A 55,547-nucleotide genomic window follows, 5' to 3' on the forward strand; every position below is an offset into this window, starting at 1 on the left:
TTACCAAATGGCCTTGCTCGAGTCTGATGCAGCCAAGCGTTATGCGGTGGATGCCGAGAAAAAATTCGGTCCGCAGCTCAATAAGCTCAAAACCCTGGAGAGCGATGCCAAGCGCATTCAGGATCGCATCGTCAAAGATGGCGAAAAAATGCAGACCGCCGAGCGTGAGCGACTGGAGCTTGAATTCAAGCAGAAAGCGCGTGACTTTCAGTTCCAGTCCAAAGAGCTGAACGAATCCAAGGCTGTGGCTGACCGCGAGATGCTGAAAAAGCTTAAGCCAAACCTGGACAAGGCCGTGGAAGAAGTAATCAAGAAAGGTAACTTCGACCTGGTGCTTGAGCGTGGTGCAGTGATTGATGTCAAACCACAGTTCGACATCACGCTGCAGGTTATCGAGCGCATGAATCAGCTGCGCTGATTATGCAGGCTTTGGCTTTTACCCTCGGCCAGTTGGCCGAACGCCTAGGCGCCACCGTGCGTGGCGCCTCTGAAAAAGTGGTCAGTGGTTTGGCTACCTTGCAGGAGGCTGGGCCTGATCAGCTGAGTTTTTTGGCTAATCCGCAGTATCGTAAATATCTGCCCGATTGCCGTGCCGGTGCGGTCTTGTTGACCGCTGCCGATGCCGAGAACTACAGCGGTAATGCCTTGCTTGTTGCTAATCCATACCTGGCTTATGCGCAGCTCTCGCACCTGTTCGATCGTAAGCCGCAGGCTGCTGTCGGTGTGCATCCGACCGCGCTGGTGGCGGACGATGCCCAGGTAGATGCGAGTGCCAGCATCGGCGCCTATGCGGTCATCGAGTCGGGGGCGAGTATTGATGCTGGCGTCACGATCGGTGCGCATTGCGTGATCGGTGCGCGCTCGGTGATCGGTGAGGGTGGCTGGCTGGCACCACGTGTCACCCTGTACCACGATGTGCGCATAGGCAAGCGTGTGGTGATCCAGTCAGGTGCTGTGATCGGCGGTGAGGGCTTCGGCTTTGCCAACCAGAAGGGCGTCTGGCAGAAGATTGCCCAGATCGGCGGTGTGGTTATCGGTGACGACGTTGAAGTCGGTGCCAACACCACGATCGACCGTGGTGCTTTGGCCGATACCCTGATTGGTAATGGGGTCAAGCTGGACAACCAGATCATGATCGCGCACAACGTGCAGATCGGCGATAACACGGCCATGGCTGGCTGTGCGGGTATCTCCGGCAGCACCAAAATCGGCAAGAATTGCATGATCGCTGGTGGCGTTGGCATGGTTGGCCATATCGAGGTCTGTGATGGCGTATTCGTCACCGGCATGACCATGGTGACCCGTTCGATCACTGAGCCGGGTTCATATTCTTCCGGCACTGCCATGCAGCCTGCTGGCGAGTGGAGAAAGAGCGCGGCGCGCATTCGTCAGTTGGACGACATGGCGCGGCGACTGCAACAGTTGGAAAAACAACTGGTTGCAGTGACCTCCAGCGGAAATGCCTCATCTGATGCCTGAGCGCGGCGATGCCGTGCTCCTCTCTTTTTATTACAGGCTTCTCTGGACATGATGGACATCAACGAAATACGTGAGTACCTGCCGCATCGTTACCCGTTTCTGCTGGTTGATCGGGTAGTGGATCTGGATGTAGAGGGCAAGTGCATACGTGCCCACAAGAATGTCAGCATCAACGAGCCATTCTTTAACGGCCATTTCCCCCAGCATCCGATCATGCCAGGGGTGTTGATTATCGAGGCAATGGCTCAGGCGGCCGGCATTCTCGGTTTTAAGATGATGGGCTTGAAACCTAGCGACGGAACACTGTATTACTTCGTCGGCTCGGATAAGCTGCGTTTTCGTCAGCCGGTGGTGCCGGGCGATCAATTGATTCTCGAAGCCCGGCACCTCAGCAACAAGCGCAGTATCTGGAAGTTCGAGTGCAAAGCCAGTGTCGACGGCAAGGAAGTATGTTCGGCTGAAATCATCTGTGCGGAACGCAAACTATGAGTTTGATTGACCCTCGCGCCATCATCGATCCCTCCGCCAAGCTGGCCGACGATGTTGTCGTCGGCCCTTGGTCGATTATTGGGCCTGATGTGGAAATAGGTGAGGGTTCAGTGCTTGGGCCTAATGTAATCATCAAAGGGCCAACCAGAATTGGTAAGCACAATCGGATCTATCAGTTTTCCTCGCTTGGCGAGGACACGCCTGATCGTAAGTACAAGGGTGAGCCGACGCGTCTGGTGATTGGTGATCACAACATCATCCGCGAAGGTGTCACCATGCACCGGGGCACCATCCAGGATCGTGATGAAACCACTGTGGGCGACCACAACCTGATCATGGCTTATGCGCACATCGGTCATGACAGCGTAGTCGGCAATCACTGCATTCTGGTCAACAATGTCGCGCTGGCGGGCCATGTGCACATCGGCGACTGGGCGATTCTGTCCGGTTACACCCTGGTGCATCAGTTCTGCCATATCGGCGCCCACAGCTTCGCTGGTATGGGCAGCGCGATTGGCAAGGATGTGCCTGCCTACGTCACGGTTTCCGGCAATCCTGCGGAAGCACGCAGCATGAATTTCGAAGGCCTGCGCCGGCGCGGCTTCAGTGCCGAGGCGATTCAGGCGTTGCGCCGCGCCTACAAGACCGTATATCGCCAAGGCTTGACCATCGAAGAAGCCTTGGCAGACCTGGCCGAGCCTTCCCTGCAGTTCCCTGAGGTCGCGGTGTTCCGCGACTCGATCCAGGCGTCCAATCGCGGCATCACCCGCTAGCGTATGGCGGATCTATTGCGTGTCGCGCTGGTGGCTGGCGAAGCCTCTGGCGATATCCTCGGTGCTGGCCTGATGCAGGCCCTGAAGACCCGTTACCCGCAAGTCGAATTTATCGGCGTTGGCGGCCCGTTCATGCAGGCCGAGGGTCTCAATCCTTATTTCCCTATGGATCGTCTGGCGGTGATGGGGCTGGTCGAAGTACTCGGCCGGCTGCCGGAACTGCTCGCCCGACGCAGGCGCCTGATCAAGACCTTGATCGACGCCAAGCCGCATGTGTTTATCGGTATCGATGCGCCGGATTTCAACCTGGGTCTGGAGCTCAAGTTGCGTCGTGCCGGGATCAAGACCGTGCACTACGTCAGCCCCTCGGTCTGGGCCTGGCGGCAGAAGCGCGTGTTGAAAATTCGTGATGCCTGCGACCTGATGCTGACCCTGTTTCCATTCGAGGCGCAGTTCTACGACGCCCATCAGGTGCCAGTGCGCTTCGTCGGCCACCCATTGGCCGATGCGATTCCACCGCAGGCCGATCGTGCTAGTGCGCGCGAGGCCCTGGACTTGCCGCAAGCCGGCACCGTAGTGGCGTTGTTGCCGGGCAGTCGGGGTGGCGAGGTGGCGCGTCTGGGTGCGCTGTTTCTCGATACCGCGGTGCGCCTGCGTACCTTGCGTCCGGGTATTCGTTTCGTCATGCCGTGCGCCAGCCCGGAGCGTCGTGTGCAGCTTGAGCAGATGCTGGTCGGGCGTGACCTGCCCTTGACCCTGCTCGATGGCCGCTCCCACGATGCACTGGCAGCTTGTGATGCGGTATTGATCGCCTCGGGTACGGCTACCTTGGAAGCCTTGTTGTATAAGCGGCCAATGGTGGTGGCCTACAAGGTCGCGCCACTGACCTACCTGATTCTCAAGCGCCTGGTCAGCAGCGCTTATATCTCACTGCCGAATCTGTTGGCCCAGCGTCTGCTGGTTCCTGAGTTGATCCAGGATGCTGCAACCCCGGAGGCCCTGGCTCAGGCGTTGGCCCCGCTGCTCAATGACGGCGAAGTGCAGACCGAAGGTTTCGATGTGATTCATCGTGCCTTGCGTCGCGATGCTTCTGCTCAGGCGGCCGATGCCGTGCTCACGTTGATAGGGCAGGGTTGATGCAGTTGGGTCTGGATTTCAGTCATGTGCAGGAATTGGTTGCCGGTGTCGACGAGGTCGGTCGTGGTCCGCTATGCGGCGCCGTGGTAACCGCAGCGGTGATTCTCGATCCGCTGCGGCCGATTAAGGGGCTTAATGACTCGAAGAAGCTCAGCGCCGCGCGTCGTGAGCAACTCTTCGATGAAATCTGCGAGAAGGCCGTGGCCTGGTGTATTGCCCGCGCCGAAGTGGAGGAAATCGATCGTCTGAACATCCTTCACGCGACCATGCTGGCCATGCAGCGTGCGGTCGAAGGGTTGTCTGTGGTGCCGCTGCTGGCGCTGATCGACGGCAACCGCTGCCCTGTCCTGCAGGTGCCAAGCGCAGCTGTAGTCAAGGGCGACAGCCAGGTCCCGGCGATTGCCGCTGCATCGATTCTGGCCAAGGTCAGTCGCGATCGTGAGATGCAGCTGCTTGATGCGCAATACCCCGGTTATGGTATTGCCGGGCACAAGGGGTATCCCACGCCGGTGCACCTGGAGGCACTGCGGCGCCTGGGTCCGACTCCGATTCACCGGCGCTCATTCGCGCCCGTGCGCGCATTGCTGGCCGAAAACCCTGAGCGCGGATAGAAAGCCGGGTACTGCCTGGATGCCGATCAATGCGATCGGAGTCATTGCGTTAAAGCGTGATTCTCTGAAATCAACTGCCCTGGCTTATTGATTCGGCGATCAACTCGCCCAGTTGCACGTGTGTCGGGTGCTGGCGGTGGATGACTCGAATGCAGCCTTGCACCGGACGTATAATGCCACGCGTTGTCGGGTCATCGACGTCGTGTCGCTGCGCAAGAGCAGGGGTGCGATGGTAGGAATGAGGCGTTTGATCGACACGGCTCAGGCCATCAGCATTCTGCTTCGGACAATACAGTTCCCGCGATGAACAGCAGCTTGCCAGCTGACTGAGTTCGGCCTTGGACCGCGGCATGGGCCTCGGAAGGCCTCTCAAGCGTGCTGGCCACATTCTCCGTAGCTCTACTGATGAAGTGCCTGCAGCGTGCTGTCTGGAATGTCGATGCGACAAGTCCAATGGGTGACTAATACTTGACTAGAATGCTTGGTTATTGCATTGTGCAGGCCTGTCCAGAAGGCTTGGAGCTGTTAATGAGACTGACTACTAAAGACCGCTGTGTGCTGCCGGCAAGGCTCGATTTAGCCTTTCATGAGGGGCAAGCCCCCATTGCTTGTGCGCAAATTTACCGGCGCCAAGGCGTGTCTGGCTCATGTCTGGAGCAACTGTTTACCGCGCTGCGCCGCCATCTGCGGGCTAACAGTGCTAACGGGCGCAGCGGTATAGTTTGCCGATTATCAGCTGGGGAGATGTGCCTACCCATCATGCGTGGTCGGTCCTGACTGACTGGCTACAGCCTGGCTGATGCAGTCAGTTGTAAGGATACCCAAGACGTCCACTTCCGTCAGGACCAATATGATGGAACCGCACCCCTGCCGGACAACAGTCTGGTACGCATTATTTTAAAACGGCCATTAGAGCCGCCTGATTCGTGCAGCACTGATACCTGGCGCCATCGGCCCTCGTACCGAGACTGCAGCCTGAACTGACTTTGCTGCCAAGGGCCTTCGCCGCTTGGCTGCATGACTGAGGTGATACCGTGACTGAGCAAGTCGAAAGTCTTATCAAGCAGGACTACGCAGCTGGATTTCATTCAAATATCGAGTCGGACACCCTGCCGCCCGGCCTGAATGAAGACACCGTGCGCTTTATCTCGGGGAAAAAAGGCGAGCCTCAATGGCTGCTGGACTGGCGCCTGAAAGCGTTTCGCGCCTGGCTTGAAATGGACGAGCCAACCTGGGCTCATGTGCATTACCCGGAAATCGACTTCCAGGCCATCTCCTACTTTTCCGCCCCGAAAAGCATGGCCGACAAACCCAAGAGCCTGGATGAAGTTGATCCAGAGCTGATTGCTACCTACAAAAAACTCGGCATTCCGCTGCATGAGCAGGAAATGCTCGCCGGGGTAGCGGTGGATGCGGTATTTGATTCGGTCTCGGTGGTCACCACCTACCGTGCCAAGCTGGAAGAAGCCGGGGTGATTTTCTGCCCGATCAGTGAGGCTGTGCACCGCTGTCCTGAGCTGATCCAGAAGTACCTAGGCAGTGTGGTGCCGCAAAAGGACAACTATTACGCCGCGCTTAATTCGGCGGTGTTCTCAGACGGCTCCTTTGTCTACATCCCCAAGGGCGTGCGCTGCCCCATGGAGTTGTCCACCTATTTCCGCATCAACGAAATGAACACCGGGCAGTTCGAGCGGACCCTGATCATTGCCGAGGAAGGCGCCCACGTCAGTTACCTCGAAGGCTGCACCGCACCGATGCGCGATGAAAATCAGCTGCACGCGGCGGTGGTTGAGTTGGTCGCATTGGATAACGCGACCATCAAGTATTCGACGGTACAGAACTGGTACCCGGGTAATGCCGAGGGCAAGGGCGGCATCTACAACTTCGTGACCAAGCGCGGCATTTGCCACACCAGCGCGAAGATTTCCTGGACCCAAGTCGAAACCGGTTCGGCGGTCACCTGGAAATACCCCAGCTGTATTCTCAAAGGGGACAACAGCGTGGGCGAGTTCTACTCGGTGGCCCTGACCAATAATTTCCAGCAAGCCGACACCGGCACCAAGATGATCCACCTGGGTAAGAACACCCGTTCGACGATTATTGCCAAAGGCATTTCCGCAGGCCGCAGCAACAGTGCCTACCGCGGCCTGGTGCGCATCAATCCGGGAGCTGATGGGGCGCGCAACTATACCCAGTGCGACTCGCTGTTGATTGGCGACCGCTGTGGCGCACACACCTTCCCCTATATCGAAAGCAAAAACCCCACGGCAGTGGTCGAGCACGAAGCGACCACGTCCAAGGTCAGCGATGACCAGATGTTTCTCTGTCAGCAGCGCGGACTGGATGCCGAGAAGGCCATTTCGATGATCGTCAACGGCTTTTGCCGCGACGTGTTCAAGGAGTTGCCGATGGAGTTCGCGGTTGAAGCCGGCAAGTTGCTGGAAGTCAGTCTCGAAGGTTCAGTGGGTTGACCTGAACACCTTACAGCGGCCTTGAATGCCCCCAATTCATGCAGATATCAGGCATTAAATATGTTATCAGTCAAAGACTTACACGCAAAAGTTGAAGGCCTTGAAATTCTTAAGGGTCTTGCTATCGAGATCAAGCCCGGCGAAGTGCATGCCATTATGGGCCCCAATGGTTCCGGCAAAAGCACCTTGGGCAATGTGCTCTCGGGGCGTCCGGGCTATGAAGCCACTGCGGGCGTCATCACCTTCAAGGGCCATGATTTGCTGGCCATGAGCACCGAAGAGCGTGCTCGTGAAGGCTTGTTTCTGGCTTTCCAGTACCCAGTGGAAATTCCTGGCGTGAGCAATATGGAATTTCTCAAGGTGTCGGTGGATGCCAAGCGCAAGCACGCTGGCCTGCCTGCGCTGTCGGCGGTCGAGTTTATGAAACTGGCTCGGGCTACCAGTCAGCGAGTGGATCTTGATGCGAGCTTTTTAAAGCGCGGGGTTAACGAAGGTTTTTCCGGCGGCGAGAAAAAGCGCAACGAGATCATGCAGATGATGCTGCTTGAACCTGATCTGTGCATTCTCGATGAAACCGACTCGGGGCTGGATATCGATGCCCTGCAATTGGTCGCCGAAGGCGTTAACAGCATGCGTGACGGCAAGCGTAGCTTTATCGTGGTGACCCACTACCAGCGTCTGCTGGACTACATCGTGCCGGATTTTGTACATGTGCTGGCCGATGGCCGTATCGTCAAATCCGGTGACAAGAGCCTGGCCCTCGAATTGGAAGCCAAAGGTTACAGCTGGTTGGAAAACGAGGTCGCCTGAAACCATGACTGACTTTCAAAAAAACGCCATCACCCTGGCTGCCGAGCAAAGCACGCCGGCCTGGCTAGCTGCCTTGCGCCATCAGGGCGCAGCCGACTGGTCGGCGGCCGCTTGGCCAGGGCGCAAAACCGAGCTATGGCAGAACACCACGCTGGCCCCCCTGCAAACCAACGGCCCAGTCCGCTGGGCCTCTGCTGGTACTAACGACTGGCAGGCCAGCGTCGAAACCATGCCGTTGGACGCTACCCGGCTGGTGTTTGTCAACGGTCAGTTCGCTGCCGAGCATTCCAGCCCATTGCCGGAAGAAGTGGTGCGCTTTGCCGATGCCAATGCCGCACAGCAACAGCTGATTGAGCAGCACTTGGGGCAGGTGGTCGATGTCCAGCGGCACCTGTTTGCTGCACTCAGCAACGCTTGGCTTGCGGATGGGATTCTGCTGCAGGTGCGTCAAGGTCAGACGCTCGACAAGCCGGTGTATATTCTCAACGTCTCGACCCCCGAGGCGCAGCCTGCGGTGAGCAATCAGCGCGTGCTGTTAGTGCTGGAAGACAGCAGCCAGGCGGAAGTCATCGAGCATTACGTTTCCAGCTCTGCGCAACAGAATGGCTTCGTCAATTGCCTGACCGAGATAGTGGTGGGTGCCAATGCCCGGCTGCAGCATTACCGCATCAACCTGGAGCAGGAAGACCTGCTGCATGTCGGTGGCGTGCATGTGAACCTGCAACGCGACGCGCATTTTTACGGTTTCACCCTGGCCCAGGGTAGCCGCCTGAAACGCATCGACTACCAGGTCAACCACCGTGGCCCAGGTGCGCACCTGGAACTGCACGGCGTCTATCTGCCGCGCAACAAGCAGCAGATCGACTACCACACCAACGTCGAGCACTGCGTGCCGCACTGCACTACCAAGGAAATTTTCCGCGGCATTATTGGTGATTCGGCCAGGGCGGTGTTCAACGGGCGCATTCATATCCATCCCCAGGCCCAGAAGACCTTGGCCGAGCTCAGCAACAAGAACCTGCTGACCTCGCGCAGCGCCGAGGTTTACACCAAGCCGGAGCTGGAAATCTACGCCGACGATGTGCGCTGCGCCCATGGTGCGACCATCACCCAGCTCGATCAGACCTCGCTGTTTTACCTGCAGAGCCGCGGGCTGTCGCATGCCGAGGCCATGAGCATGCTCAGTTTCGGGTTTATCAATGAGCTGCTTAACCAGGTGCCGGAGCCGGCCATTCAGGCCTATTTGCGCCCGCGCATCGCTGCTCTGCTTGGCCGTGAAGCAGTCCATCTGGAGCAACTGAACGATGAGTGAGCACGCCCTGCAACCGCTGCCGAGCTTTGACGCCGAACGGGTCCGCAAGGATTTTCCGATTCTGCACCAACAGGTCAACGGTCATCCGCTGGTTTACCTGGACAATGCCGCCACCACGCAAAAACCCGAGGTGGTGATTCAGGCCATCGTCGATTACTACCGCCAGGACAACAGCAATGTGCACCGTGGCGCTCACGCCCTGGCCGAGCGCGCTACCGAGAAATTCGAGGCGGCGCGCGGCAAGGTCGCCGGTTTGCTCAATGCGCCGCACAGCCGGCAGATTATCTGGACCCGTGGCACCACCGAGGGCATCAATCTGGTAGCCGCCAGTTGGGGGCGCAGTCAGTTGCAGGCCGGCGACCGGATTTTGGTTTCGGCCATGGAGCATCACTCCAATATCGTGCCCTGGCAGATGATTGCCGCCGAGCGCGGTGCCACGGTCGAGGCGATTCCGGTGGATGCCAGCGGCACGCTGAACATGAGCGCTTTTGCCGACATGCTTGATGAGCGTGTACGCATGGTCGCCTGCGCGCAGGTGTCTAACGCCTTGGGCAGTATCAACCCGGTTGAGGACATCGTGCGCATGGCCCATGGCGTAGGTGCACTGTGCCTGGTCGACGGTGCCCAGGCCATCAGCCATTGGCCGGTGGATGTGCAGGCGCTGGACTGCGATTTTTATGTGTTTTCCGCCCACAAGCTGTTTGGCCCCACCGGGCTGGGCGTGTTGTATGGCAAGGCTCAATTGCTGGAAAGCATGCCGCCTTACCAAGGGGGCGGTGAGATGATCGAATCGGTGAGTTTTGCCGGCACCACCTACAACCAGCTGCCTTACAAGTTTGAAGCAGGCACCCCGGATATTGCCGGGGTGATTGGACTCGGTGCAGCCGTTGATTATGTGCAAAGCCTTGACCGCGTGGCCGCGGCGGCGCACGAACAGGCTTTGCTGGCCTATGCCGAGGAGCGCGCCAAGGCTACGCCGGGGATGCGCCTGGTAGGCACCGCCACGCACAAGGCTGCGGTAATGAGTTTTTTGCTGGAGGGCGCGCATCCGCACGATGTGGGTATGTTGCTCGATCAGCAGGGCGTGGCCGTGCGCACCGGTAGCCACTGCGCGCAACCGATCATGGAACAGTTCGGCATTCCCGGCACCGTGCGCGCCAGCTTCAGTATCTACAACACCTTTGCCGATGTGGATCGACTATTCGAAGCCTTGGCCAAGGTCAGGCAGTTTCTGTAGTCAGTGAGTTTCCATACAAGGTCAGACAGTTTTTCAGGAGTCATGGCATGAGCGTTGAATCCTTCGATCCGAGCCTCCAGGTGGTCACCGTCACCCCGGCCGCCCTGCAACACCTGCGCCGTCAGTTGGGTAGTCAGGCGGGCAAGGCGGTGCGTGTCAGCGTGAAGAAAAGCGGCTGCACCGGTTTTATGTATGTGCTCGACATGGTCGAACAGGCCGGCGAGCATGACCTGCATTACCGTCTGGATGAGCAGATCGAGTTGCTCGTCGACCGCGACAGCTTGCCGGTGCTCTCCGGTACGCAAATTGATCTGGTCAGGGAAGGCGTCAATAACCAGATCAGGTTCATCAACCCTAACGTCAAAGACCAATGTGGTTGCGGCGAAAGCTTCAGTGTGAGTTAAAAAATGGAACGACGTATGGTGGTTGCGCAGGCCGATTGCCCTGGGCGCCGGGTCCCCGATGGCACACCGCTGACCATTCCTAAAGACACCTTTGTGACCATTACCCAGTCGCTGGGCGGTAACTACACGGTGACCTATAAAGGCCAGATGGTTCGGATTGATGGGACCGATGCGGCCAATATTGGTCTGGAGCCGGAACTGCTGAGTTTCCCCGCACCGACCGATGAGCTGATCCGTGAAGAGCAGGTCTGGGAAGCCTTGCGCACGGTATTCGACCCGGAAATTCCGGTGGATCTGGTCAACCTCGGGTTGATCTATGCGGTTGAAATCGATCAGCCTGCCAAGCGCGTTGATATCCGCATGACCCTGACGGCTCCGGCTTGTGGCATGGGTCCGGTGCTGGTCGGTGATGTCGAGTACCGGGTGCGCCTGGTGCCCAATGTCGCAACGGTCAAGGTCGAGCTGGTCTTCGATCCGGCCTGGAATCGCGAAATGATGAGCGAGGAAGCGCAGCTCGAAACCGGGATGTTCTTTTGAAGATGCCAGGGTTGCAGGCGTACAGTTTGCGAGGGTCAAGGGTATGAGTCAGTTCGGCACCCAGATCAGCAGTGATGACATTATCGAGACGCTGTCTTTTTTCGATGACTGGGAAGATCGCTACAAATACATCATCGACCTGGGCCGCGAGCTGCCGCCGCTGGATGCCGCCCAACGTACTGATGAGCATCTGGTGCGCGGCTGCCAGAGCCAGGTCTGGCTGGTCAGCCAGCAGCGCGACGATCTATTGTTCTTCGATGCGGACAGCGATGCTTTTATCGTCAAGGGTCTGTTGGCCGTGGTGTTGGCTGCCTATAACGGCAAGCGCCCGGCCGACATCCGTGATTTCGATATCGAGCAGTATTTCGAGCAGTTAAACCTGATCAAGCACCTGAGCGTCACCCGCGGCAATGGCCTGCGGGCCATGGTCCAGCGCATTCAGGCGACCGCCGTCGCGGCCCTCTAGCCGCGTGTCGAGGCTGACGCGCGGCTACAAAGCTGCGCGTAAACAGGCGCCGGTCGGGCCCGCTAGCTGCGTGGCCAGTTGGTCGCTGGCCAGGTCGCTACCCCCCTGCAGCACCTCATTTCCAGCGTCGAATCATTGCGCTCGCTGCGGTGCTTGTCGATATGGGGCAATTCCCTGTCAGTGTCGTAGAGCTCGCTGAGCTGCTGACGAATTCCTGTCAGGTTCAAGGGCGCTCGAAATAGCCAGTATTTGAACCCTGCCAGTTATCGCTGCGAATGGCCCGCGGTTGGCAGCCGGCGCAGTATGGGCTGGCGCTTTGCAGCTAACGCGCTGGCGTCTGCGGCTCTGCGCTTGCAGCTTGGCGCTGCGAAGGCTGTACAATCAGCGCCCTGCCGATTTTGTGTTTTGTATGGAACTGCCATGACTGCTTCGTTCGTCCACCTGCGTCTGCACACCGAATTCTCCCTGGTTGATGGTCTGGTGCGGGTCAAGCCGTTGATCAAGGCTGTGACGAGCGCAGGTATGCCGGCGGTGGCGGTCACCGACATGAGCAACATGTGCTCGCTGGTGAAGTTCTACAAGGCGGCCATGGGCGGCGGTATCAAACCCATCTGTGGGGCCGACATCTGGCTGGCCAGCGCTGACGAAGATGGTCCGCTTTCGCGCCTGACCTTGTTGGCCACCAATGCCAAGGGTTACCGCAATCTGACCGAGCTGGTCTCGCGCGGTTGGACCGAGGGGCAAAGCAACGATCAGGTGATTATTCAGCGTGACTGGGTCAAGGCCGCCGCTGAAGGCTTGATCGCGCTGTCCGGTTCCAAGGAAGGCGAAGTCGGCCACGCCCTGCTCAACGGCGAACCGGCCGAAGCCGAGGCGTTACTGCGTGAATGGCTCGAGGTGTTTCCCCAGCGCTTTTACTTGGAAGTGCAGCGCACCAATAGGGTCAACGACGAGGAGCATTTGCACCTGGCAGTCGCATTAGCCGCCAAGGTCGGGGCGTCACTGGTGGCGACCAACGATGTACGTTTCCTCAAACAGGATGATTTCGCCGCCCACGAGACCCGGGTGTGTATCGGTGAGGGCCGCAGCCTGGACGATCCGCGGCGTCTGCGCACTTACTCCGATCAGCAGTACCTGAAGACCCCGGAAGAAATGGCCGAGCTGTTCAGCGACTTGCCGGAGGCGCTGGAAAACACCGTGGAGATCGCCCGGCGCTGCAATATCGAAGTGCAGATGGGTAAATACTTCCTGCCCGATTTCCCGGTGCCGGCCGGCATGACCATGGACGAGTACTTTCGCAAGGTCTCCTTCGACGGTCTCGATGAACGCCTGGCCGTGCTGCTGCCCAAGGACACGCCGGACTACGACGCGAAGAAGCAGGTTTACATTGACCGGTTGAATTTCGAGCTGGATATCATCATCCAGATGGGCTTCCCCGGTTACTTCCTGATCGTAATGGACTTTATCAAGTGGGCGAAGAATAACGGCGTGCCGGTAGGCCCGGGCCGTGGGTCGGGTGCCGGCTCGCTGGTGGCTTATGTGCAGAAGATCACCGACCTCGATCCGCTGGCCTATGACTTGCTGTTTGAGCGCTTCCTCAATCCGGAACGGGTCTCCATGCCCGACTTCGACGTCGACTTCTGTATGGATGGCCGCGACCGGGTCATCGATTACGTGGCCGAGAAATACGGGCGCAATGCGGTCAGCCAGATCATCACCTTCGGCACCATGGCGGCCAAGGCGGTAGTGCGCGACGTGGCGCGGGCCCAGGGCAAGTCCTACGGCCTGGCGGATCGCCTGTCGAAGATGATTCCCTTCGAAGTCGGCATGACGTTGGAGAAGGCCTACGAGATGGAGGAGCCGCTGCGCGACTTCCTCAAGGTCGACGAAGATGCCCGGGAAATCTGGGAAATGTCGCGCAAGCTCGAGGGCATCACCCGTGGTACCGGCAAGCACGCCGGCGGGGTGGTCATCGCGCCGACCAAGCTCACTGACTTCTCGCCGATCGCTTGCGATGAAGAGGGCGGCGGCCTGGTCACTCAGTTCGACAAGGACGATGTGGAAACCGCGGGTCTGGTGAAGTTCGACTTCCTCGGCCTGCGCACCCTGACCATCATCAAATGGGCGATGGAGACGATCAATCGCGAGCAGGCCAAGCAGGGTCTGCCGGATCTGAACATCGACTTTATTCCGCTGGACGATAAGCCGACCTACCAGATGCTGCAGAAGGCCGAGACCACTGCGGTGTTCCAGCTCGAGTCGCGCGGCATGAAGGAGCTGATCAAGAAGCTCAAGCCGGACTGCCTGGAGGACATGATCGCGTTGGTGGCGTTGTTCCGTCCGGGGCCGTTGCAGTCGGGCATGGTGGATGACTTTATCAACCGCAAGCACGGTCGCGAACAGATTTCCTACCCGCATCAGGACTATCAATACGCGGGACTGGAACCGGTACTCAAGCCGACCTACGGCATCATCCTGTATCAGGAACAGGTGATGCAGATCGCCCAGGTGATGGCCGGTTACACCCTCGGTGGTGCGGACATGCTGCGCCGCGCCATGGGTAAGAAAAAGCCCGAAGAGATGGCCAAGCAGCGCGGCGGCTTTATCGAAGGCTGCACCAATAACGGCATTGATGCGAATCTGTCGGGTAACATCTTCGATCTGGTGGAGAAATTCGCCGGTTATGGCTTCAACAAGTCACACTCGGCGGCCTATGGGCTGCTCTCTTACCAGACGGCCTGGCTCAAGGCGCACCATTCGGCCGCCTTCATGGCCGCGGTGTTGTCGGCGGATATGCACAACACCGACAAGGTCGTGACCTTGATCGAGGAGTGCCGCAGCATGAAGCTGCGTCTCGATGCGCCAGATGTGAATATTTCCGAATTCAAATTCACGGTTACCGATGGCGGCTGGATCGTCTACGGCCTGGGGGCGATCAAGGGCGTCGGTGAGGGCCCAGTCGAGGCCATCGTCGAGTCGCGCAAAGAGGGTCCGTTCAAGGATCTGTTCGACTTCTGTTCGCGCGTCGACCTCAAACGCATCAACAAGCGCACCCTGGACGCGCTGATCCGTGGCGGTGCGCTGGATCGCCTGGGACCGTACTTCCATGAAGAAATAAAAGCCTACAAGGCCAATATCGATCGTAATCGTGGGGTGCTGCTGGCTGCGATGGAAGAGGCTGTACAGGCGGCTGAGCAGACTGCACGCAGCCATGACAGTGGTCATATGGACCTGTTCGGCGGGGTGTTCGCCGATACCGAGGCCGATGTCTATGTCAATCACCTGAAGGCCCGTGAGCTGTCGCTCAAGGAGCGCCTCAAGGGTGAGAAAGACACCCTCGGCCTGTACCTGACCGGGCACCCGATCGACGAGTATGAGGGCGAGGTGCGGCGTTTTGCCCGCCAACGGATCATCGATCTCAAGCCGGCGCGTGGTGATCAGACGATTGCCGGCCTGATCGTCAACTTGCGGGTGATGAAGAACAAGAAGGGCGACAAGATGGGGTTTATCACCCTGGACGACCGCTCGGGCCGAATCGAGGCATCGTTGTTCGCCGAAGCCTTTGCCAGCAATCAGGCACTGCTGCAGAGCGACGCGCTGGTGGTGGTCGAGGGCGAGGTGAGCAACGATGATTTTTCCGGCGGCCTGCGCTTGCGTGCCAAGCGGGTGATGAGTCTGGAAGAGGCGCGCACCGGGCTGGCCGATAGTCTGCGCCTGAAGATTTCCAGCAGTGCCTTGAAGGGCGACCGTCTGCGCTGGCTGGCCGATGTGTGCAAGCGCCATCGTGGCGCCTGTCCGATTACCCTGGAGTACACCGGTGAAGATGCGCGAGCCATGTTGCAGTTCGGCGAAGGCTGGAGAATCGACCCGGCGGACAGTCTGATTCAGACATTGCGTGACCAGTTCGGGCGAGACAACGTCTTTCTGCACTACCGCTGATTTGTGAGGCCTTGGCTTCATGCATTGGTTGCGGCACTTGTGGCGTGAATTGTCAGTGAATCACCGAGTTTTGCTGACTTTTATCCTCGCCCGGGTGTCGACCTGAATGCGCCTGTTCCTATAAGGTAGGCGCGAAATGGATACAGCTCCCCGGCCGCATGGCCGTCGACGCAAGACGGATGACTATGAACCCGAATTTTCTCGATTTCGAACAGCCGATCGCCGACCTGCAAGCCAAGATTGAAGAGCTTCGCCTGGTCGGTAACGACAACTCGCTGAACCTCGGCGATGAGATCGCCCGCCTGCAGGACAAGAGCAGCGCTCTGACCGAAAGCATTTTCGGTAACCTGAGCAGCTGGCAGATTGCCCAACTCGCCCGTCACCCGCGCCGGCCTTATACCCTGGATTACCTGCAGCATATTTTCACCGAGTTCGACGAGCTGCACGGTGATCGGCATTTCTCCGACGACCCGGCAATAGTTGGCGGCGTGGCGCGTCTGGACGGTGAGCCGGTGATGGTCATCGGCCACCAGAAGGGCCGTGACGTGCGTGAGAAGGTTCGCCGCAATTTCGGCATGCCGCGTCCGGAAGGCTACCGCAAAGCCTGTCGCCTGATGGAAATGGCCGAGCGCTTCAAGATGCCGATCCTGACCTTCATCGACACCCCGGGTGCCTACCCTGGGATCGACGCTGAAGAGCGCGGGCAGAGCGAGGCGATTGCCTGGAACCTGCGAGTCATGGCGCGTCTGAAAACCCCGATCATCGCCACCGTGATTGGTGAGGGTGGTTCCGGCGGTGCTTTGGCGATTGGCGTGTGCGATCAGTTGAATATGCTGCAGTACTCGACCTACGCGGTGATCTCGCCGGAAGGTTGCGCCTCGATTCTGTGGAAAACCGCAGACAAGGCCCCAGATGCCGCAGAGGCTATGGGTATTACGGCTGAGCGCTTGAAAGGCCTGGGCATTGTCGATCAGGTGATTGGTGAGCCATTGGGCGGTGCCCATCGTGATCCAGCAGCTGCGGCTGAATCGGTTCGTCAGGAACTGGCTGTGCAATTGGCCATGCTGCGTAAATTCGACACGGCCGAACTGCTGGCCCGTCGCTACGAGCGACTGATGAGCTACGGCATCGCCTGACGGCTGCGCTAGGATGGGTGAGTATTTCGCCTGTCCTGGGTCTGTGTTGGGGCGGGCGGATCGCCGCCTGTCCCGTCCAGCTTGAAAGTGTGGATATGTCACTCGAATCCCGCGTATTGAAAGCGTTGCTCCCCTGGCGCAATGCGCCGGCTTGGCGTATTGCGCTTTCCGGTGGCCTGGATTCAACTGTGCTGCTGCATCTCCTGGCCCGTCTCGCGCAACGCGAAACGTTACCGCCACTTTCCGCTATTCATATTCATCATGGCCTGCAAGCGCTTGCCGATAGCTGGCCGGCGGTTTGTCGTCGCTTGTGTGATGAGCTGGGTGTGCCGCTGCAGGTGGACTATGTGCAGGTGCAGCCGGGCGCCAGTATCGAGCGCGCTGCGCGGCAGGCACGCTATGCGGCTTTTAGTGCGCGGCTTGCTTCTGGTGAGGTTTTGCTGGCAGCGCAGCACCGCGATGATCAGGCTGAAACGTTGCTGTTTCGCCTGTTGCGCGGTGCTGGTGTACAGGGCCTGGCGGCGATGCCGTCGAGTCGTCCGCTAGGTGCCGGCTTTCTGCTGCGGCCGTTACTGCGGTGTTCTCGCGCCGAGTTGCAGGCCTATGCCGACGAGCACCAGCTGCGTTGGGTAGAGGACCCGTCGAATACCGATAGCCGCTTTTCGCGCAATTACCTGCGCCATGAGGTCTTGCCGCTTCTCACCAGGCGCTGGCCACAGGCGACGGCCAGTCTTGCCCGTGCCGCCGAGCACCTGGGCGAGGCAGGGCAGTTGCTCGATGAGTTGGCGCAGCAGGACCTGCAGGTGGCGCAGGCGCCTGGCGAGTTTTCCTGGCTCGCGCTGCCGAGCCTGGCACTGACACCGTTGTTGGGGTTGAGCGATGCCCGTCAACGCAACGCCTTGCGCTATTGGTTGCGCAGCCTGACCCCGATGCCGGACAGCGAACATTGGGCGGGCTGGCAGGCGCTGCGCGATGCGGCCGGCGACGCCGCCCCGATCTGGCGCTTGGCGGCAGGCGAGCTGCGTCGATCCGACCAACGGTTGTGGTGGCTCAGTGGTGACTGGTTGTGCGTGCCGCAAGCTCCTGCGGTTCGGCTCAGCCCGGGGTGCTGGTTACCCTTGGCAGGCAATGGTTATGCGCGCATCGATGGCCAGTTGCCTGACGGCGACTGGCGCTTGGCTTATCGCCAGGGCGGCGAGGAGATGAGTCTGCCCGGGCGCGGTCATCGCGATTTGAAGCGTTTGTTCAATGAGCGGCAGGTGCCGGTATTTGTCCGTCCGCGCCTGCCCTTGCTGCTGTGCAATGGCGAGTTGCGGGGTGTGGCCAATCTTCCTGGGCTGGATGGTTCCGGTGCCGGGCAGTGGCAGCTGAGTTGGCGGCCACCAATCAATGATCAAGGTTTGAGCTGCTAAGGGCTTTCCGGTAGACTACGCTCCCGTCTTACTAGAGCTTTTGCAGACCCCTTTTCGTCAAGAGAATGGAGTCGGCAACAGCTTGCCAATTACGGCTTGTTCGTGATTGTGGCTTCGGCCTTCCTTCGCTTTTCCCGGCGGCGCTGACCGCCTAAACGCAGACTTCTAGGGTTTTTCATGACGCGCTTCATCTTCGTCACGGGTGGTGTTGTTTCTTCATTGGGGAAAGGCATCGCCTCGGCTTCATTGGCGGCTATCCTGGAGGCGCGGGGCCTGAAGGTCACGATGCTCAAGCTGGATCCCTATATCAACGTCGATCCGGGCACCATGAGCCCGTTCCAGCACGGTGAGGTGTTCGTCACCCACGACGGTGCCGAGACCGACCTTGATTTGGGCCATTACGAGCGCTTCATTCGTACGACCATGACCCAGGACAACAACTTCACCACAGGCCGTGTTTACGAGCATGTGCTGCGCAAAGAGCGCCGTGGTGATTACCTGGGCGCGACCATTCAGGTCATCCCGCACATCACCGATGAGATCAAGCGCCGCATCATCAAGGGTGCAGGCGATGCTGACGTGGCAATGGTCGAGATCGGTGGCACGGTGGGCGACATCGAGTCGCAGCCGTTCCTCGAGGCCATCCGTCAGTTGCGCGTCGAAGTAGGTGCCAAGCGCGCCATGCTCATGCACTTGACCTTGGTGCCTTACATCGCCACAGCCGGCGAGACCAAGACCAAGCCTACCCAGCATTCGGTCAAGGAATTGCGCTCCATTGGCTTGCAGCCAGACGTGCTGATTTGCCGCTCCGACCATCCGGTTGATATCTCTTCGCGGCGCAAGATCGCGCTGTTCACCAACGTTGAAGAGCGTGCGGTTATTTCCCTTGAAGATGTCGATACCATTTATAAGATCCCGGGTGTGTTGCATGCCCAGGGCCTGGATGATTTTGTCATCGAGCGCTTCGGTCTGGAGTGTGGCGGTGCCGATCTGTCCGAGTGGGAGCGGGTGGTCGACGCCAAGCTGAATCCGGAGCACGAAGTCACCATCGCCATGGTCGGCAAGTACATGGAGCTTCTGGATGCCTACAAGTCGCTGATCGAAGCGATGAGTCATGCCGGCATCCAGAACCGCACCAAGGTCAACCTGCGTTATATCGACTCCGAAGACATCGAGAACAAAGGCACTGCACTGCTCGATGGTGTGGATGCCATCCTGGTGCCCGGCGGCTTTGGCCTGCGCGGCGTGGAAGGCAAGATCCAGACCGTGCAGTACGCCCGTGAGAACAAGATTCCCTACTTGGGTATTTGCCTCGGCATGCAGGTCGCGGTGATCGAGTTCGCCCGCAATGTATTGGGCTGGAGCGATGCCAACTCCACCGAGTTCGACACCGCCAGCACTCATCCGGTGGTGGGCTTGATCACCGAGTGGCAGGACGCAGACGGGGTCACCGAACAGCGCAGCAATGCCTCTGACCTGGGCGGCACCATGCGCCTAGGGGCGCAGGATTGCCAGTTGCTCAACGGCTCGCAAGTGCATCAGTGTTACGGCAAAGACGTAATCGTCGAGCGTCATCGCCATCGCTATGAAGTGAACAACAACTTGCTGCCGCAACTGACCGAGGCTGGCCTCAAGGTCACCGGTCGTTCCGCCGACGGCGCTCTGGTCGAAGTAGTGGAAGCGCCTGATCATCCATGGTTCGTTGCTTGCCAATTCCACCCCGAGTTCACCTCGACGCCGCGTGACGGTCACCCGTTGTTTAGTGGTTTCGTGAGTGCCGCACTGGCGCAACATGCGAAGAAGGCATAAGGACATGACCCAGAAGATCGTGAGTCAGAAGACCATCAAGGTCGGCGGCATCGAGATCGCCAATGACAAACCATTCGTATTGTTCGGCGGCATCAACGTCATCGAATCGCGCGACCTTGCCATGCGTGCGTGTGAAGAATATGTGCGGGTTACCGAGAAACTGGGTATTCCTTTCGTGTTCAAGGCCAGTTTCGATAAGGCCAACCGCTCGTCGATAAGCTCCTTCCGCGGCCCCGGCCTGGAAGAGGGCATGAAGATCTTCGAGGAAGTGAAGAAGACCTTTGGCGTGCCACTGATTACCGACGTCCACGAGCCGCAGCAGGCTGCTCCAGTGGCGCAGGTGTGCGACATCATCCAGTTGCCGGCGTTTCTCTCGCGGCAGACCGACCTGGTGGTGGCCATGGCCAAGACCGGTGCGGTGATCAATATCAAGAAAGCCCAGTTCCTCGCGCCCCACGAGATGAAGCATATCCTGGCCAAGTGCGTCGAGGCCGGCAACGATCAGTTGATCCTCTGCGAGCGGGGCAGCTCCTTTGGTTACAACAACCTGGTAGTGGACATGCTCGGCTTCGGCATCATGAAGCAGACCGGCTACCCGGTGTTCTTCGATGTCACCCATGCCCTGCAAATGCCGGGTGGGCGCGCCGATTCTGCCGGTGGCCGGCGTGCCCAGGTCACCGACCTGGCCAAGGCAGGCATGAGCCAGGGCCTGGCGGGCCTGTTCCTCGAAGCGCATCCGGATCCGGACAATGCCAAGTGCGATGGACCTTGTGCTTTGCGCCTGGACAAGCTGGAACCCTTCCTCACTCAGCTCAAGCAGCTGGATGATCTGATCAAGAGTTTTGCACCGATTGAAACTGCCTGAAACGGTAATTCTGCAGTAAAGTAAAAATTGTATACAATATCGTTTCAGTTTTGTTGCAGTTCTCGCATCTGAATACTCGCTGACGTGCTCTGGGTGTACAGCCCAGCGCCATCCTTCTCGTCAACTTTTTGGAGTGCTACACGTAATGGCAAAGATCGTCGACATCAAAGGCCGTGAGGTTCTCGACTCCCGTGGCAATCCGACTGTGGAAGCCGACGTGATTCTCGATAACGGTATCATCGGCAGCGCTTGCGCGCCGTCCGGTGCTTCCACCGGCTCGCGCGAGGCGCTGGAGCTGCGTGATGGCGACAAGAGCCGTTATATGGGCAAGGGCGTGCTCAAGGCTGTGGCCAACATCAATGGCCCTATCCGTGAGCTGTTGCTGGGCAAGGACCCAGTCGACCAGCAAGCCCTGGACCGCGCGATGATCGCCCTCGACGGTACCGAGAACAAAGCCACGCTAGGTGCCAACGCCATCCTCGCGGTGTCCCTGGCCGCTGCCAAGGCTGCTGCCCAGGACAACGATCTGCCGCTGTATGCGCACATTGCCAACCTCAATGGCACCCCAGGCGTCTACAGCATGCCGGTGCCGATGATGAACATCATCAACGGCGGTGAGCATGCCGACAACAATGTCGATATCCAGGAGTTCATGGTTCAGCCGGTTGGTGCCAAGACCTTCGCCGACGCCTTGCGTATGGGTACGGAGATCTTTCACCACCTCAAGGCCGTGCTCAAAGCCCGTGGCTTGAGCACCTCGGTAGGTGATGAAGGTGGTTTCGCGCCGAACCTGGCCTCCAATGAAGACGCCTTGGCAGCGATTGCCGAAGCTGTTGCCAACGCCGGTTACACGCTGGGCGATGACGTCACTTTGGCTCTGGATTGCGCTTCCAGCGAGTTCTTCGCTGATGGCAAATACGATTTGGCCGGTGAAGGCAAGGTCTTCGACGCCGCCGGTTTCAGCGATTATCTGGCCGGCCTGGCTGAGCGTTACCCGATCATCTCCATCGAAGACGGCATGGACGAGTCCGACTGGGCTGGCTGGAAAGTCCACACCGACAAGCTTGGCAGCAAGATGCAGTTGGTCGGCGACGATCTGTTCGTGACCAACACCAAGATCCTCAAGGAAGGCATCGACAAGGGTATCGCCAATTCGATCCTGATCAAATTCAACCAGATCGGCACTCTGACCGAGACCCTTGAAGCGATCCAGATGGCCAAGGCTGCCGGCTACAGCGTTGTGATTTCGCACCGTAGCGGCGAAACCGAAGACTCGACTATCGCCGACCTGGCTGTGGGCACTGCTGCCGGCCAGATCAAGACCGGCTCGCTGTGTCGCTCTGATCGGGTTTCCAAGTACAACCAACTGCTGCGCATCGAAGAGCAGTTGGCCGGCAAGGCGCCGTATCGCGGCCGTGCCGAATTCCGTGGCTGAGAAGATGTGAAAAACGCTCGCCTCTGCTGCTGCGGGCTTCGCTCGTGGCATTTTCGCTGAGTGGTCTAGTCATGGTAAAAGAGGGGCGGCGCGAGTCGCCCCTCTTTTCGTTCGGATGCTTTTACTGTCATGCGTAGCCCTTATTGGTTGTTGGTCGTCCTGATTCTGCTGCTAGTTGGCCTGCAGTATCGCTTGTGGGTGGGTGATGGCAGCCTGGCGCAGGTCACCGACCTGAAGCATCAAATTGCTAATCAGCAAGGTGAGAATCAGCGCCTGCTGGAGCGCAATCGCATTCTCGAGGCGGAAGTCATGGAGCTGAAAAAAGGTATGGAAACCGTCGAGGAGCGCGCTCGTCATGAGCTGGGCATGGTCAAAGAGGGCGAGACTCTTTACCAGCTAACCGAATGACAACCAGCTAACCGAATAACAACCAGCTAACCAAATGACAAACCAACTAACCGGACAACAACCAACTGGCCGAATGACAAGCCCTGAATGACTACCTCCGTATTGCCATATTTCTGGGCCTTGATCCCCGCTGCCGGGGTTGGCAGCCGCATGCGTGCCGACCGGCCCAAGCAGTATCTCGAGCTGGCTGGTAAAACCATTCTGGAACACAGCCTGGCCTGCGTTCTCGATCACCCGCAGTTGCATGGCGTGGTGGTCAGTCTGGCGCTCGACGATCCCTACTGGCCGACCCTGGCGTGTGCCCATGACCCGCGAATTGCGCGCGCCGAGGGTGGCCGTGAGCGTGCGGATTCGGTGCTCAATGGCTTGCAGCGCCTGAGCGGGCTGGGGGCGCAGGAGGGCGATTGGGTGCTGGTGCATGATGCGGCGCGGCCCAATTTGGCCCGCACGGATCTGGATTTGCTGCTCGCCGAACTGGCCGATGATCCGGTAGGTGGCCTGCTCGCGGTGCCGGCTCGCGACACCTTGAAACGTGCCGGGCCTGATGGGCGGGTGCTGGAAACCGTCGACCGTGCGCTTATCTGGCAAGCCTATACACCGCAGATGTTCCGTCTTGGCTTGCTGCGCCGCGCGTTGGCGCAGACGCTGGCTGCCGATGTAGCGATTACCGATGAGGCGTCGGCCGTTGAATGGCTCGGGCAGGCGCCGCGCCTGGTCGAGGGTCGCGCCGATAACCTGAAGATTACCCGCCCGGAAGACCTTGACTGGCTTCGCCAGCACTGGGCCGGGCGCCGCTAAACTCGAACGTAGATGGATAAGTTGAGCGCAGCTTCGTCGGGTGGGTTACGTACGCCGCGCCCCTTTGGCGTGATGTCGGATAATTGCTATATGCGGCTAACCCACCCGACGCTATAGCCTCCGTAGGCCGTTCCTTCACAGGCTGTATTCGCTGCGTTGCGCCAGTCCCTCCTTGAGAAAACCCACCAACTGACGGACCTTGGGCGACAGATGCCGTTGCTGGGGGTAGAGCGCCCAGACTGCGGTGTTGGGTGGCTGTTGGTTATCCAGCAGGGACACCAGGGCACCACTGCGCAAATGTTCCCGTACGTAGTAGTCCGGCAGCTGACACAGCCCCAGGCCGCGTAACGCCGCATCGAGTACCGCCTGACCGCTGTTGCAGCGCCAGTTGCCTTGCGCGCGGTGCGCGGTTTCCCGGCCATCGAGCTGAAAGCTCCAGGTATCGGAGCTGCCTACCAGGCAGTTGTGCCGGTCGAGCTCGGACAGGCTGTGCGGACGTCCGTAGTGCTGCAGATAGTCTGGCGCCGCGCACAGGTACATGCGCCGGGGCGCCAGGCGGGTGGCGATCAGTCGCGAGTCTTGCAGGCGGCCGAGGCGAATGGCCAGGTCCAGGCCTTCGTGAACCAGGTCCAGGTTGCGGTTGCTCAGTTCAATGTCTACGCGCAGTTGCGGGTGGCGCATCATGAAGTCCGTCACCAGGGGCACGATAAAGCGTTCGCCGTAGGCCACTGCACAGGTCATGCGCAGCAGGCCTTTGGGTTCACTGCCGAGGTCGCCGACCGCCCGCAGCGCTTCTTCGCGTGCATCCTGCAGGCGCTGGCAATGCTGCAGAAAGGTTTGCCCTGCCTCGGTCAGCGCCACGCGGCGCGTGCTGCGGTAGAACAGGCGGGTTTGCAGGCGTTCTTCCAGGCGGGCGACCTGGCGGCTGACCTGGGAGGAGGACAAGCCCAGGCGCTCGGCGGCGGCGGTGAATTGCCCGCACTCGGCGACCGCAACGAATTCATCCAGGCCTTCCCAGCGATTCATCATTCTGTTCCTTGTCGGAGCCAGCTCGCTGGCGATCAGCAGAGTCTATTCCGGCTCCGCCTGATTATCCCTGTATGGCAATAATGTTTTGCCATAATGCCGATTAATACTTCCTGAGAGGTGATCTACACTCTGTGCCACTGTTATATCCCGTCGGAGAGCGATCATGATCAAGTCACGTGCTGCGGTAGCCTTTGCCCCCAACCAACCGTTGCAAATTGTCGAAGTGGATGTCGAGGCGCCCAAGGCCGGTGAAGTATTGGTGCGCATTGTCGCTACGGGCGTGTGCCACACCGATGCCTACACCTTGTCCGGTGAAGATTCGGAAGGGGTCTTCCCCTGCATCCTTGGGCATGAAGGGGGCGGCATCGTCGAGGCGATAGGTGAGGGTGTGACTTCGCTGGCCATCGGTGATCATGTGATTCCGCTTTACACTGCCGAATGCCGCGAGTGTAAATTCTGCAAATCCGGTAAGACCAACCTCTGTCAGGCGGTGCGCACTACCCAAGGCAAAGGCCTGATGCCGGACGGCACCAGTCGCTTTTCCTATCAGGGTCAGCCGATCTACCACTATATGGGTTGCTCGACCTTCTCCGAATACACCGTATTGCCGGAAATTTCCCTGGCCAAGATTCCCAAGGATGCGCCGCTGGAAAAGGTCTGCTTGCTCGGCTGCGGCGTAACCACGGGGATCGGCGCGGTCTTGAATACTGCCAAGGTCGAGGAGGGCGCCAGTGTGGCGATCTTCGGCCTGGGCGGCATCGGCCTGGCAGCGATCATCGGCGCGAAGATGGCCAAGGCTGCGCGGATCATCGCTGTCGACATTAACCCGAGCAAGTTCGAGATTGCCCGGCAGCTGGGGGCGACCGATTGTGTAAACCCCAAGGATTTCGTCAAGCCGATCCAGGACGTGATCGTCGAAATGACCGATGGTGGGGTGGATTACAGCTTCGAGTGCGTCGGCAATGTGCAATTGATGCGCGCCGCGCTGGAGTGCTGTCACAAGGGTTGGGGTGAGTCGACCATTATCGGTGTAGCCGGTGCTGGTCAGGAGATCTCGACCCGGCCGTTCCAGCTGGTCACCGGGCGAGTCTGGCGCGGTTCGGCGTTCGGTGGGGTGAAAGGTCGTACCGAGCTGCCAAACTACGTGGAGAAGGCGAAGACGGGTGAAATCCCACTGGATACCTTCATTACCCACAACATGCCGCTGGACGATATCAACAAGGCGTTTGACTTGATGCACGAAGGCAAAAGCATCCGCACCGTCATTCACTTCTAATGATTTGTTGTGGTGCGCGCAGCGCACCCTACGGGGACGTTATGACGCTGGAAAATTTGTCTTGCCAGAAAAGCTTTGGCGGTTGGCACAAACGTTATCGGCACCGTTCGAGCACGCTCAATTGCGACATGGTGTTCGCGGTCTACCTGCCGCCGCAGGCCGAGCAGGGTGCCAGGTTGCCAGTGCTTTACTGGTTGAGCGGGCTGACCTGTAATGACGAAAACTTCATGCAGAAGGCCGGTGCACACCGCTTGGCTGCGGAGCTGGGCTTGATCATCGTGGCGCCGGACACCAGCCCGCGCGGGGCGGACGTGCCGGGCGACCCTGATGGCGCCTGGGATTTTGGTCTGGGTGCCGGCTTCTACCTGAATGCCACCCAAGAGCCCTGGGCGCGCAATTACCGCATGCACGACTACGTGGTGCAGGAGTTGCCGGCGTTAATCGAGGCCAATTTCCCGGTCTCGGCCAAGCGTGGCATCAGCGGCCATTCGATGGGCGGGCATGGCGCGCTGGTGTGTGCATTGCGCAATCCCGGTCGGTATCAGTCACTCTCGGCCTTTGCGCCGGTTGGCAATCCGTCAAACTGCCCGTGGGGCGAGAAGGCGTTTTCCCGCTACCTTGGTGACGATCGCTCGCGTTGGCGCGAATGGGATGCTTGCGCGCTCATCGCCGAAGCGACCGAGCGCCTGCCAATCCTGGTTGACCAGGGCGATCGCGATGATTTTCTCGAAGGCCAGCTGAAGCCGGACGCGCTGAAGAATGCAGCGCAAGCTGCGGGACATCCGCTGACCCTGCGCCTGCAGCCTGGCTATGACCACAGCTACTACTTCATCGCCAGCTTTATCGAGGATCACCTGCGCCACCACGCTCAAGCGCTGCAGTAGGATGTGGCAAGAGCAGCGTTTTGAGGCGGTGAAACGGGTGCGGGCCGATTGCCGGTGTGCACAGCGAACCCTACAGTCAGGCTCCTGCATGTAGAATCACTGCCAGACTTTTTCAGGGCGTTGTTTTATGCGTATTGGCCACGGCTATGATGTGCATCGTTTTACCGAGGGCGATTTTATTACCCTGGGTGGCGTGCAAATTCCTCACACGCTCGCATTGCTGGCTCACTCCGACGGCGATGTGCTGCTGCACGCGCTTGCCGATGCCTTACTCGGTGCTGCTGCACTGGGTGATATCGGCCAGCACTTCCCCGATACCGATCCGACCTTCAAGGGCGTCGACAGCCGTGTGCTGCTGCGCCATGTCTTGGGTTTGCTGCAAGCAAAAGGCTGGCAGGTGGCTAATGTCGACGCCACCATCGTCGCCCAGGCGCCGAAGATGGCGCCGCACATCGCGGCTATGCGCGTTCTGATCGCCGAAGATTTGCAGGTCTCGCTGGATCAGGTCAACGTCAAGGCGACCACCACCGAGAAGCTCGGCTTCACCGGTCGCGAAGAAGGTATCGCGGTGCATGCCGTCGCGCTGTTGGTGACCCGATGAACGAGCTCGAACTGCTTGGCCCACGCGGCCATGGTGAGCCGTGCGGTGCGGCAGTACTCAAGGCCGTGGCGGAAGACTTTCAGGTCGACGAGGTGCTGGATATCCCTCTGGCTGGCGAAGGTGAACACCTCTGGCTATGGGTAGAAAAACGTGGCTTGAATACCGAGGAAGCAGCCAAACGGATTGCCCGTGCCGCGGGTGTCTCGGTGCGCATGATCAGCTACGCCGGTCTCAAGGATCGCCAGGCGTTGACCCGCCAATGGTTCAGCCTGCACCTGCCGGGCAAGTCCGATCCGGTTCTGAGCGGTGCCGAGGACGCCAGCCTGCGTATCCTCAAGCAGGTGCGCCACTCGCGCAAACTGCAGCGTGGCGCGCACGCAGCCAACGGTTTCACGTTGCGTCTAACCCAGCTTGATGCGGATCGCGATGTGCTGGAACGGCGTTTGACGCAGATTGCTGCGCAAGGCATTCCCAACTACTTCGGTCTGCAGCGCTTTGGTTTCGAGGGCGGCAATATCGCCCATGCCCGGCATTTTGCCGAGCGCCAGAGCTTGCCCGAACAGCGTAACGTGCGTTCGCGCGTGCTCTCGGCAGCGCGCAGCTTGCTGTTCAATCGGGTGCTGGCTGCGCGGGTCGCTGCGGGTACCTGGAACCAGGCGCTGCCTGGTGATCTGCTGGCCTTTACCGACAGCCGCAGTTTTTTCCTTGCCGCAGAGGCGGAGTGCAGCGACCCGCGCCTGGCGATTCTCGACCTGCACCCGACCGGACCTTTGTGGGGCGCGGGCACCTCAACGGCCGCTGGAGTCGCCCAAAGCATGGAGCAAAAGATCGCCGAGGACGAACGTGCACTGGTCGACTGGTTGGCAGAAGCGGGCATGACGCACGAACGGCGTATCCTGCGCCTCCCCATTGGCGGTTTGACGTGGCATTATCCCGAGCCTGACATTCTGCAACTGGAATTCGTCCTGCCGGCTGGATGCTTTGCCACCGTCTTGGTGCGTGAGCTTGTCGACCTGTTGCCTGCAGGGCAGACGGACAACCCATGCGTATTCTGATTTCCAACGATGACGGCGTTGCCGCGCCGGGCCTTGCCGCACTGCATGCTGCTCTGGCCGATTATGCCGAGTGTGCGGTGATCGCACCCGATCAGGACAGGAGTGGCGCCAGTAGTTCGCTGACCCTCGACCGTCCGCTGCACCCTTGCACCTTGCCCAATGGTTTTATCAGCCTTAACGGCACGCCTACCGATTGTGTGCACTTGGGCTTGAACGGGCTGCTGCCGCATGTGGCTGATCTGGTGGTGGCCGGTATCAACCTGGGCGCCAACCTCGGTGATGACGTGCTCTATTCCGGCACGGTAGCGGCGGCTTTGGAAGGCCGCTTTCTGGCGCGTCCGGCATTCGCGTTTTCGCTGCTGTCGCGGCAACCAGATAATCTGGCGACTGCCGCCTACTTCGCGCGCAAGCTGGTTGAGGCTCATGAGCAGCTGGATTTACCGCCGCGCACTGTGCTCAACGTGAATATCCCCAACCTGCCGCTGGAGCATATCAGGGGTATCCAGCTGACTCGCCTGGGCCATCGCGCCCGTGCGGCCGCGCCGGTCAAGGTGATCAATCCGCGCGGAAAGGAAGGCTACTGGATTTCGGTCGCTGGCGATGCCGAGGACGGCGGGCCCGGTACGGATTTCCATGCAGTGATGCAGGGTTTTGTCTCCGTTACGCCTTTGCAGTTGGATCGTACCTTTCAGGACGGTCTCAGCAGCCTGCAACCTTGGCTGGAGGGACTGCTCTGATGAGAAGTGAGCAAGACGAGCTGCTTCATCGCGGCATCGGCATGACCTCGCAGCGTACGCGTGAGCGGCTGATTCAGCGGCTGTACGAGGAGGGCTTGTCCAATGCCCGGGTGCTGGAGGCGATCCGCCGCACGCCGCGCCACCTGTTCGTCGATGAGGCTCTGGCCCACCGCGCTTACGAAGACACCGCACTGCCGATCGGCCACAACCAGACCATCTCGCAGCCTTATATGGTTGCGCGTATGAGTGAGTTGCTGCTGGGCGCCGGTCCCCTGGATAAGGTGCTGGAAATTGGCACCGGCTCCGGTTACCAGACGGCGATTCTCGCTCAACTGGTCGAGCGGGTTTTTAGCGTCGAACGCATTCAAAACCTGCAGGATCGTGCCAAAGAGCGCATGAGCGAACTGAACCTGCGCAATGTGGTGTTCCGCTGGGGTGATGGTTGGGAGGGCTGGCCGGCATTGGCGCCCTACAACGGCATTATCGTCACCGCCGCTGCCAGCGAAGTGCCTCAGGCCTTGCTTGACCAACTGGCACCCGGTGGGCGCTTGGTGATCCCTGTTGGTGCTGGCGATGAACAAGAGCTACTGCTGATTGTCCGTGAAGAGCAGGGTTTTGCCAGGCATACACTGGACTCAGTGCGTTTCGTCCCCTTGCTCAATGGCCCCTTGGCCTGATTTTTATCGTTTTCCTGGAAGGATCCATGAACAAACATATCCTGCTCTTCGCCAAAGGCATTGCCATGGGCGCAGCCGATGTCGTGCCTGGCGTTTCCGGCGGTACCGTCGCCTTTATCAGTGGTATCTACGATGAGTTGCTGCGCTCGATAGCCAGTGTGCCTGCCGCTCTCGGCATGCTCTTGCGTGGTCGTGTGCTTGCCGCGTGGCAGGCTGCCAATGCGACTTTCCTGTTGGTTCTGTTGGCGGGCATTCTGACCAGCGTGCTCAGTTTGGCGCGGGTGATCACCTTCTTGCTGGAGGAGCACCCGATCCCCGTATGGTCGTTCTTCTTTGGCTTGATCCTGGTGTCGGCGCATCTGGTTGCGCGTGAAATCCAGCGCTGGAACTGGAGCCGCTTTGTCAGTTTCGTCATTGGAACAGCTTTTGCCTACTGGATCACGGTGGCCTCGCCGGTGCAGTGGGGGACAGACTCGCTGAGTATTTTCTTTGCCGGTTCGATTGCCATCTGCGCGATGATCCTGCCGGGTATTTCCGGTAGCTTCATCCTCTTGTTGCTTGGCCTGTATCCTTTCATTCTCGGCGCAGTGAAGGGCTTGGATATCAATGTGCTGATGCTGTTTGCCAGCGGTTGCCTGGTTGGTATCGTCAGCTTCGCCGGGCTGCTGCGTTGGCTGTTGGTGCGCTGGCGTGACTTGACCCTGGCGTTGTTGACGGGGTTGATGCTGGGTTCGCTGAACAAGCTCTGGCCGTGGAAAGAAACCCTGACCTGGCAAGCGGACAGCCATGGGCAGCAGGTGCCATTGCTGCAGACCAATCTCTTGCCGGGGCGTTTTGCCGAAGTCAGCGGGCAGGATCCACAGCTACTATTGGCAATTCTTTTGGCTTTGGGCGGGATACTGCTGGTGCTCGGCCTGGAGTGGCTGGCTGGCCGCCGTCAGCAAAGCACTGGCTGCGCCGAATAATTGCGGCACAATACGCGCCATTCAGCAGCCGCCACTAGCCACAGAGGGAGATACGGGTGAGTTTCACTGCCATTCAATCGCGAATATGCAGGCGCGGTGCTCGGAGCCTGTTGGGGGCTCTTGTTACTGCTGCGCTGCTGGCCGGCTGTGTAAGTACGCAATCGGGAGGCGTGCAGGTCGTCGATCGGGATAATCGGGGCGGCGCGGTACAGCAACGTCAACCGGTAACCAGCGGCCAATATGTTGTGCGGCGCGGTGACACCCTCTACTCGATTGCTTTTCGCTTCGGTTGGGACTGGAAAGCCTTGGCTGCGCGCAACGGCATTGCTGCGCCTTACCTGATTCGGGTTGGTCAGGCGATTCGCTTCGACGGCCGTCAGTCTGGATCTGGCGCTGTTGTGGCCGTCGCGCCTGCAGTCAATCGACCCGCTTCCGTCGCTCGTCCGATTGCCCCCGCAGCGCGGCCACAGGCCCAGGTATCCGCGCCAATCAAGGCCACTCCGGCAACTACGCCAGTGCAGTCGGTTCAGCGCTCAGCGTCCGGCTGGGCTTGGCCTACTAACGGTGTGGTAATCGGCCGATTTTCCTCAAACGGCAGTTTGAATAAAGGAATTGATATCGCTGGTGATTTGGGACAGCCTGTTTTGGCTGCGTCTGATGGGTCAGTGGTGTACGCCGGGAGTGGTTTACGGGGCTACGGTGAGTTGGTCATCATCAAGCATAGCGATACCTATGTAAGCGCCTATGGGCATAACCGTAGGCTGTTGGTTCAGGAGGGACAACAGGTCAAAGTTGGGCAATCAATTGCCGAAATGGGCTCCACGGGAGCTGACCGGGTGAAGCTTCACTTTGAAATTCGCCGTCAGGGTAAACCCGTAGATCCGTTGCAATACTTGCCACGTCTTTGATCTGTCGCCCGTCTGTTCCATGACATGGGAGGGACGGGCTCAGGTGTTGCCGAGGTGCCACCCGAGCTTGCTGTCGAACTCAGCAAGGGACAACAATAATGGCACTCAATCCAAAAGAAGCGCCGGAGTTTGACGTCGACGATGAAATGCTCTTGATGGAGCCGGGCATCGTACTGACAGATACACCGAATAAGCAGGCAGAAACGCCAGTCACGCGTAGCAAAGCCAAGCAGTCCGGCACTAAGCAGCACAAATATATTGATTACACCCGCGCGCTAGACGCCACTCAGTTGTATCTCAACGAAATCGGTTTTTCCCCCCTGCTTAGCCCTGAAGAGGAAGTTTTTTTCGCGCGGCTGGCGCAGAAAGGCGATCCGGCTGGGCGTAAGCGCATGATCGAAAGCAACCTGCGTCTTGTCGTGAAAATTGCTCGGCGCTACGTCAATCGTGGCTTATCGCTGCTCGACCTGATTGAAGAGGGTAACCTCGGCTTGATCCGGGCAGTCGAGAAGTTCGACCCGGAACGCGGTTTCCGCTTCTCGACTTACGCGACCTGGTGGATCCGCCAGACCATCGAGCGGGCGATCATGAACCAGACGCGCACCATTCGTTTACCGATCCATGTGGTCAAAGAACTCAATGTCTACCTGCGAGCGGCGCGTGAGCTAACCCAGAAGCTTGACCATGAGCCTTCGGCGGAAGAAATTGCCAATCTGCTGGAAAAGCCAGTGGGTGAGGTAAAGCGCATGCTCGGCTTGAATGAGCGGGTTTCTTCGGTAGATGTGTCCCTTGGTCCAGATTCTGACAAGACTCTACTCGATACGCTGACCGATGATCGGCCGACTGATCCGTGCGAATTACTGCAAGACGACGACCTCTCACAAAGCATCGATCAATGGCTGTCCGAGTTGACCGACAAGCAGCGCGAAGTGGTGATCCGGCGCTTTGGTCTGCGCGGCCACGAGAGCTGCACTCTGGAGGAGGTTGGTCAGGAAATTGGCCTGACCCGTGAGCGAGTCAGGCAGATTCAGGTTGAGGCGTTGAAGCGTTTGCGCGAGATTTTTGAAAAAAACGGCCTGTCGAGTGACTCCCTTTTTCACTAACGGCTAACGGCTAACGGCTAACGGCAGCGCAAAGCCCGAACCGATTCCCATTGTGGTCTCTTGAACGGGGCCGCGTTGTGATGCATTTGAGGGCGCCGTCCCAGCCTGCGGCTGATGGGTAATGCGCGCGAAACTGCCGCGCAACTCATCGTGTTGCGTTGTGTGAGTTGAATTGCGCAGTAGCAGCTGGCAATCCCCTGACAGGTTAAGTTGCAACTTGTCCTCCCTCGCGTGTCTGGCAGACAGTTGTCTGCTTTGCTATGCGCGCCCCCGCAGCCGCTTCGATTCACGCCTGTGGCCGGTACTTGGCACATATTCCTTTTGGCTTCGTCCCTGTTTCGGCTACGGCAATCGTGGCCGTATGAATGATCCCTTCCAGCTGAGGATGTTTTCCTCTGTCAATGCCTGCCGCGACCCACCAGCGGTTGGTGCACAGGTCTGCGCTGAAATCCGAAATGTTCATCATCGAGTTTGCTCGACAAGGCTGCGCCCGCTGCCTGCAGCACCTGGCGGACTTGTCACTCCGTCACGATGCGGGTTGATTTCTGCAAGCAGCGGATTGACGGCCGAGTAACAAGGGATGCCGCGGCAGCTAGATGATTATCATTGTTATGATATAACATGTGTTTTGCTTTGGCCGGGTGTGGCAAGCCAGCGCGTAACAATGCACCTGGCATTTACCTGGTCTGAATTGCTCCGTGACACCAAGCCTGGCCGTCGCTATTCACAAAAGCGGGCGTAGGCGGTTACAGGGTCGCCACAACTCCGGCGGTTCCTCCAGGCTCCCCCTCTGAAAAATCAAGGAAATACATGAAGATCGAGCTTTTCCCTGTGGCGCTAATGGCGCTGTTGAGCAGCGGCAGTGTGCTCGCCGCTCAGGCTGGCGAGTCCACTATTACCCTGGGTTCACAGTATGTGAAGGCTAAATCCAGTGAGTTGAAAAAGACCGGCACCAGCGTGCTGACCTCCGTGGATGTACTCGGTGGCGACATGATCGAAGACAAAAGCGTGATGAACAGTTGGGAGTTACTGGGGCAGATGCCCGGCATCCAGCTGACTGAAACCCGCCAGGGGGCGGAATCTGGCAAGGCGACTTTCCGTGCGTTCAACGGCGAGGGTTACATCAATGGCATCAAGACCCTGATTGATGGCGTGCCGAGCAACGTCAACAGCGGCAACCAGCGCTTTATCGACATGGTCTTCCCGCTGGATATCGAGCATATCGAGGTGGTGCGCGGCACCAACGACCCGCGGTATGGCCTGCATAACATCGGCGGCAATATCAATTTCGTCACCCGTCAGGGCGGCAACTACAGCGATGGTCGGCTGACCTACGGCAGCTTCAACACCCGTGAGTTGCAAGTGGCCGTGGGGCGCGAGTCGGGTAACTTTGCGCAGAACTATTTCTTCGCCAAGCAAGACAGCGATGGCCATCGCGACCACAGTCAGTCGGACAAATACGCCATCGGCGGCAAGTGGTTCTTCACCGATGACGCCGAGCTGCTGAAAGTCGGCCTGGTGACGCGTATCTATCACCACGAAGCGCAAGAGTCCGGCTTTCAGACCAAGGCCGAACTGGATGCCGATCGCAGCGGTTCCGCCGCCAAAAATGCCAACGATGGCGATGATCGCGACATGCAGCAAGTGGCTGTGCACCTGGATTGGCAACTGCGCGATGACCTGGGGTTGAGCAGCAAGCTCTACCACAATCGCTACGACGATGACCGCCAAGTGACCTTCACCAATTATCCGCTCGGCAACGCGCCGCGTCAGCGCCGGCAGTGGAAGGAAGACCAGACCGGCGTGCTCAACACGCTCACCTGGTCAGCCCGCGAGTGGTTGACCCTTGAGGGCGGGGTTAACGTTGAGCAGCAAAATAATGAATACCGCCGCTACCGCTACAACTTCAGCGTGCCGACCGATTTCTCGGCTACCCCTGCGCGCATTCAGAACGACGACCATTACGAGCTGGATAACCTCGGCGCCTTCGTCCAGGCGGTGATCGAGCCCACCGACTCGCTGAAAATCATTCCGGCTTACCGGGTGGACAAGTTCTCCGGCGAAACCCAATTGCCGGGCAATATCGACGCTGATTTGCAGGATTACGGATGGATTGAGCAACCCAAGCTCAGTGTGGTGTACAGCCTGACGCCATCGGTAAACATCTATGCCAACTGGGGGCAAACCTTTCAGGTGCTGACCGGGTCGCGCGCACCGGCTTACATGACTGCCGGGCAGGCGACCTTCAAGCCGTCGATCAACACCGGCAAGGAAGTGGGCGTTCGCTTTGATCCGTTTGTCGGCGCCGAGGCGCGTGTCGCGGTTTGGCAACAGGACGCCACCGACGAAGTGGCCAACATGCCGAGTACCGGCACCACCGTCGGCCTGGGCGAAACCCGCCGCCGCGGGGTTGATCTGCAGCTCAACGCCACCCTCAATGACGAGTGGACGGTCTGGGCATCGCATTCGATTCAGGAGGCCAAAGTAGTCAGCGCTTTTACCGGCGCGGGTCAGTCCCTGGCGGGTAACGAGGTGTTTTCCACGCCGCGCTTTATCTCCAACCTGGGCGCGCAATACCAGCCTCATCAGGATTGGCAGTTCGGCCTGCAGGCGCGAGCCCAAGGTGACTACTACATCGATGAGTTGAACGAGCAAGGCAAATACGGTGGCTTTGCGCTGCTTGATGCCAACGTGAGGTACAACCTTTCGCCAACTACCAGCCTTGATCTGCAAATGAAGAACGTTCTGGATGAAGAGTATGAATACGTCTGGTACGACAACTTCTTCTGGGGCGGTGATGACCAGCCGATGTTCTCTGCCGCGCCTGGGCGTTCGGCCTACTTGTCGGTCAACCTGAAGCTCTAACGCTGCTTGTATATGTTGTTTGCGGATGTCGGCCCTTGGCCGATTTCCGCTCACCGATCATTTCAGCTGCTCGCGGGCATTCTTTGGCAAGCGTACGCAGACTTCCAGCCCGCCCAGCGGCGACTCATCGAGGCTGATACTGCCGCGGTGCAGTTCGACCACGCGCAGGACTATCGACAGGCCCAGGCCAGCGCCCTGGCCGTCACCCTGGCGGTAGAACCGTTCGAAGAGTTGCTCCCGCAGCGCAGGTTCAACGCCGGGGCCGCTGTCCTGGATACGCAGAGTCAGGGCATCGTTTTGCGCGTGCAGTTGCACCTGTATGCGTCCGCCGATTGGGGTGTATTGCACGGCGTTGCCGATCAGGTTCTGCAGCAGAGTCCCCAAGCTCGGGCCGTCGGCGAGCAGGTGGTAGTCGCTGCTCTCGTCAGCGTCGAGGTTGAGATCTTGCTGGCGATCGAGGGCCAGGGGGGTCAGTTCGGCCAGTTCGTTGCGCACGAAGCCGAGCAGGTCGAGGTCGACCATCGCCAGTTGCACTACGCTGGGTTCGAGGCGGGCCAGGGTCAGCAGCTGGGTGATTACGCGGGTCGCACGCTCGACGCCGCTACCGAGTTGGTGCAACGCTTCGTTGCGGTCGACCGGGTCAGGAGCTTGCAGGGCGTTTTGCGCGTGGATGCGCAGCACTGCCAGCGGTGTACGCAGCTCATGGGCGGCGTCGGCGATAAAGCGTTTCTCCTGGTTGAGCAGTTGGTTGACCTGCAGCAGCAGGCGGTTGAGTGCGGCGCCCATCGGTTCCAGTTCGCTGGGCAGTGGCGACAGCAGCAACGGCGCCAGGTTGTTCGGCGCGCGGGCCTTGATCAACTCTGCCATGCGCCGCAGCGGGCGCAGCCCCCAGCCCACCGCGAGCCAAACCAGCAAGGCGAGCAGGGGCAGACCAACCAAGTCGGGTAGCAGGCTGCGCAAGGCGACTTTACCCACCAGTTCACCACGCACATCGTCTCGCTCGCCAACCACAATCCAGTGACTATCTGGCCGGTCGTGCAGAATGAACAGGCGCCAGTGATAGTTGCCCATGGTCACCGTGTGGTAGCCGGCAAGCTGCTCGGCGATGTGGGTCAGCAGAGGCAGGCGATCCGTTTGCGTTAGGTCTTCGACCATTTTTTCCAGTACGCCGGTCGGTGCGCTGGCTGACTGCAGCAGCACCTGGCCTTGTTCATCGAGCACCTGGAAGGCCAGTTTGCCTTCGTAGGGGTGGCCGCTAGCTGTGCCATAATCGCTGTCATCATGTTGCGCCAGAACTGCCTGGTTCAGTGCGCTTTGCAGGCTTTGGCGCGCGCTGGGCGGCATATCGCGACTGAGCATGCCTTGCAGCAGGCGGGCGGTCTGCGCGAGTTGGGCATCGAATAGCTCTTCGATCTCATGCTGGGCATCGCGGTAGCTTTTATAGGAAATAAGGGTCATCGACAGGCTGAGCAAGCCGAGAACCAGTAGCAGGGTGCGGGCGCGAATCGACAGCATCAGACTTTGTCCACCAAGTAGCCGACGCCGCGCACGGTGCGGATCAGATCGGCGAAGAACTTCTTGCGCAGGTGGTGCACGTGCACTTCCAGGGCGTTGCTTTCCAGTTCCTCGTCCCAGCCGTAGAGCGCCTGTTGCAGTTTGTCGCGGGTCAGAACGCGGCCGGGTTGAGCAAGCAGTTCGTGCAGCAGGAGAAACTCCTTGCGCGGCAGGTTGACCACCTGGCCCTGAAAATTTACGGCTTGGCTGATCGGGTCGATGCTGATGCCGCGGTACTCCAGGGCTGGCTGCGCACGGTTGAAGCTACGCCGCAGCAGGGCGCGTAAGCGCGCCTTGAGCTCATCGACGTCGAACGGCTTGATCAGGTAATCGTCGGCGCCAGCATCCAGTCCGGCAATGCGGTCGCTGGTGGAGTCGCGCGCGGTGAGCACCAATACCGGCACCGGGTTGGCGGCGGCGCGCAGGTGTTTGAGCACCTGCAGGCCGTCCATGCGCGGCAGGCCGAGGTCAAGGATCGCCAGCTCGAAGCTTTCATGGGTCAGGGCATGCAGGGCGCTGCTGCCGTCCTGCACCCAGTCGACGGTGTAGCCCTCGGGCTTGAGGGCGGTGCGGATGCCTTCACCGAGGGCGGTATCGTCTTCGACCAGCAAAATGCGCATTGGGGTTCCTTGGTTAGGCTGCACCATGCGCACATGGGCGGCGGGTGATCTGTGATCATTCAACTCCGCTTAGCAGACTTATTCCAGCTTCTTGCTGACTTCACCGAGCAGTTGCCGTGTTTCGGCGCGGCGACCCGCATCGGCACTGGCGCGATCAGGGCGGTCGGGCGCCTGCAGGGCTTTTTCCAGGGTCACTTTGGCCTCGGCGTAGCGCTGGTTGCGCTGGAGAAAGTCGCCATAAAAGTAGTTCGGGTCGATGCCGTCCGGGTTCAGCGCAAGAGCCTGCTTGAGCATGGCTTCGGCTTTCTCCTCGTCGCCGAAGCCGACCGGCCAGCCCGGCACTTGATAGTAGAGGCTGCCGAGGCTGGTGTAGGCAGAACCGTCCAGTGCTTGGGGATCCGCGCTCAAGGCTTGCTCGAGGCTGGCCTTGGCCTGCTTGACCAGACCCAGTGCGCCCAATCCGCCCTTGGCGCCAGCCTGGGTGCTGAGGATGATGCCGCGCCAGATCAGCAATTCAGCGGCTTCTGGTTCGGCCTTGACCGCCTGTTGCGCCTGCTCGGCGAGCGTGGCGAAGGCCGCCTCGCGCTGTTTCTCCGGCAGTTGGTAATTGATCTCGGCCCAGCGGCTTTGCAGCTGTTGCAGTTGCTGCCGGCCTTGCTCGCTGAGAGCGAAAGCGGGCAGGCTGCCCAGGCAGAGCAGGGTGCAGGCGAGGGTGCGGGCAAACTTCATGGTGAAACTCCTTCAGGGCTTGGAGCGGGCGAAGCGTTGAATGATCGGCAATTGCTTGCGCAAAGCCTGGTCGACCAGGCGGGGCAGCAGACTGTTAAGGCGCACGAAGAGTTTTTCCGGCCAGCCCAGGTAGCTTTCCTCGTGTTCGCGGCGGATTGCCTCGATCAGTTGCGCGGCAACGCGCTGCGGATCGTCCATGGCGACGTTGAGTTCGTCGTTCATCGCCACCACGTTGGCGGCGTTCATCGTGGTGCGGGTGGCGCGCGGGGCGAAGTAGAGAACCTTGATCCGGGTGTCGGCCAGCTCGCGGCGTAGCGCTTCGGAAAAGCCGCGCAGGGCGAATTTGCTGGCGCAGTAGGCGGTGAAACCGGGGTAGCCGATGGAGCCGAAGGTCGAGCCCAGATTGATCACTAGCGCCCGGCCTTGCTGGCGCAAGAGCGGCAGCAGACGGTGAGTCAGTTGCAGGGTGGCGGTGACATTGAGGCCGATCAGCTCGGCGATGGCCTGCTCGTCGTGTTGTTCGAGCAGGCTGAAGCAATTGATCCCGGCGGCGTTGATCAGGGTGTTGATCCCGCCGAAACGCTGGGCGGCGGCGAGCGCGGTTTCTCGGCCTTCGCGTTCGCTGATATCGGCTTTTACCACCACGACCTGGCTTGGGTAGCGTTGCGCCAGGCTTTGCATGGGATCTACGTTACGCCCCACCAAGATGAGGTGCGCGCCACTGGCCAGCAGTTCAGTGACCAGCGCCTGGCCGATCCCGCCGCTGGCGCCGGTGATCAGGGCTCGGCAATCTTTCAGGTGCATGTTCACGCCTCGCTGGACAGCGGCAGGCTGCGGAATACATCGCCATACAGGCGGTAAACCACCTTGGCGGTGTGCACCACGGCGGCCTTGTCATCGTCGTTGTCCAGGCGGTTCATCAGGGTCTTCAGCAGTTCGATGTGCTCGAGGTCGAGGCTGCCGTGGGAGGTCAGGTAGCTGAAGGCCTTGTTCGGCAGCTGCAGCTTGTCCTGGATTACGCCAGCGACCTGGGTGGCCAGGGCGATGCTGGTGCCTTCCAATACAGTGACCATGCCGAAGAAGCTCACCGGGTTATGCCGGGCGATGCGGTCGTAGACGTAGCTGACCAGCAGCTCGGTGGCCAACCTGGGTGTGCCGCGTCGCACCGCTTCGGCATCGCCGTCACAGGCGCGGATGTCGTTGAGGATCCATTCCTGGTGGCCGTATTCCTCCTCGATGTATTCGGCAATTGCCTCGCGCAGCCATTCCAGGCGCTCGGGCAAGCGCGCGCCGCAGGCCATCAGCAAGGGCACGGTGTGTTTGACGTGGTGATAGGCTTCGGTGAGGAAAGCCAGGTAGCTGGGCAGGCTGACCTGGCCGCGCATGGCTTGCTGGATGATCGGCGCGGTGAGCAGGTAATCGCGCTCGGTGCTGGTCTGTTCGAGCAGGCTGTCGTAGAAACTCATGGGGCATCTCCGGGGCAGGGTTCAGAGGTTGTGAAAATATCGAGCGCCATCAACTCGTCGATGGCACTTCGGTAGTGCTGATAAAGGGCGGTGCGGCGCAGGCGGCCGTTGGCGGTGGCCTGCTGGTTGGCGCTGCTGAAGGGTTGCCCGGCGCGCAGCCAGTGGTGCACGCGGGCGTAATCGGGAAGTTGCCGATTGACCTGCTCGACCGCAGCGGCGAGGTCTTCGTCGCTGCTCTCGGCGAAGCGCGGCACCAGCACCGCGACATTCGTCGGCAGCGCTTCGCCATGCAGCCAGGCTTGGGCGATAGGCAGTTGCTGGACCAGTTCGGCCTCGACCCATTCCGGGTTGACGTTGCGCCCGAAGGCAGTGATGAACTGGTGTTTCTTGCGCCCGTGCAGGATCAGAAAACCTTCATCGAAGTGGCCGAGATCGCCGGTACCTAGCCAGTCGCCCTGGGGTGCTGGCTCGCCCAGGTAGCCGAGCAAGCGCGGGCCTTTGACCAGGACTTCCTGGTCCGGCCCGAGACGGATCTCGAGGTGCTCGAGTGGCTTGCCGACGCTGCCGATACGGCGCTGCTGCGGGGTATTCAGGCAGACCACCGAGGCGCATTCGGACAGGCCATAGCCTTCGAACACCGGCAGGCCGAGGGCGTCGGCGCGCTCGAGCAGCTGCGGCGCCACCCGGCCGCCGCCCACCGCGATAAAGCGCAACGAGCCGGGCAGCGGCAGACCGCGTTCGCCGGCGTTGACCAGGGCCAGCAGCAACTGCGGCAGGAGGATCAGGCTGTGCGGCTGCACGCGCTGCAGCGCGCCGAGAAAAGTCGGCAGGTCGAACTGACTGGCGCCGAGCAGGCCGACCTCGGTCATTGGCAGCAGCTCGACGCAGGCGCCGGCCAGCAGCGGCGCATAGACCCCGGCAATGTTCTCCAGCAAGGTGGCCAGCGGCAGCACGCACAGGTGGCGTTCGACCTGGCAGCTGGCGCTGGCGCTGACCAGGCTCTGGGCGACTTGTAGCTGGGTGTGGGCGTCCAGGCAAACGCCTTTCGGCTGGCCGGTGGTGCCTGAGGTGTAGGTGATCTTGCAGGTGCCGGCAGGCAGTTCGTCAGCCTGAGGCCGCGCACGTAGCAGCAGGCCGGCGCCTGTGGCAACGAAGCCCAGGTCGCGAAACGCCGGACTGTCCTGGCCAAGCAGGCAGTCGACGCTGGCGCTGTCGAGCACATGGCGTTGCTGATCCGGCGAGAAGAAGCCGGGCAGCGGTACACAGACCAGGCCCGCCTTGAGCACGGCCAGATCCCACAACAGCCAGTCGATGCCGTTGTCCAGGTCCAGGGCGATGCGTTGGACGCCGAGCTGCGTCAGGTAGGCGCTACGCCGTGACACTTCGTCGAGCAACTGACGGTAACTAAATTGCAGCTGGCCTTCACGCAGGGCGATACGCTCGGCGTGCAGGGCCAGTTTGGCGAACAGGCTATCAGCGGCAGGCCACATGGGGCATGTCCTCCAGTGCATACAAGGCTTGGTGGCCCAGGCGCGGATAGGCGCCGAGGTGCAGTAGGCGTTGATGGCCGGCGTAGATATCGCCGGCCATCACCTGTGGTTGACTGTCGTAGTAGCTGCCCCAGTCGGCCAGTTCGTCGCCCATGCAGTCGGGATTGGCTGGACCCAGCGGCAAAGGCGTCAGGCCCAGGCGCTGGAAGCTGTTGAGCAGCGTCGGCGTGCCGGTGAAGGTCACCCAGCGAAAGCCCAGTGCTACCAGTAGGTCGGTCAGCGCGACTATCAGTAGGCGTGCGGCGCCAGGGCCATTGGCGGCCAGGTTGCCAACCTCGACAATTTGCTGACGGCTCGGTGGGTTATGCCTGTGCTGCGCGGCGATCACCGCCTCGATCGGTTGCTTCAGGTAGCGTTCAAGAAATAGCGGGCCACTGGCGCCACTGCGTAGGCCGACCGCGCCTAGCAATTGACCGGCGAGATCCTCCAGGCCGAACAGGCAGGGCATGAAGTGGCGAACCCGGGCGCTATGCTGCTGCGCGAAGCGCTCATGGATAAAGGCTTCGAGTTGCGCCCGGCGCGGGCTGGAAGCTTGCGCCAAGTACAGGCTCATTGGTTGATCGCGGCCGATTCGAGCCAGCGCGTTGTCATGTTGCACCCAGGGCAGCTCCATCACCGGAACCTCATTTGTTGGCTTGGGGGTGAGTGTCGGCTGTGAGTCTTAACGCAGACTTAAGTGATCTGGATTTGTGCGGGCAGATTGAGCCGGGCCGAGCCAGAACGGCTGGCGGGCGGCAGAGGCCTGTTGAGCGGTGAGCTGCCTTTATCGGAGGTGCTTGCCTGAGGGCCATGCTTTGGCTCGGCGGCGGAGCATGGGCGCTGGTTCTGCAGGTGTGTCTGCCTGACCACGCAGAAACGTCCCGGCGTCTGATCCAGTTCGGTGATTTTTCTGCAGATTGTGCTGCGGGCAACCGGGCAATCACCGAGTTTTTCCGAAGACATGTCTTTATTGCGTTTAAAATGTCCCGCAATGACCCGGTAATAAAGTCCCCCCATGAATTCAGATGCCATCGCTACCCTGCAGCAGCAGTTGTTCGCCGCGTTAAGCCCACCTCCCGATGAAGCACGGCGCCTGTTTCACGGCCGCGGGCGCTGCTGGCCGGGGCTCGAGCAAATCACCGTAGACTGGTTGCAGGGTGTGGTGCTGGTATCGCTGTTTCGCGAGCCTGAGCCAGACGAACTGACTGCGCTTAAGCACATGCTCATGGCGCTAACCCAGTCGCCCGTCTGGCTGGACAGCCAGGCACATAGCCTGTTGCTGCAGCACCGCTACTTGCCGGACAGCATGACCCAGTGGCTGCTGGGCGAGGTTCGCGATGAATGGTTGATCGGCGAGCATGGCTTGCGTTTCAAGCTGGATCTGGGGAAGAAGCAGAACACCGGCTTGTTCCTCGACATGCGCTATGGCCGTCGCTGGGTGCAGGCCCAGGCCGAAGGTAAACGGGTGCTGAATCTGTTCGCCTACACCTGCGGCTTTTCGGTGGCGGCCATCGCGGGTGGCGCCGAGCATGTGCTGAACCTGGACATGGCCAAGGCGGCTCTGAGCCGCGGGCGAGACAATCACCGGCTGAACGGGCATGACCTGAGCCGGGTTAGCTTTCTCGGTCATGACCTGTTCAAGTCCTGGGGGGCGATCAGAAAACACGCGCCCTATGACCTGGTCATCATCGACCCGCCGTCTTTCCAGAAGGGCAGTTTTGTCCTGACCCAGGATTATCGAAAAGTCCTGCGCCGCCTGCCCGAGCTGCTCAGTGAGCACGGCATAGTCCTGGCCTGCATGAATGACCCGGACATCGGTCCCGACTTCTTGGTGCAAAGCATGGCCCTTGAAGCGCCCTGCCTAAGCGTTGTCCAGCGCCTGGAAAACCCGCCGGAGTTCGCCGACAGTCAGCCCGACAGCGGCTTGAAAGCCATGGTCTTCGCCCGCCACCCCGAGACGGCGTGAAAAACCTATAGCCTACTGCGACTCTCTCGCCTCGATATTTTCACAGACACCGATGCCTGCTGTAGGCTGCAATCCTGACTTAAGGAGACCCACATGCCCCCGATCGATCCCCAGCAGCGCCTGGCTATTCTCAGCAACCCCGACGCCCAGGACTGCACCGTCTACCGGCCGGATGACGATGATCCCGAGGTCGAAGAACTCGACCTCGGTGATGCCAAAGTGCTGTTCACCGGTGCGTTCAAGGCACCTGACGACTGGGACGAACTTGAGCGCGCCGAGTTCTTCGGCGATGCCGATCCCGATACGTTCGTCACCGCCTTTATCGAATGCGAGGCCAAGCCTGGCTCGGCTGGTTTCTTCGTGGCCGACGTCGGCGACTATGCCGCGACCATGCCGGGTCTGGGCGAGGTGGTGATGTTCTATGTGCATGACTACAGCGAGGATCAGCAGGGCAGGCACTACACCCTTATTCGCGACGATGAGCCGTTGGACTGAGGCCGGCGCTTAAACGACAAACCCGGCGCATGGCCGGGTTTGTCGTTTATCACAGTCGCGGTTACTTGATTTCAATCGCCAGGCTGTCGTGGATCTTCTTCTGCCAGATCGCAGGGCCGGTGATGTGCACCGACTCGCCCTTGGTGTCGACTGCCACGGTGACCGGCATGTCTTTTACGTCGAACTCGTAGATGGCTTCCATGCCCAGTTCGGCAAAGGCCACCACGCGCGATTTTTTGATCGCTTGCGAGACCAGATAAGCGGCGCCGCCGACGGCCATCAGGTACACGGCCTTGTTGTCCTTGATTGCCTCAATGGCAATCGGGCCACGTTCGGACTTGCCGATCATGCCCAGCAGGCCGGTGCTTTCTAGAATCTGCCGGGTGAACTTGTCCATCCGCGTAGCAGTGGTCGGGCCAGCCGGGCCAACCACTTCGTCGCCGACCGGATCGACCGGGCCAACGTAATAGATGAAGCGACCCTTGAGGTCGACCGGCAATTGCTCACCTTTATTAAGCATTTCGACCATACGCTTGTGCGCAGCATCGCGGCCGGTGAGCATTTTGCCGTTGAGCAATACGGTTTCGCCCGGCTTCCAGCTCTGCACATCTTCCGGGGTGATGGTATTAAGGTCGACGCGGCGCGCGCTCGGACCGGCTTCCCAGACGATTTCCGGGTAGGCGGACAGGTCCGGCGCTTCCAGCTCGGCCGGGCCAGTGCCGTCGAGCACGAAGTGCGCGTGACGGGTGGCGGCGCAGTTGGGGATCATGCACACCGGCAAGGATGCGGCGTGGGTCGGGTAATCCATGATCTTGACGTCGAGCACGGTGGTCAGGCCGCCGAGGCCCTGGGCACCGATGCCCAGTTGGTTGACCTTGTCGAACAGTTCCAGGCGCAGTTCTTCAATGCGATTGGACGGGCCGCGGGCTTTCAGCTCATGGATGTCGATGGATTCCATCAGCACTTCCTTGGCCATTAGCGCGGCTTTCTCGGCGGTGCCGCCGATGCCGATGCCGAGCATGCCTGGCGGGCACCAGCCGGCGCCCATTTGCGGCACGGTCTTGAGCACCCAGTCGACGATCGAGTCGGACGGGTTGAGCATGGCCATTTTCGATTTGTTCTCGGAGCCGCCGCCTTTGGCTGCGACGTCTACTTCAACCTTGTCGCCAGGGACGATGGAGTAGTGGATCACGGCCGGGGTGTTGTCTTTGGTGTTCTTCCGTGCACCCGCTGGGTCAGCGAGGATCGAGGCGCGCAGGACGTTTTCCGGCAGGTTGTAAGCGCGGCGCACGCCTTCATTGATCATGTCGTCGACGCTCATGGTGGCGCCGGTCCAGCGTACGTCCATGCCGACGCGGATAAACACGGTGACGATGCCGGTGTCCTGGCAGATCGGCCGATGGCCGGTGGCACACATGCGCGAGTTGATCAGGATTTGCGCCATGGAGTCGCGCGCGGCCGGGGACTCTTCCTTCAGGTAGGCTTCATGCATGGCCTGGATGAAGTCCACGGGATGGTAGTAGGAAATAAATTGCAGGGCGTCGGCGACGCTCTGGATCAGGTCGTCTTGCTTGATCACGGTCATGCTTGGCGCTCCTTATATAAAGACAGATTACATAGACAGATTACAAAGACAGATTACAAAGACAGGTTATAAATTCAGGAGTAGGGCAGGAACTTCGCGAGCGGCGAACCATGAGTCGACACGCGGGCGCAGTAAAAAAGGCGCGACAGTATACCGCGAGGGCCGCTGGGCGCACACCCGAGCGGCGGTCGACCTTGGTCGCTGATCGGCCGCTGAACGTACTGGGCATTTGCTTATCACGGGCGTAGAGTGGCGGCTGAATGCCAGTATGGGATGGAGCCCATAGCCCCTATGAGCCTAAATCACCAGCGGGTCTCTCAGCATACTCTGCAGCGCCTGCTCTTGAAGCGCTTCGGCATGGCGGCGTCGACCTACGCCCTGACGGGACTGCTGTGTTGGGTCGCGGTATTCAACGACCTGTTACGAGCCTCCATACCGACTGTGTTGCTGGTTACCGGGTTGGCGGCGCTCACTCAGGCGGTCTTCCTCGGCCTGTTTTTGTCCGGGCAGAATCTGCGTTTTCGTGACCCCAGCCTGACCGAAGCGCAGGTACTGGTTGCTCTGGCCTGGCTGACGTTTGTGCTGGGCATGTTCGCCAATGGCCGCGGTCCCCTGTTAGTGGTCTACGTGCTGATCCTGTTGTTTGGTGTATTCCAGTTGCCGCCCAGGGTGTTTACGCGCTGTGCGGTCATGGCTTTTTTCGGCTTTGCCGGGCTGAATCTTTATGAGGCGTATCTGTACCGTCTGGCCGATCCCGCTATGGCTATCGTGCAGGTCAGCGTGCTGGGCGGTGTGATGCTCTGGCTGAGCCTGTTTGCCAGCTATATGCACGCCATGCGTCAGCGCATGCGCCAGCGCCGTTTCGCCTTGCAAGCGCATCAGGACACCCTGCGCGGGATGATGCGACAACTAGAAGACCTGGTGTCCACCGATGAGTTGACTGGCCTGTTCAATCGCCGCTACTTCTTGCGCTTTGCCAACACGGAGTTGCAACGTCTGCAGCCGGGTAGTCAGCACGGCCTGGCGCTGATCGATCTGGACTACTTCAAACGGATCAATGATGCCCATGGCCACGCCGCAGGTGATCGCGTTCTGCAAACCTTCGCCAGTGTTGCGCAAACCTGTCTGCGCGATGGCGATATCATCGCCCGTTATGGCGGCGAAGAGTTCGTGCTGTTGCTGCCCAATACCCAGATCGATCAGTTCTCTGCCTGTTGCGAGCGTCTTCGTGAGGCCTTTAATCAGGCTGAACCCTTGGGCATTAAGGTGGATACTCTGAGTTTGTCCATCGGGATGACCTTGTTGACCGTAGACGATGATTTGGATGAGGCGCTGCAGCGCGCCGATCAGGCGCTCTACCGGGCCAAACGTAGCGGGCGTAACCGTTGCGAAGCAGCCTGGGAGGATGCCGATGCCTGAATTGACAGTGGGTCAGCAGCGCCTGACAGTTGCGCCTGCCAGCAACCTGCTTGATGCCCTGCTGCAGGGTGGGGTCGCGGTACCTTATAGCTGCCGTTCGGGCAGTTGCCATGCGTGTATGGTGCGGTGCCTGCGCGGTGAGCCGCTGGATGCCAGGCCGGATGCGCTCGACCCGCAGCGTCGCGAGCAGGGCTGGCGGCTAGCCTGTCAGTGTCGGATTGTCGATGACTTGCAGGTCGAAGTGTTTGATCCGTTACGTGATGGACGACCCGCGCTAATCGATGCCTGCGACTGGCTCACTCCGGATGTGTTGCGCCTGCGCCTGATGCTCCAGCAACCGCTGCGTTACCGCGCCGGTCAGCATCTGGTGCTTTGGACCGATACGGGCATTGCCCGGCCTTATTCGTTGGCCAGTCTGCCTGGCGAAGACCCCTGGCTGGAGTTCCACCTGGAGTGTCGCCAGCCTGGCGCATTCAGCGATGCCGCGCGGACGTTCAAGCCGGGTGATGCTTTGCGCATTGGTGAGCTGCGTGGCGGTGCTCTGCACTATGACCCTGACTGGCAGATGCGCCCGCTCTGGTTGCTGGCGGCCGGGACTGGGCTGGCACCGCTCTACGGGGTCCTGCGCGAGGCACTGCGGCTGGATCACCAGGGCGGCATACGGGTCATTCACCTGGGGCATGATCGAGCGGATCATTACTTGGCCGAACCCTTGGCGCAGCTGGCCGCACAGCATTCGCAGCTGCAGGTCGAACTGCTCAGTGCGGCCGAGTTGCCAGCTGCTTTGGCCGAACTGCGCCTTGTTTCGCGGCAAACCATCGCTTTACTCTGCGGCCACCCTGAGAGTGTCGAACGCTTTACCCGGCGCCTGTATCTGGCAGGTATGCCGCGTAATCAGATGTTTGCCGACCTGTTTTTACCGTACGCCCGCTAACCACCTCTGCGGGGTGCCCCCGGAGTATGAGTGATGAGCGAAAACCTGTTGGTCGAGCGCGAAGAGGGGCTGTTGACCCTGCGTTTTAATCGTTTGCAAAAGAAAAATGCCCTGACCCGGGCGATGTACAGCGGGCTGGCCGAGGTGCTTGATCAGGCCGATCAGGATGCCAGTGTTCGCGCTGTGCTGATCACCGGCGGTGAGACGTGCTTCACCAGCGGCAACGATGTGGCCGACTTCATCCAGGCGCCGCCGTCCGGGCTGGGCAGTGAAGTGTTCCGGTTCATGCAGGCCCTGTTTGAGTTCAGTAAACCAGTAGTTGCAGCGGTTAGCGGGCCGGCGGTGGGCATCGGCACCACCCTGTTGTTGCATTGCGATCTGGTTTACGTCAGCCGCGATGCGAGCCTGAAGATGCCTTTCGTCAACCTGGGGTTATGCCCCGAATACGGCTCTAGCCTGCTTCTGCCGCGCCTGCTCGGCCATGTGCGGGCGGCCGAGTTGCTGCTGTTGGGGCAAGGCTTCACGGGTGAGCAGGCGGCGGCCTGGGGAATTGCCAATGAGGCGCTGCAGGACGGTCCGGCGACCTTGGCCAGGGCTCGCGAGATGGCTCAGCGTTTCCAGCAACTGGCGCCCTCGGCGGTAGCCGACAGCAAGCGCCTGATGCGTGCGCCGGGTCGTGAAGAGTTGCGCCGGGTGATCGAGGAGGAGGGCGCGCTGTTCGGTGAGCGCTTGCGCTCGCCAGAGGCCATCGAGGCGCTGACGGCCTTTATGCAGCGGCGCCCGGCGGACTTCTCCAGGTTCCGGTAAGCGGCTGTTTCGGTGCGCATGGCGCACCCTACGGCGTTGCGCAAACGAAAAGGCCGCTCATCGAGCGGCCTTTGTACGTTACGGCGCAGGCGTTACACGAGCTTTTCACCGACATGCAGAATTTTCATGCCATTGGTGCCGCCGATGGTGTGGTAGCTGTCGCCCTTGGTCAGAATTACCCAGTCTCCCGGCTCGACCACGCCACGCTTGAGCAGCTCATCCACCGCCGCTTGGCTGACCTTTTCCGGGGGCAGGGCCGCCGGGTCGAACGGCACGGTGTAGACGCCGCGGAACATGGCAGCGCGGGCCTGGGTGGCGCGGTGCGGGGAGAAGGCGTAGATCGGTACCGAGGAGCGAATCCGCGACATGATCAGCGGGGTGTAGCCGCTTTCGGTCAGGGCGATGATCGCTTTAACCCCGGGGAAGTGGTTGGCCGTGTACATGGCCGCCAGGGCGATGCTTTCGTCACAACGCTCGAAGGTCGTGCCCATGCGATGGCTGGAGGCTTTACTGGTTGGGTGCTTTTCCGCACCGATGCAAATCCGCGCCATGGCTTGCACCGCTTCCAGCGGGTAGGCGCCGGCGGCACTTTCCGCCGAGAGCATCACCGCGTCTGTGTAGTCGAGTACCGCGTTGGCTACGTCGGAGACTTCCGCGCGGGTTGGCATTGGGTTCTGGATCATCGACTCCATCATCTGGGTCGCCGTGATCACTGCCTTGTTGTGGCGGCGCGCATGCAGAATGATCTTCTTCTGGATGCCGCACAGCTCGGCATCGCCGATCTCCACGCCGAGGTCGCCACGGGCGACCATGACTGCATCACTGGCGCGGATCAGGCCGTCGAGAGTTTCGTCGTTGGCCACAGCTTCGGCGCGTTCGATCTTGGCCACTAGCCAGGCGGTGCCGCCCGACTCGTCGCGCAGCTTGCGCGCGTATTCCATATCCGAAGCGTCACGCGGGAAAGACACGGCCAGGTAATCCAGGTCCATTTCGGCGGCGAGGATGATGTCGGCTTTGTCTTTTTCGGTCAGTGCTGGTGCGGTCAAGCCGCCCCCGCGACGGTTGATGCCTTTGTGGTCGGACAGTGGGCCGCCGATCAGTACCGAACAGTGCAGGGCGTCGGCACTCGCCGTGTCTACACGCATCACCACCCGGCCGTCGTCGAGCAAGAGTTCGTCGCCGACCCCGCAGTCTTTGACCAGATCTGGATAGTCGATACCGACGATTTCCTGGGTGCCTTCGGTCAGCGGATGGCTGGTGGAAAAGGTGAACGTGTCGCCGACCTTGAGTTCGATGCGCTTGCAGGCGAACTTGGCAATCCGGATTTTCGGCCCTTGCAGGTCACCGAGCAGGGCAACATGCCGACCGTGCTTGGCGGCCAGTTCACGTACTAGCTTGGCACGTGCCTTGTGCTCGTCTGGCGAGCCATGGGAGAAGTTCAACCGGGCCACATCCAGGCCCGCGATGATCAACTGTTCGAGGACTTCGGGCGAATTGCTCGAAGGGCCAAGGGTGGCGACGATTTTGGTGCGGCGAAAGGTCATGCACAGACTCCTGAGTTGCGATTGAGCGCGAGGCTACTACGCCATAACCCTGTAGTCATTGTTGCTCTGCACTACCTTTCTACTCAGTGATTGTGAAAATATCGTGCCCGTCTCCAGGCGTTCGCGGCAAGCGGTTCTTGGTCAAAAGCAGGAGGGCATAGCGGGTTGAGTGACCCTGATTTTTGTTTAGAGCAACCACCGTTGTGCTCACAGCGGGCGTGCGTTGTTTCACCGCTGCTCAGGTTTGAGCACCAGTAAATCGCAGTCCACGCTCTCCAGAATACGTTCAGCGGTATGCCCAATCAGGGCTGTAGCCAGGTGGCCACGGGCGATGGCGCCCATCAGCAGCAGATCAACATGTTGCTCGCGAACAAAGCGTGGCAGTACTTCTTCGGCAAAACCCTCGATCAAGTGGGTGTCGGGCGTGGCGATGGGGTACTGGCCGATCAACTGATCGAAGGCTTCACGGTGCTGGGTGGCGCAGCGGGCGACATAGTTATCGTAATTGGCGACCAGTTCGGCATCGAACATCAGGGTGCGCGGCAAGGGCGAATAACTGTGCAGGTAGTGTGCCTGCATGCCCAGTTGACGGCTCAACTCGCTGGCTGCACGAATCAGCTGATGATCAAGCGCTGCCGGTTTGTCGGCACTGTGTACCGGATCAAGCGCCGCACACAGGCTATGGCCCTGCCACTCGGCATGGTGCACCAGCCATAGCGGTGCAGGGCAATGGCGGATCAGCTGCCAGCAGCTATTGGTCAGTAGCAGTCGACGCAGCAGGCTGTCATGCGCAGTGGACTTGAGCACCAGATCTGGCGCCTGCTCGGCCACTTTCTCCAAGACCAGCGTGTGCAGCGGCCTACCCCAGCGCACGTCCAGGTGCACCTCCAGGCCCTCGGCCCGGAGTGGCGTCGCCAGTTCTTCCAGCCACGCGGTGCCACGGTCGAGCAGGGCCGCACGTCCGCGACTTTGCAAGGCGGTATCGAACAGATGGGCGGCTTCCAGGGTGGCGTTATATTCGACCAGCAGCAGGTGCAATTGCGCGCGGGTCTTGCGTGCCAGCCATACGGCCCGCTCGAGTGCTGGTTGGCGTGTTTGCTGGGGATCGATGACAACCAGTAGCTGTTGCAGATTCATGGTCTGGGCCTCGTTTTGGGGTAGTTGTCCATTGCACCGCATGGCGGCGCAGCCGGCGTTGACCTGCATCAGCTTAGCGGACGCTGTGGGTGGCAATTGGCCGGCGGGCGAAAAGTTGACTGCTGGGCAGTTGGCTCGTGACTCGCTAACGCCCTGCAGTTTTTCGTGTACCAGTCGATACACTGTGTACTTGGAGGAGAGACCGATGCGAACCCTGTTGATTGTGATCCTGGCCCTTAGTGCTGCCGGTTGTACCCGCTGGTCGCTCGACCACCATTTGAATAATGCCTACCGTGATTATGAACGGGGCAATTGTCAGCAGGTCATGCTGGAGTTATCCCTGGCTGAGCGTAAAAGCCGTTCGCGCGCCTACTTGCAGCCGGAAATTTCCCTGTTGCGTGGTCAGTGCCTGGAGCGGCAAGCATTGTTCGTCGATGCGGCGCAGACCTATGCGTTCATCATCAGCCGTTACCCGTCCAGCGAATACGCGTTTCGCGCCCAAGCCCGCCTTGAGACCTTGCAGCAGTTGGGGCATCACCATCCAGCAGGGGCGGTCAAGGCCGCATCCACGGCACTCTGACCACTGGTCGCAGGGTTTCGCCACGTGGTGTTCCGGGAGTAAGCTGAAGCATCAATCAGGGAGGACACGTTTATGCGTTTGTTGCTCTGTCTCTTGTTAGTGCCTGGACTGGCAGTGGCAGAGATCTATCGCTGGGTCGATGCCAATGGTCAGGTGCATTTCTCCCAGCAGCCCGCTGCGCCAGGCGCTGAGCGAGTCGAGGTCAGGCCCCAGGTGATTGAGCGTGACCAGGCGACCCGCGAACGTGAGGAGCGTGGCGCTCGCTTCTACGAGGCACGTCGCGCCGAGCAGGTGCAGGCTTCGCTGGCCTCTGCCGAGCGCCAAGCGCGGCGCACGCAGGAATGCGGCGAGTTGCGCAACAGGTTGGCGCAGATTGCAGAAGGGCGGCGCTATTTCCACGCCGAGGCGAATGGCGAGCGCACCTATTACAGCGATGAACAGCTTGATGCCGCTCGTCGTCAGCTCCGTGACCAAGTGTCCGAGCGCTGCACCTGAGGCTGGTTTAAGCGCAGTAGTGCGGCCATACTTTAAATGTCATTTATAGCGATTTGCCATTATGCCTATTCAGCGCCGAATAGAACGTCAGCAGTTACCGTGCTACTTGAAGGTGTTCAACCGTATTACCGATAAGCCAATTGGCTATATCGGTAATTTGTCGTTGGACGGCCTGATGTTGATCAGCCAATTACCCTTGCTGGTTGGTGCGCGCTTTGACATGCGCGTTAAGGTTCCAGGGCAAAAAGCCCCGCGCTTCATTGATTTCTCGGCCACCTGTCAGTGGTGCCGTGAAGATGTAACCCCAGGCAGCTTCGACTCAGGCTTTGCCTTGGTGGCGCCGTCAGCCGAGTTCGTTGAGATGGTTGACTCGCTGCGTCAATACTTCAGCTTCTACCCCTTGGGTGCCTCCGCCTAGGCGGCTTGAACGGGTCGCGGCGAACCCTGCGCGGTGCTGTGGGTGACCAGCCGCAACGGAGCCGTGCGTGGATTGAGTGAAACCGCACCCATAAAAAAACCGCCTCGCAAGGCGGTTTTTCACAAGCGCTTAGTACTGCAGCCGATTCAAGCCATGGCCGGCTCGTTGAGTTGCAGCAGCTCATCGGAACGCGCCTGTACCTCGCTGTAGCGCGCGGCATCGCTGGCGAGAACCTCGGCCATGGCCGGGAAAATCTCGTTCAGCTTGCTGCGCCACTGCTCGGATTTAACCTGCTCGGGGAAGCAGCGCTTAATCAGATCGAGCATGATCGACACAGTCACCGAAGCGCCTGGCGATGCACCGAGCAAAGCGGCGATAGAGCCATCCTGAGCAGCAACCAGTTCGGTACCGAACTGCAGGATACCGCCGTGCTTGGCGTCCTTCTTGATGATCTGCACGCGTTGTCCTGCAATTTCCAGGCGCCAGTCTTCAACTTTGGCTTGGGGATAGAAACCGCGCAGGGTCTTCAGGCGCTTTTCATCGGACTGCATCACTTCCTTGATCAGGTAGCGCGTCAGTTCAAAGTTGTCACGTGCTACAGCCAGCATCGGGCCGATGTTGTTGGGGCGGATCGACAGGGGTAGATCAAGCAAAGAACCATGGCGCAGGAATTTAGTCGAGAAGCCTGCATACGGTCCGAACAGCAAGGATTTTTTGCCGTCGACTACACGAGTGTCCAGGTGTGGCACCGACATCGGCGGCGAACCCACTTCAGCCTGGCTGTAGACCTTGGCTTCGTGCTGTTTGACCACCTCCGGGTTGTCGCAGCGCAACCACTGGCCGCTAACCGGGAAACCACCAAAGCCTTTGCCTTCTGGAATGCCGGACATCTGCAGCAATGGCAAGGCGGCACCGCCGGCACCCAGGAAGACGAACTTGGCCTGGATCGTGCGCTGACCACCGTTTTGCAGATCCTTGATGCTGACGCGCCAGCCTTGCCCGTTGCGCTCGAGGCCGTTGACCTTCTGCTTGCATTTGACCTGTGCGTTGGGCTGTGTGCTCAGCTTGTGGAGCAGGTGCTTGGTCAGTGTGCCGAAGTTGACGTCAGTACCCGCCATGACCCGGGTCGCGGCAATCGGCTCTTGAGGATCGCGACCAGGCAACATCAGTGGCATCCACTTGGCCATGGTGGCGCGGTCTTCGGTGTATTGCATGTCGCTGAACGCGTGGTGCTTGGTGAGTGCCTGAAAGCGAGTCTTGAGGAAGTCGATGCCTTCCTGTCCACGCACGAAGCTCAAGTGTGGCACCGGGGTGATGAAGGACTTTGGCGAGCCAAAGCTACCGTTCTCGATCCCTTTCTCGACTAGATAAGCCCAAAACTGCTTCGATTCTTCGAATTGGGTGTTGATGGTTACCGACTTTTTGATGTCGATAGAGCCATCTGCCGCTGGCGGTGTGTAGTTCAGTTCGCACAGTCCGGCATGACCGGTCCCTGCATTATTCCAAGGGTTGGAGCTTTCGATCGCACCGGACTCCATCAGCTCGATGACCTCCAGTTTGAGCGAAGGATCAAGCTCTTTCAGCAGCACGCCCAAGGTCGCGCTCATGATGCCGGCGCCAACCAGCACCACATCTACCGTTTCGTAATCGTTCTGCGCCATTACCACTTCTCCTAAAAATGCAGCACCCAGTTGACGGCCAAAGGCCTAAGCGTGAAACAACGCCTATCAGCAGTCGCTGAGATGTCCTGGGGTGAGGCCGGAAGGGATAGCGGAGCATTTGCCAGCCGCAAGATCGTTCATTTTCGCCACACTCTTGTGAAGTTGTTGGAACCGTTTTTTTCACGCTCTTTTGGAGCCGTGAACCTCAAAAGCTCGTTCGCCCTGGCCTGCCTTTTTGCCCGCGCAAAGGTGCCGTTGCATCGCTGCAACGCATTTTGCGTTATGGGTAAACGGCGAGCCTGAGGGGCTGCACGAAGTGGGCGACTCTCTGGGGCGTGACCGATGGCTAGTGCATCAGCAGTACGGCGAGGCCCGATCAGGAGGCGTCCTTATAATCGGGGCGAGATTATAAGACGAATGCAGATAAATTGATCGCCTCAAGTGACTTTTCTTCCGCCGCCGTTCAGGCTGCCAATGCTTTGGCGGCGGTCGAATATTCCACGGCTGAGGCTATGCGGGCACTTGCGGGGAGTGGTTTATGCAGCCAGTCGAGCTGTTGCTGATTGACCTCGATCCATTCCAGGCCTTGCGGCGCCTGGGCTGAGTGGCGAAAGGCGCGGCACAGGCCGTGCTCATCGACGAGGGCAAATATGCGCATGTGACGGCGCGAGGCTAGCCAGGAACGAAGGGAGGGCATGGTACTGAACTCAGGCGATTGACGACTAAAGTCTTATGCCCGATCAGCATGACAAAGCAGTGACAAGGGGCTGTTTGTTGCTTGTTGGGCTGAAAAAGCGATGCTGTTAGCTCATGCTGCGGCTGGTTATACTGCAGGGCGATTTTGCGCCCCCACACCCATGGAGAGATGAGCATGCTGCATCGCCTGTTGTTTGGTCTGATTGCTGTTGTCAGTCTGACCCTGGTCGGCTGTGCCCACAGCCCGCAACAACTCAGCCCGCAACCCAAGATTAATGCCCCAC

54 protein-coding genes (2 of these 54 only partly in view) are annotated in these 55,547 nt (G+C 59.9%); 40 read left to right on the forward strand and 14 right to left on the reverse strand.

What is annotated here, in order from left to right:
* The 21 genes from Q8K09_RS11565 to ispD all read left to right on the forward strand — a co-directional run.
* Positions 1-418, forward strand: partial view of an OmpH family outer membrane protein gene (locus tag Q8K09_RS11565; RefSeq protein ID WP_305255121.1) — the 3' portion only. It extends 86 nt beyond the left edge of the window; only the last 418 of its 504 coding nucleotides appear in the window; its start codon lies beyond the left edge, outside the window; its stop codon occupies positions 416-418.
* Between the two features lie 2 nt (positions 419-420).
* Positions 421-1,479, forward strand: a complete 1,059-nt coding sequence (gene lpxD, locus Q8K09_RS11570) for a UDP-3-O-(3-hydroxymyristoyl)glucosamine N-acyltransferase (RefSeq protein ID WP_370869514.1) — start codon at positions 421-423, stop codon at positions 1,477-1,479.
* A 48-nt stretch (positions 1,480-1,527) separates the two neighbouring features.
* Positions 1,528-1,968 (forward strand): 3-hydroxyacyl-ACP dehydratase FabZ, encoded by a 441-nt coding sequence (fabZ, locus tag Q8K09_RS11575; RefSeq protein WP_305255122.1) that lies wholly within the window; start codon positions 1,528-1,530, stop codon positions 1,966-1,968.
* Entirely contained in the window at positions 1,965-2,741 is a 777-nt protein-coding gene (gene lpxA, locus Q8K09_RS11580) for an acyl-ACP--UDP-N-acetylglucosamine O-acyltransferase (RefSeq protein WP_305255123.1), read from the forward strand. The genes fabZ and lpxA overlap by 4 nt, the downstream gene beginning before the upstream one ends.
* A gap of 3 nt (positions 2,742-2,744) precedes the next feature.
* On the forward strand, positions 2,745-3,878 hold the full coding sequence (lpxB, locus tag Q8K09_RS11585; RefSeq protein WP_305255124.1) for a lipid-A-disaccharide synthase: 1,134 nt from the start codon (positions 2,745-2,747) through the stop codon (positions 3,876-3,878).
* On the forward strand, positions 3,878-4,489 hold the full coding sequence (rnhB, locus tag Q8K09_RS11590) for a ribonuclease HII (RefSeq protein ID WP_305255125.1): 612 nt from the start codon (positions 3,878-3,880) through the stop codon (positions 4,487-4,489). The genes lpxB and rnhB overlap by 1 nt, the downstream gene beginning before the upstream one ends.
* A 1,034-nt stretch (positions 4,490-5,523) precedes the next feature.
* The gene (gene sufB / locus Q8K09_RS11595; RefSeq protein ID WP_305255126.1) at positions 5,524-6,960 is read left to right on the forward strand and encodes a Fe-S cluster assembly protein SufB; all 1,437 of its coding nucleotides are present in this window, start codon (positions 5,524-5,526) and stop codon (positions 6,958-6,960) included.
* A gap of 60 nt (positions 6,961-7,020) precedes the next feature.
* The gene (gene sufC / locus Q8K09_RS11600) at positions 7,021-7,770 is read left to right on the forward strand and encodes a Fe-S cluster assembly ATPase SufC (protein ID WP_305255127.1); all 750 of its coding nucleotides are present in this window, start codon (positions 7,021-7,023) and stop codon (positions 7,768-7,770) included.
* Between the two features lie 4 nt (positions 7,771-7,774).
* Entirely contained in the window at positions 7,775-9,082 is a 1,308-nt protein-coding gene (sufD, locus tag Q8K09_RS11605) for a Fe-S cluster assembly protein SufD (RefSeq protein ID WP_305255128.1), read from the forward strand.
* Complete coding sequence (locus Q8K09_RS11610) at positions 9,075-10,319, forward strand: aminotransferase class V-fold PLP-dependent enzyme (protein WP_305255129.1); 1,245 nt, start codon at positions 9,075-9,077, stop codon at positions 10,317-10,319. The genes sufD and Q8K09_RS11610 overlap by 8 nt, the downstream gene beginning before the upstream one ends.
* Before the next feature lie 47 nt (positions 10,320-10,366).
* On the forward strand, positions 10,367-10,723 hold the full coding sequence (locus Q8K09_RS11615) for an iron-sulfur cluster assembly accessory protein (RefSeq protein WP_305255130.1): 357 nt from the start codon (positions 10,367-10,369) through the stop codon (positions 10,721-10,723).
* A 3-nt stretch (positions 10,724-10,726) separates the two neighbouring features.
* On the forward strand, positions 10,727-11,260 hold the full coding sequence (gene sufT, locus Q8K09_RS11620; protein ID WP_305255131.1) for a putative Fe-S cluster assembly protein SufT: 534 nt from the start codon (positions 10,727-10,729) through the stop codon (positions 11,258-11,260).
* Positions 11,261-11,303: 43 nt separating this feature from the next.
* Entirely contained in the window at positions 11,304-11,726 is a 423-nt protein-coding gene (locus tag Q8K09_RS11625; RefSeq protein ID WP_305255132.1) for a SufE family protein, read from the forward strand.
* Between the two features lie 420 nt (positions 11,727-12,146).
* On the forward strand, positions 12,147-15,665 hold the full coding sequence (dnaE, locus tag Q8K09_RS11630; protein WP_305255133.1) for a DNA polymerase III subunit alpha: 3,519 nt from the start codon (positions 12,147-12,149) through the stop codon (positions 15,663-15,665).
* A 185-nt stretch (positions 15,666-15,850) separates the two neighbouring features.
* Positions 15,851-16,801, forward strand: coding sequence for an acetyl-CoA carboxylase carboxyl transferase subunit alpha (gene accA, locus Q8K09_RS11635; protein ID WP_305255134.1), 951 nt, complete (start codon positions 15,851-15,853; stop codon positions 16,799-16,801).
* 95 nt (positions 16,802-16,896) lie between these two features.
* On the forward strand, positions 16,897-18,213 hold the full coding sequence (gene tilS / locus Q8K09_RS11640; protein ID WP_305255135.1) for a tRNA lysidine(34) synthetase TilS: 1,317 nt from the start codon (positions 16,897-16,899) through the stop codon (positions 18,211-18,213).
* Positions 18,214-18,390: 177 nt separating this feature from the next.
* A complete protein-coding gene (locus tag Q8K09_RS11645; protein WP_305255136.1) occupies positions 18,391-20,022 on the forward strand; it encodes a CTP synthase in 1,632 nt (543 codons plus the stop codon).
* Positions 20,023-20,026: 4 nt separating this feature from the next.
* Complete coding sequence (kdsA, locus tag Q8K09_RS11650; protein WP_370869515.1) at positions 20,027-20,887, forward strand: 3-deoxy-8-phosphooctulonate synthase; 861 nt, start codon at positions 20,027-20,029, stop codon at positions 20,885-20,887.
* Between the two features lie 145 nt (positions 20,888-21,032).
* Positions 21,033-22,322, forward strand: a complete 1,290-nt coding sequence (eno, locus tag Q8K09_RS11655; RefSeq protein WP_305255137.1) for a phosphopyruvate hydratase — start codon at positions 21,033-21,035, stop codon at positions 22,320-22,322.
* Positions 22,323-22,451: 129 nt separating this feature from the next.
* Positions 22,452-22,730 carry a cell division protein FtsB gene (gene ftsB, locus Q8K09_RS11660; protein ID WP_305255138.1) on the forward strand — a complete coding sequence of 93 codons (279 nt, stop codon included), beginning with the start codon at positions 22,452-22,454 and terminating at the stop codon, positions 22,728-22,730.
* 87 nt (positions 22,731-22,817) lie between these two features.
* Positions 22,818-23,528: a 2-C-methyl-D-erythritol 4-phosphate cytidylyltransferase gene (gene ispD, locus Q8K09_RS11665; RefSeq protein WP_305255139.1), complete on the forward strand. Its 711-nt coding sequence runs from the start codon at positions 22,818-22,820 to the stop codon at positions 23,526-23,528.
* 135 nt (positions 23,529-23,663) lie between these two features.
* Here ispD and Q8K09_RS11670 read toward each other — a convergent pair whose 3' ends face one another.
* Positions 23,664-24,554 carry a LysR substrate-binding domain-containing protein gene (locus Q8K09_RS11670; protein ID WP_305255140.1) on the reverse strand — a complete coding sequence of 297 codons (891 nt, stop codon included), beginning with the start codon at positions 24,552-24,554 and terminating at the stop codon, positions 23,664-23,666.
* A gap of 166 nt (positions 24,555-24,720) precedes the next feature.
* Between Q8K09_RS11670 and Q8K09_RS11675 the strand changes: the two genes are divergently transcribed.
* The 10 genes from Q8K09_RS11675 to Q8K09_RS11720 all read left to right on the forward strand — a co-directional run bounded on the left by Q8K09_RS11675 (position 24,721) and on the right by Q8K09_RS11720 (position 35,628).
* A complete protein-coding gene (locus Q8K09_RS11675) occupies positions 24,721-25,833 on the forward strand; it encodes an S-(hydroxymethyl)glutathione dehydrogenase/class III alcohol dehydrogenase (protein ID WP_305255141.1) in 1,113 nt (370 codons plus the stop codon).
* Between the two features lie 41 nt (positions 25,834-25,874).
* Complete coding sequence (gene fghA / locus Q8K09_RS11680; RefSeq protein ID WP_305255142.1) at positions 25,875-26,717, forward strand: S-formylglutathione hydrolase; 843 nt, start codon at positions 25,875-25,877, stop codon at positions 26,715-26,717.
* A 127-nt stretch (positions 26,718-26,844) separates the two neighbouring features.
* Positions 26,845-27,318, forward strand: a complete 474-nt coding sequence (ispF, locus tag Q8K09_RS11685; RefSeq protein ID WP_305255143.1) for a 2-C-methyl-D-erythritol 2,4-cyclodiphosphate synthase — start codon at positions 26,845-26,847, stop codon at positions 27,316-27,318.
* Positions 27,315-28,373, forward strand: coding sequence for a tRNA pseudouridine(13) synthase TruD (gene truD, locus Q8K09_RS11690; RefSeq protein ID WP_305255144.1), 1,059 nt, complete (start codon positions 27,315-27,317; stop codon positions 28,371-28,373). Before ispF ends, truD begins: the two co-directional genes overlap by 4 nt.
* Complete coding sequence (gene surE / locus Q8K09_RS11695) at positions 28,361-29,110, forward strand: 5'/3'-nucleotidase SurE (protein ID WP_305255145.1); 750 nt, start codon at positions 28,361-28,363, stop codon at positions 29,108-29,110. The genes truD and surE overlap by 13 nt, the downstream gene beginning before the upstream one ends.
* A 41-nt stretch (positions 29,111-29,151) precedes the next feature.
* Entirely contained in the window at positions 29,152-29,787 is a 636-nt protein-coding gene (locus tag Q8K09_RS11700) for a protein-L-isoaspartate(D-aspartate) O-methyltransferase (RefSeq protein WP_305255189.1), read from the forward strand.
* A 26-nt stretch (positions 29,788-29,813) separates the two neighbouring features.
* Positions 29,814-30,752 carry a DUF368 domain-containing protein gene (locus Q8K09_RS11705; protein WP_305255146.1) on the forward strand — a complete coding sequence of 313 codons (939 nt, stop codon included), beginning with the start codon at positions 29,814-29,816 and terminating at the stop codon, positions 30,750-30,752.
* Positions 30,753-30,808: 56 nt separating this feature from the next.
* Positions 30,809-31,660: a peptidoglycan DD-metalloendopeptidase family protein gene (locus tag Q8K09_RS11710; RefSeq protein ID WP_305255147.1), complete on the forward strand. Its 852-nt coding sequence runs from the start codon at positions 30,809-30,811 to the stop codon at positions 31,658-31,660.
* Positions 31,661-31,758: 98 nt separating this feature from the next.
* A complete protein-coding gene (gene rpoS, locus Q8K09_RS11715; protein WP_305255148.1) occupies positions 31,759-32,763 on the forward strand; it encodes an RNA polymerase sigma factor RpoS in 1,005 nt (334 codons plus the stop codon).
* A gap of 810 nt (positions 32,764-33,573) precedes the next feature.
* Positions 33,574-35,628 (forward strand): TonB-dependent receptor, encoded by a 2,055-nt coding sequence (locus tag Q8K09_RS11720; protein WP_305255149.1) that lies wholly within the window; start codon positions 33,574-33,576, stop codon positions 35,626-35,628.
* Positions 35,629-35,685: 57 nt separating this feature from the next.
* Here Q8K09_RS11720 and Q8K09_RS11725 read toward each other — a convergent pair whose 3' ends face one another.
* From Q8K09_RS11725 to Q8K09_RS11760, 8 genes are all read right to left on the reverse strand, one after another.
* Positions 35,686-37,143, reverse strand: a complete 1,458-nt coding sequence (locus tag Q8K09_RS11725; RefSeq protein ID WP_305255150.1) for an ATP-binding protein — start codon at positions 37,141-37,143, stop codon at positions 35,686-35,688.
* Positions 37,143-37,802: a response regulator transcription factor gene (locus tag Q8K09_RS11730; protein WP_305255151.1), complete on the reverse strand. Its 660-nt coding sequence runs from the start codon at positions 37,800-37,802 to the stop codon at positions 37,143-37,145. Before Q8K09_RS11730 ends, Q8K09_RS11725 begins: the two co-directional genes overlap by 1 nt.
* 78 nt (positions 37,803-37,880) lie before the next feature.
* On the reverse strand, positions 37,881-38,531 hold the full coding sequence (locus tag Q8K09_RS11735) for a tetratricopeptide repeat protein (protein ID WP_305255152.1): 651 nt from the start codon (positions 38,529-38,531) through the stop codon (positions 37,881-37,883).
* Positions 38,532-38,543: 12 nt separating this feature from the next.
* Positions 38,544-39,335, reverse strand: a complete 792-nt coding sequence (locus Q8K09_RS11740) for an SDR family oxidoreductase (protein ID WP_305255153.1) — start codon at positions 39,333-39,335, stop codon at positions 38,544-38,546.
* A gap of 2 nt (positions 39,336-39,337) precedes the next feature.
* Positions 39,338-39,997: a TenA family transcriptional regulator gene (locus Q8K09_RS11745; RefSeq protein ID WP_305255154.1), complete on the reverse strand. Its 660-nt coding sequence runs from the start codon at positions 39,995-39,997 to the stop codon at positions 39,338-39,340.
* Entirely contained in the window at positions 39,994-41,487 is a 1,494-nt protein-coding gene (locus Q8K09_RS11750) for an AMP-binding protein (protein ID WP_305255155.1), read from the reverse strand. Before Q8K09_RS11750 ends, Q8K09_RS11745 begins: the two co-directional genes overlap by 4 nt.
* The gene (locus tag Q8K09_RS11755) at positions 41,471-42,160 is read right to left on the reverse strand and encodes a thermostable hemolysin (RefSeq protein ID WP_305255156.1); all 690 of its coding nucleotides are present in this window, start codon (positions 42,158-42,160) and stop codon (positions 41,471-41,473) included. The genes Q8K09_RS11750 and Q8K09_RS11755 overlap by 17 nt, the downstream gene beginning before the upstream one ends.
* A 59-nt stretch (positions 42,161-42,219) precedes the next feature.
* Complete coding sequence (locus Q8K09_RS11760; RefSeq protein ID WP_305255157.1) at positions 42,220-42,558, reverse strand: hypothetical protein; 339 nt, start codon at positions 42,556-42,558, stop codon at positions 42,220-42,222.
* Here Q8K09_RS11760 and Q8K09_RS11765 point away from each other — a divergent pair.
* Together Q8K09_RS11765 and Q8K09_RS11770 are read left to right on the forward strand one after the other, a co-directional pair.
* Positions 42,542-43,492 (forward strand): class I SAM-dependent methyltransferase, encoded by a 951-nt coding sequence (locus Q8K09_RS11765; protein ID WP_305255158.1) that lies wholly within the window; start codon positions 42,542-42,544, stop codon positions 43,490-43,492. The two genes, Q8K09_RS11760 and Q8K09_RS11765, sit on opposite strands and share 17 nt — an antisense overlap.
* A gap of 93 nt (positions 43,493-43,585) precedes the next feature.
* Complete coding sequence (locus tag Q8K09_RS11770) at positions 43,586-43,987, forward strand: hypothetical protein (protein ID WP_305255159.1); 402 nt, start codon at positions 43,586-43,588, stop codon at positions 43,985-43,987.
* Between the two features lie 61 nt (positions 43,988-44,048).
* Here the strand turns inward: Q8K09_RS11770 and Q8K09_RS11775 are convergent, their stop codons facing one another.
* Positions 44,049-45,572, reverse strand: a complete 1,524-nt coding sequence (locus Q8K09_RS11775) for a fumarate hydratase (RefSeq protein ID WP_305255160.1) — start codon at positions 45,570-45,572, stop codon at positions 44,049-44,051.
* Positions 45,573-45,863: 291 nt separating this feature from the next.
* Between Q8K09_RS11775 and Q8K09_RS11780 the strand changes: the two genes are divergently transcribed.
* The 3 genes from Q8K09_RS11780 to Q8K09_RS11790 are packed head-to-tail and all read left to right on the forward strand — an operon-like array spanning position 45,864 to position 48,732.
* The gene (locus tag Q8K09_RS11780; RefSeq protein ID WP_305255161.1) at positions 45,864-46,991 is read left to right on the forward strand and encodes a diguanylate cyclase; all 1,128 of its coding nucleotides are present in this window, start codon (positions 45,864-45,866) and stop codon (positions 46,989-46,991) included.
* A complete protein-coding gene (locus Q8K09_RS11785; protein WP_305255162.1) occupies positions 46,984-47,925 on the forward strand; it encodes an iron-sulfur-binding ferredoxin reductase in 942 nt (313 codons plus the stop codon). The genes Q8K09_RS11780 and Q8K09_RS11785 overlap by 8 nt, the downstream gene beginning before the upstream one ends.
* A 33-nt stretch (positions 47,926-47,958) precedes the next feature.
* Entirely contained in the window at positions 47,959-48,732 is a 774-nt protein-coding gene (locus Q8K09_RS11790) for an enoyl-CoA hydratase (protein ID WP_305255163.1), read from the forward strand.
* 92 nt (positions 48,733-48,824) lie between these two features.
* Here Q8K09_RS11790 and pyk read toward each other — a convergent pair whose 3' ends face one another.
* Positions 48,825-50,276: a pyruvate kinase gene (gene pyk, locus Q8K09_RS11795; protein ID WP_305255164.1), complete on the reverse strand. Its 1,452-nt coding sequence runs from the start codon at positions 50,274-50,276 to the stop codon at positions 48,825-48,827.
* Positions 50,277-50,504: 228 nt separating this feature from the next.
* Entirely contained in the window at positions 50,505-51,413 is a 909-nt protein-coding gene (locus tag Q8K09_RS11800; protein ID WP_305255165.1) for a universal stress protein, read from the reverse strand.
* A 205-nt stretch (positions 51,414-51,618) separates the two neighbouring features.
* Between Q8K09_RS11800 and Q8K09_RS11805 the strand changes: the two genes are divergently transcribed.
* The 3 genes from Q8K09_RS11805 (at position 51,619) to Q8K09_RS11815 (ending at position 52,906) form a co-directional block, all read left to right on the forward strand.
* Positions 51,619-51,993, forward strand: coding sequence for a tol-pal system YbgF family protein (locus tag Q8K09_RS11805; protein ID WP_305255166.1), 375 nt, complete (start codon positions 51,619-51,621; stop codon positions 51,991-51,993).
* Between the two features lie 72 nt (positions 51,994-52,065).
* A complete protein-coding gene (locus Q8K09_RS11810; RefSeq protein ID WP_305255167.1) occupies positions 52,066-52,488 on the forward strand; it encodes a DUF4124 domain-containing protein in 423 nt (140 codons plus the stop codon).
* Positions 52,489-52,549: 61 nt separating this feature from the next.
* Positions 52,550-52,906, forward strand: a complete 357-nt coding sequence (locus Q8K09_RS11815; protein ID WP_305255168.1) for a PilZ domain-containing protein — start codon at positions 52,550-52,552, stop codon at positions 52,904-52,906.
* A 146-nt stretch (positions 52,907-53,052) separates the two neighbouring features.
* On the opposite strand, the gene mqo is transcribed toward Q8K09_RS11815, so the two are convergent.
* Both mqo and Q8K09_RS11825 read right to left on the reverse strand, forming a co-directional pair.
* Positions 53,053-54,567, reverse strand: a complete 1,515-nt coding sequence (mqo, locus tag Q8K09_RS11820) for a malate dehydrogenase (quinone) (protein WP_305255169.1) — start codon at positions 54,565-54,567, stop codon at positions 53,053-53,055.
* A 463-nt stretch (positions 54,568-55,030) separates the two neighbouring features.
* Entirely contained in the window at positions 55,031-55,225 is a 195-nt protein-coding gene (locus Q8K09_RS11825) for a hypothetical protein (RefSeq protein WP_305255170.1), read from the reverse strand.
* 213 nt (positions 55,226-55,438) lie between these two features.
* On the opposite strand from Q8K09_RS11825, the gene Q8K09_RS11830 reads away from it, so the two are divergent.
* Positions 55,439-55,547, forward strand: the 5' portion of a protein-coding gene (locus tag Q8K09_RS11830) for a YajG family lipoprotein (protein ID WP_305255171.1). Its footprint extends 476 nt past the window's final position; only the first 109 of its 585 coding nucleotides appear in the window; it begins with the start codon at positions 55,439-55,441; its stop codon lies off the right edge, out of view.

Origin of the sequence: Pseudomonas sp. (genome assembly GCF_030683065.1) — a bacterium.
GTDB lineage: Bacteria > Pseudomonadota > Gammaproteobacteria > Pseudomonadales > Pseudomonadaceae > Aquipseudomonas.

Excerpts from the sequence above, each read along its gene's own strand:
- lpxD (WP_370869514.1), top strand. The coding sequence starts at position 421 with ATGCAGGCTTTGGCTTTTACCCTCGGCCAGTTGGCCGAACGCCTAGGC.
- fabZ (WP_305255122.1), top strand. The coding sequence starts at position 1,528 with ATGATGGACATCAACGAAATACGTGAGTACCTGCCGCATCGTTACCCG.
- lpxA (WP_305255123.1), top strand. The coding sequence starts at position 1,965 with ATGAGTTTGATTGACCCTCGCGCCATCATCGATCCCTCCGCCAAGCTG.
- lpxB (WP_305255124.1), top strand. The coding sequence starts at position 2,745 with ATGGCGGATCTATTGCGTGTCGCGCTGGTGGCTGGCGAAGCCTCTGGC.
- rnhB (WP_305255125.1), top strand. The coding sequence starts at position 3,878 with ATGCAGTTGGGTCTGGATTTCAGTCATGTGCAGGAATTGGTTGCCGGT.
- sufC (WP_305255127.1), top strand. The coding sequence starts at position 7,021 with ATGTTATCAGTCAAAGACTTACACGCAAAAGTTGAAGGCCTTGAAATT.
- sufD (WP_305255128.1), top strand. The coding sequence starts at position 7,775 with ATGACTGACTTTCAAAAAAACGCCATCACCCTGGCTGCCGAGCAAAGC.
- Q8K09_RS11610 (WP_305255129.1), top strand. The coding sequence starts at position 9,075 with ATGAGTGAGCACGCCCTGCAACCGCTGCCGAGCTTTGACGCCGAACGG.
- Q8K09_RS11615 (WP_305255130.1), top strand. The coding sequence starts at position 10,367 with ATGAGCGTTGAATCCTTCGATCCGAGCCTCCAGGTGGTCACCGTCACC.
- sufT (WP_305255131.1), top strand. The coding sequence starts at position 10,727 with ATGGAACGACGTATGGTGGTTGCGCAGGCCGATTGCCCTGGGCGCCGG.
- Q8K09_RS11625 (WP_305255132.1), top strand. The coding sequence starts at position 11,304 with ATGAGTCAGTTCGGCACCCAGATCAGCAGTGATGACATTATCGAGACG.
- dnaE (WP_305255133.1), top strand. The coding sequence starts at position 12,147 with ATGACTGCTTCGTTCGTCCACCTGCGTCTGCACACCGAATTCTCCCTG.
- accA (WP_305255134.1), top strand. The coding sequence starts at position 15,851 with ATGAACCCGAATTTTCTCGATTTCGAACAGCCGATCGCCGACCTGCAA.
- tilS (WP_305255135.1), top strand. The coding sequence starts at position 16,897 with ATGTCACTCGAATCCCGCGTATTGAAAGCGTTGCTCCCCTGGCGCAAT.
- Q8K09_RS11645 (WP_305255136.1), top strand. The coding sequence starts at position 18,391 with ATGACGCGCTTCATCTTCGTCACGGGTGGTGTTGTTTCTTCATTGGGG.
- kdsA (WP_370869515.1), top strand. The coding sequence starts at position 20,027 with ATGACCCAGAAGATCGTGAGTCAGAAGACCATCAAGGTCGGCGGCATC.
- eno (WP_305255137.1), top strand. The coding sequence starts at position 21,033 with ATGGCAAAGATCGTCGACATCAAAGGCCGTGAGGTTCTCGACTCCCGT.
- ftsB (WP_305255138.1), top strand. The coding sequence starts at position 22,452 with ATGCGTAGCCCTTATTGGTTGTTGGTCGTCCTGATTCTGCTGCTAGTT.
- ispD (WP_305255139.1), top strand. The coding sequence starts at position 22,818 with ATGACTACCTCCGTATTGCCATATTTCTGGGCCTTGATCCCCGCTGCC.
- Q8K09_RS11670 (WP_305255140.1), bottom strand. The coding sequence starts at position 24,554 with ATGAATCGCTGGGAAGGCCTGGATGAATTCGTTGCGGTCGCCGAGTGC.
- Q8K09_RS11675 (WP_305255141.1), top strand. The coding sequence starts at position 24,721 with ATGATCAAGTCACGTGCTGCGGTAGCCTTTGCCCCCAACCAACCGTTG.
- fghA (WP_305255142.1), top strand. The coding sequence starts at position 25,875 with ATGACGCTGGAAAATTTGTCTTGCCAGAAAAGCTTTGGCGGTTGGCAC.
- ispF (WP_305255143.1), top strand. The coding sequence starts at position 26,845 with ATGCGTATTGGCCACGGCTATGATGTGCATCGTTTTACCGAGGGCGAT.
- truD (WP_305255144.1), top strand. The coding sequence starts at position 27,315 with ATGAACGAGCTCGAACTGCTTGGCCCACGCGGCCATGGTGAGCCGTGC.
- surE (WP_305255145.1), top strand. The coding sequence starts at position 28,361 with ATGCGTATTCTGATTTCCAACGATGACGGCGTTGCCGCGCCGGGCCTT.
- Q8K09_RS11700 (WP_305255189.1), top strand. The coding sequence starts at position 29,152 with ATGACCTCGCAGCGTACGCGTGAGCGGCTGATTCAGCGGCTGTACGAG.
- Q8K09_RS11705 (WP_305255146.1), top strand. The coding sequence starts at position 29,814 with ATGAACAAACATATCCTGCTCTTCGCCAAAGGCATTGCCATGGGCGCA.
- rpoS (WP_305255148.1), top strand. The coding sequence starts at position 31,759 with ATGGCACTCAATCCAAAAGAAGCGCCGGAGTTTGACGTCGACGATGAA.
- Q8K09_RS11720 (WP_305255149.1), top strand. The coding sequence starts at position 33,574 with ATGAAGATCGAGCTTTTCCCTGTGGCGCTAATGGCGCTGTTGAGCAGC.
- Q8K09_RS11725 (WP_305255150.1), bottom strand. The coding sequence starts at position 37,143 with ATGCTGTCGATTCGCGCCCGCACCCTGCTACTGGTTCTCGGCTTGCTC.
- Q8K09_RS11730 (WP_305255151.1), bottom strand. The coding sequence starts at position 37,802 with ATGCGCATTTTGCTGGTCGAAGACGATACCGCCCTCGGTGAAGGCATC.
- Q8K09_RS11735 (WP_305255152.1), bottom strand. The coding sequence starts at position 38,531 with ATGAAGTTTGCCCGCACCCTCGCCTGCACCCTGCTCTGCCTGGGCAGC.
- Q8K09_RS11740 (WP_305255153.1), bottom strand. The coding sequence starts at position 39,335 with ATGCACCTGAAAGATTGCCGAGCCCTGATCACCGGCGCCAGCGGCGGG.
- Q8K09_RS11745 (WP_305255154.1), bottom strand. The coding sequence starts at position 39,997 with ATGAGTTTCTACGACAGCCTGCTCGAACAGACCAGCACCGAGCGCGAT.
- Q8K09_RS11750 (WP_305255155.1), bottom strand. The coding sequence starts at position 41,487 with ATGTGGCCTGCCGCTGATAGCCTGTTCGCCAAACTGGCCCTGCACGCC.
- Q8K09_RS11755 (WP_305255156.1), bottom strand. The coding sequence starts at position 42,160 with ATGGAGCTGCCCTGGGTGCAACATGACAACGCGCTGGCTCGAATCGGC.
- Q8K09_RS11765 (WP_305255158.1), top strand. The coding sequence starts at position 42,542 with ATGAATTCAGATGCCATCGCTACCCTGCAGCAGCAGTTGTTCGCCGCG.
- Q8K09_RS11760 (WP_305255157.1), bottom strand. The coding sequence starts at position 42,558 with ATGGCATCTGAATTCATGGGGGGACTTTATTACCGGGTCATTGCGGGA.
- Q8K09_RS11770 (WP_305255159.1), top strand. The coding sequence starts at position 43,586 with ATGCCCCCGATCGATCCCCAGCAGCGCCTGGCTATTCTCAGCAACCCC.
- Q8K09_RS11775 (WP_305255160.1), bottom strand. The coding sequence starts at position 45,572 with ATGACCGTGATCAAGCAAGACGACCTGATCCAGAGCGTCGCCGACGCC.
- Q8K09_RS11780 (WP_305255161.1), top strand. The coding sequence starts at position 45,864 with ATGAGCCTAAATCACCAGCGGGTCTCTCAGCATACTCTGCAGCGCCTG.
- Q8K09_RS11785 (WP_305255162.1), top strand. The coding sequence starts at position 46,984 with ATGCCTGAATTGACAGTGGGTCAGCAGCGCCTGACAGTTGCGCCTGCC.
- Q8K09_RS11790 (WP_305255163.1), top strand. The coding sequence starts at position 47,959 with ATGAGCGAAAACCTGTTGGTCGAGCGCGAAGAGGGGCTGTTGACCCTG.
- pyk (WP_305255164.1), bottom strand. The coding sequence starts at position 50,276 with ATGACCTTTCGCCGCACCAAAATCGTCGCCACCCTTGGCCCTTCGAGC.
- Q8K09_RS11800 (WP_305255165.1), bottom strand. The coding sequence starts at position 51,413 with ATGAATCTGCAACAGCTACTGGTTGTCATCGATCCCCAGCAAACACGC.
- Q8K09_RS11805 (WP_305255166.1), top strand. The coding sequence starts at position 51,619 with ATGCGAACCCTGTTGATTGTGATCCTGGCCCTTAGTGCTGCCGGTTGT.
- Q8K09_RS11810 (WP_305255167.1), top strand. The coding sequence starts at position 52,066 with ATGCGTTTGTTGCTCTGTCTCTTGTTAGTGCCTGGACTGGCAGTGGCA.
- Q8K09_RS11815 (WP_305255168.1), top strand. The coding sequence starts at position 52,550 with ATGCCTATTCAGCGCCGAATAGAACGTCAGCAGTTACCGTGCTACTTG.
- mqo (WP_305255169.1), bottom strand. The coding sequence starts at position 54,567 with ATGGCGCAGAACGATTACGAAACGGTAGATGTGGTGCTGGTTGGCGCC.
- Q8K09_RS11825 (WP_305255170.1), bottom strand. The coding sequence starts at position 55,225 with ATGCGCATATTTGCCCTCGTCGATGAGCACGGCCTGTGCCGCGCCTTT.